General features: G+C 68.5%; 53 protein-coding genes and 2 tRNA genes (1 of these 55 only partly in view). 20 read left to right on the top strand and 35 right to left on the bottom strand.

Annotated features, from left to right (window positions below; all coding sequences use genetic code 11):
- A protein-coding gene (locus ACZ6SF_RS31810) for a helix-turn-helix domain-containing protein (protein WP_466067236.1) crosses the window boundary here: on the bottom strand, positions 1-203 show its 5' portion. Its footprint begins 10 nt before the window's first position; 203 of the gene's 213 nt are visible here — the first part of the coding sequence; its start codon is at positions 201-203; the stop codon falls past the left edge of the window.
- 59 nt (positions 204-262) lie between these two features.
- On the opposite strand from ACZ6SF_RS31810, the gene ACZ6SF_RS31805 reads away from it, so the two are divergent.
- Positions 263-823 (top strand): hypothetical protein, encoded by a 561-nt coding sequence (locus ACZ6SF_RS31805; protein WP_466067234.1) that lies wholly within the window; start codon positions 263-265, stop codon positions 821-823.
- Positions 824-968: 145 nt separating this feature from the next.
- Entirely contained in the window at positions 969-2,348 is a 1,380-nt protein-coding gene (locus ACZ6SF_RS31800) for a tyrosine-type recombinase/integrase (RefSeq protein WP_466067233.1), read from the top strand.
- A gap of 91 nt (positions 2,349-2,439) precedes the next feature.
- Here ACZ6SF_RS31800 and ACZ6SF_RS31795 read toward each other — a convergent pair.
- From ACZ6SF_RS31795 to ACZ6SF_RS31775, 5 genes are all read right to left on the bottom strand, one after another.
- Positions 2,440-2,515: transfer RNA gene (locus tag ACZ6SF_RS31795), tRNA-Thr, on the bottom strand.
- A gap of 57 nt (positions 2,516-2,572) precedes the next feature.
- Positions 2,573-3,760 carry a DNA polymerase III subunit delta' gene (locus ACZ6SF_RS31790; protein ID WP_466067232.1) on the bottom strand — a complete coding sequence of 396 codons (1,188 nt, stop codon included), beginning with the start codon at positions 3,758-3,760 and terminating at the stop codon, positions 2,573-2,575.
- A 97-nt stretch (positions 3,761-3,857) separates the two neighbouring features.
- Positions 3,858-4,364 (bottom strand): mycothiol transferase, encoded by a 507-nt coding sequence (locus ACZ6SF_RS31785; RefSeq protein ID WP_466067230.1) that lies wholly within the window; start codon positions 4,362-4,364, stop codon positions 3,858-3,860.
- 68 nt (positions 4,365-4,432) lie between these two features.
- On the bottom strand, positions 4,433-7,303 hold the full coding sequence (topA, locus tag ACZ6SF_RS31780) for a type I DNA topoisomerase (RefSeq protein ID WP_466067267.1): 2,871 nt from the start codon (positions 7,301-7,303) through the stop codon (positions 4,433-4,435).
- Positions 7,304-7,779: 476 nt separating this feature from the next.
- Positions 7,780-7,986, bottom strand: a complete 207-nt coding sequence (locus ACZ6SF_RS31775) for a cold-shock protein (RefSeq protein ID WP_011206895.1) — start codon at positions 7,984-7,986, stop codon at positions 7,780-7,782.
- 432 nt (positions 7,987-8,418) lie between these two features.
- Here ACZ6SF_RS31775 and ACZ6SF_RS31770 point away from each other — a divergent pair, with 432 nt between their 5' ends.
- Entirely contained in the window at positions 8,419-10,857 is a 2,439-nt protein-coding gene (locus ACZ6SF_RS31770; RefSeq protein WP_466067228.1) for a DEAD/DEAH box helicase, read from the top strand.
- Positions 10,858-11,012: 155 nt separating this feature from the next.
- On the opposite strand, the gene ACZ6SF_RS31765 is transcribed toward ACZ6SF_RS31770, so the two are convergent.
- The 7 genes from ACZ6SF_RS31765 to ssd form a co-directional block, all read right to left on the bottom strand.
- The gene (locus tag ACZ6SF_RS31765; RefSeq protein WP_466067227.1) at positions 11,013-11,432 is read right to left on the bottom strand and encodes an Rv3654c family TadE-like protein; all 420 of its coding nucleotides are present in this window, start codon (positions 11,430-11,432) and stop codon (positions 11,013-11,015) included.
- Positions 11,429-11,770, bottom strand: a complete 342-nt coding sequence (locus ACZ6SF_RS31760) for a TadE family type IV pilus minor pilin (RefSeq protein WP_466067266.1) — start codon at positions 11,768-11,770, stop codon at positions 11,429-11,431. Before ACZ6SF_RS31760 ends, ACZ6SF_RS31765 begins: the two co-directional genes overlap by 4 nt.
- A 113-nt stretch (positions 11,771-11,883) precedes the next feature.
- Entirely contained in the window at positions 11,884-12,084 is a 201-nt protein-coding gene (locus ACZ6SF_RS31755) for a DUF4244 domain-containing protein (protein WP_466067264.1), read from the bottom strand.
- A gap of 114 nt (positions 12,085-12,198) precedes the next feature.
- Positions 12,199-12,795, bottom strand: a complete 597-nt coding sequence (locus tag ACZ6SF_RS31750; protein WP_466067225.1) for a type II secretion system F family protein — start codon at positions 12,793-12,795, stop codon at positions 12,199-12,201.
- Complete coding sequence (locus ACZ6SF_RS31745) at positions 12,792-13,607, bottom strand: type II secretion system F family protein (RefSeq protein WP_466067224.1); 816 nt, start codon at positions 13,605-13,607, stop codon at positions 12,792-12,794. The genes ACZ6SF_RS31750 and ACZ6SF_RS31745 overlap by 4 nt, the downstream gene beginning before the upstream one ends.
- The gene (locus tag ACZ6SF_RS31740; RefSeq protein WP_466067223.1) at positions 13,604-14,803 is read right to left on the bottom strand and encodes a TadA family conjugal transfer-associated ATPase; all 1,200 of its coding nucleotides are present in this window, start codon (positions 14,801-14,803) and stop codon (positions 13,604-13,606) included. Before ACZ6SF_RS31740 ends, ACZ6SF_RS31745 begins: the two co-directional genes overlap by 4 nt.
- Entirely contained in the window at positions 14,800-15,906 is a 1,107-nt protein-coding gene (ssd, locus tag ACZ6SF_RS31735; RefSeq protein WP_466067221.1) for a septum site-determining protein Ssd, read from the bottom strand. The genes ACZ6SF_RS31740 and ssd overlap by 4 nt, the downstream gene beginning before the upstream one ends.
- A 400-nt stretch (positions 15,907-16,306) precedes the next feature.
- Here ssd and ACZ6SF_RS31730 point away from each other — a divergent pair, with 400 nt between their 5' ends.
- Complete coding sequence (locus ACZ6SF_RS31730) at positions 16,307-17,140, top strand: HAD-IB family hydrolase (protein WP_466067219.1); 834 nt, start codon at positions 16,307-16,309, stop codon at positions 17,138-17,140.
- Between the two features lie 441 nt (positions 17,141-17,581).
- On the opposite strand, the gene ACZ6SF_RS31725 is transcribed toward ACZ6SF_RS31730, so the two are convergent.
- Genes ACZ6SF_RS31725 through ACZ6SF_RS31705 form a run of 5 tightly spaced genes read right to left on the bottom strand, consistent with a single transcriptional unit; the run spans position 17,582 to position 23,545 of the window.
- Positions 17,582-18,328 carry an oxidoreductase gene (locus ACZ6SF_RS31725; protein ID WP_466067217.1) on the bottom strand — a complete coding sequence of 249 codons (747 nt, stop codon included), beginning with the start codon at positions 18,326-18,328 and terminating at the stop codon, positions 17,582-17,584.
- A gap of 52 nt (positions 18,329-18,380) precedes the next feature.
- Positions 18,381-20,051: a dipeptide ABC transporter ATP-binding protein gene (locus ACZ6SF_RS31720; protein WP_466067215.1), complete on the bottom strand. Its 1,671-nt coding sequence runs from the start codon at positions 20,049-20,051 to the stop codon at positions 18,381-18,383.
- A complete protein-coding gene (locus ACZ6SF_RS31715) occupies positions 20,048-21,010 on the bottom strand; it encodes an ABC transporter permease (protein ID WP_466067213.1) in 963 nt (320 codons plus the stop codon). The genes ACZ6SF_RS31720 and ACZ6SF_RS31715 overlap by 4 nt, the downstream gene beginning before the upstream one ends.
- Before the next feature lie 14 nt (positions 21,011-21,024).
- Positions 21,025-21,951, bottom strand: coding sequence for an ABC transporter permease (locus tag ACZ6SF_RS31710; RefSeq protein WP_466067212.1), 927 nt, complete (start codon positions 21,949-21,951; stop codon positions 21,025-21,027).
- Positions 21,952-21,991: 40 nt separating this feature from the next.
- Positions 21,992-23,545 (bottom strand): peptide ABC transporter substrate-binding protein, encoded by a 1,554-nt coding sequence (locus ACZ6SF_RS31705; protein ID WP_466067262.1) that lies wholly within the window; start codon positions 23,543-23,545, stop codon positions 21,992-21,994.
- Between the two features lie 323 nt (positions 23,546-23,868).
- On the opposite strand from ACZ6SF_RS31705, the gene acs reads away from it, so the two are divergent.
- From acs to ACZ6SF_RS31685, 4 genes are all read left to right on the top strand, one after another.
- A complete protein-coding gene (gene acs / locus ACZ6SF_RS31700) occupies positions 23,869-25,824 on the top strand; it encodes an acetate--CoA ligase (RefSeq protein WP_466067210.1) in 1,956 nt (651 codons plus the stop codon).
- Between the two features lie 146 nt (positions 25,825-25,970).
- On the top strand, positions 25,971-27,185 hold the full coding sequence (gene nhaA, locus ACZ6SF_RS31695) for a Na+/H+ antiporter NhaA (protein WP_466067208.1): 1,215 nt from the start codon (positions 25,971-25,973) through the stop codon (positions 27,183-27,185).
- A gap of 36 nt (positions 27,186-27,221) precedes the next feature.
- A complete protein-coding gene (locus ACZ6SF_RS31690) occupies positions 27,222-27,716 on the top strand; it encodes a phage holin family protein (RefSeq protein ID WP_466067206.1) in 495 nt (164 codons plus the stop codon).
- Between the two features lie 48 nt (positions 27,717-27,764).
- Complete coding sequence (locus ACZ6SF_RS31685; protein WP_466067205.1) at positions 27,765-28,727, top strand: alpha/beta fold hydrolase; 963 nt, start codon at positions 27,765-27,767, stop codon at positions 28,725-28,727.
- 69 nt (positions 28,728-28,796) lie between these two features.
- On the opposite strand, the gene ACZ6SF_RS31680 is transcribed toward ACZ6SF_RS31685, so the two are convergent.
- The 4 genes from ACZ6SF_RS31680 to nth form a co-directional block, all read right to left on the bottom strand.
- Complete coding sequence (locus ACZ6SF_RS31680) at positions 28,797-29,990, bottom strand: MarP family serine protease (RefSeq protein ID WP_466067203.1); 1,194 nt, start codon at positions 29,988-29,990, stop codon at positions 28,797-28,799.
- Positions 29,987-30,691, bottom strand: coding sequence for an NUDIX hydrolase (locus tag ACZ6SF_RS31675; protein ID WP_466067202.1), 705 nt, complete (start codon positions 30,689-30,691; stop codon positions 29,987-29,989). The genes ACZ6SF_RS31680 and ACZ6SF_RS31675 overlap by 4 nt, the downstream gene beginning before the upstream one ends.
- A gap of 64 nt (positions 30,692-30,755) precedes the next feature.
- A complete protein-coding gene (locus ACZ6SF_RS31670) occupies positions 30,756-31,415 on the bottom strand; it encodes a TlpA family protein disulfide reductase (RefSeq protein WP_466067200.1) in 660 nt (219 codons plus the stop codon).
- Complete coding sequence (nth, locus tag ACZ6SF_RS31665; RefSeq protein ID WP_466067198.1) at positions 31,412-32,245, bottom strand: endonuclease III; 834 nt, start codon at positions 32,243-32,245, stop codon at positions 31,412-31,414. Before nth ends, ACZ6SF_RS31670 begins: the two co-directional genes overlap by 4 nt.
- Positions 32,246-32,351: 106 nt before the next feature.
- Between nth and ACZ6SF_RS31660 the strand changes: the two genes are divergently transcribed.
- Together ACZ6SF_RS31660 and ACZ6SF_RS31655 are read left to right on the top strand one after the other, a co-directional pair.
- Positions 32,352-32,591 carry a hypothetical protein gene (locus ACZ6SF_RS31660; RefSeq protein WP_466067196.1) on the top strand — a complete coding sequence of 80 codons (240 nt, stop codon included), beginning with the start codon at positions 32,352-32,354 and terminating at the stop codon, positions 32,589-32,591.
- Positions 32,592-32,773: 182 nt separating this feature from the next.
- Positions 32,774-33,448: a Crp/Fnr family transcriptional regulator gene (locus ACZ6SF_RS31655; protein ID WP_357430076.1), complete on the top strand. Its 675-nt coding sequence runs from the start codon at positions 32,774-32,776 to the stop codon at positions 33,446-33,448.
- Between the two features lie 105 nt (positions 33,449-33,553).
- Here ACZ6SF_RS31655 and ACZ6SF_RS31650 read toward each other — a convergent pair whose 3' ends face one another.
- The 3 genes from ACZ6SF_RS31650 to ACZ6SF_RS31640 form a co-directional block, all read right to left on the bottom strand.
- On the bottom strand, positions 33,554-34,354 hold the full coding sequence (locus ACZ6SF_RS31650) for an MBL fold metallo-hydrolase (protein WP_466067194.1): 801 nt from the start codon (positions 34,352-34,354) through the stop codon (positions 33,554-33,556).
- A 131-nt stretch (positions 34,355-34,485) separates the two neighbouring features.
- Positions 34,486-34,971: a RidA family protein gene (locus ACZ6SF_RS31645; protein WP_466067192.1), complete on the bottom strand. Its 486-nt coding sequence runs from the start codon at positions 34,969-34,971 to the stop codon at positions 34,486-34,488.
- Between the two features lie 5 nt (positions 34,972-34,976).
- A complete protein-coding gene (locus ACZ6SF_RS31640; protein WP_085995322.1) occupies positions 34,977-35,141 on the bottom strand; it encodes a DUF4177 domain-containing protein in 165 nt (54 codons plus the stop codon).
- Between the two features lie 169 nt (positions 35,142-35,310).
- On the opposite strand from ACZ6SF_RS31640, the gene bagA reads away from it, so the two are divergent.
- Together bagA and bagB are read left to right on the top strand one after the other, a co-directional pair.
- Entirely contained in the window at positions 35,311-36,330 is a 1,020-nt protein-coding gene (bagA, locus tag ACZ6SF_RS31635; protein ID WP_466067260.1) for an ATPase BagA, read from the top strand.
- Entirely contained in the window at positions 36,327-37,463 is a 1,137-nt protein-coding gene (bagB, locus tag ACZ6SF_RS31630; RefSeq protein WP_466067191.1) for an ATPase BagB, read from the top strand. The genes bagA and bagB overlap by 4 nt, the downstream gene beginning before the upstream one ends.
- A gap of 108 nt (positions 37,464-37,571) precedes the next feature.
- Here the strand turns inward: bagB and ACZ6SF_RS31625 are convergent, their stop codons facing one another.
- The gene (locus ACZ6SF_RS31625; protein WP_450004080.1) at positions 37,572-37,898 is read right to left on the bottom strand and encodes a WhiB family transcriptional regulator; all 327 of its coding nucleotides are present in this window, start codon (positions 37,896-37,898) and stop codon (positions 37,572-37,574) included.
- 419 nt (positions 37,899-38,317) lie between these two features.
- Between ACZ6SF_RS31625 and ACZ6SF_RS31620 the strand changes: the two genes are divergently transcribed.
- Complete coding sequence (locus ACZ6SF_RS31620; protein WP_466067259.1) at positions 38,318-40,636, top strand: penicillin-binding protein; 2,319 nt, start codon at positions 38,318-38,320, stop codon at positions 40,634-40,636.
- A gap of 21 nt (positions 40,637-40,657) precedes the next feature.
- Here ACZ6SF_RS31620 and ACZ6SF_RS31615 read toward each other — a convergent pair whose 3' ends face one another.
- The gene (locus tag ACZ6SF_RS31615) at positions 40,658-41,122 is read right to left on the bottom strand and encodes a GatB/YqeY domain-containing protein (RefSeq protein ID WP_466067189.1); all 465 of its coding nucleotides are present in this window, start codon (positions 41,120-41,122) and stop codon (positions 40,658-40,660) included.
- A 204-nt stretch (positions 41,123-41,326) separates the two neighbouring features.
- On the opposite strand from ACZ6SF_RS31615, the gene ACZ6SF_RS31610 reads away from it, so the two are divergent.
- Both ACZ6SF_RS31610 and ACZ6SF_RS31605 read left to right on the top strand, forming a co-directional pair.
- Complete coding sequence (locus ACZ6SF_RS31610) at positions 41,327-42,289, top strand: metallophosphoesterase (protein WP_466067187.1); 963 nt, start codon at positions 41,327-41,329, stop codon at positions 42,287-42,289.
- 87 nt (positions 42,290-42,376) lie between these two features.
- Positions 42,377-42,450, top strand: a tRNA-Pro gene (locus ACZ6SF_RS31605).
- A gap of 105 nt (positions 42,451-42,555) precedes the next feature.
- Here ACZ6SF_RS31605 and ACZ6SF_RS31600 read toward each other — a convergent pair.
- Positions 42,556-43,122: a TetR/AcrR family transcriptional regulator gene (locus tag ACZ6SF_RS31600; protein WP_466067185.1), complete on the bottom strand. Its 567-nt coding sequence runs from the start codon at positions 43,120-43,122 to the stop codon at positions 42,556-42,558.
- Between the two features lie 104 nt (positions 43,123-43,226).
- Between ACZ6SF_RS31600 and ACZ6SF_RS31595 the strand changes: the two genes are divergently transcribed.
- On the top strand, positions 43,227-44,483 hold the full coding sequence (locus ACZ6SF_RS31595; protein ID WP_466067183.1) for an FAD-dependent monooxygenase: 1,257 nt from the start codon (positions 43,227-43,229) through the stop codon (positions 44,481-44,483).
- A gap of 446 nt (positions 44,484-44,929) precedes the next feature.
- On the opposite strand, the gene ACZ6SF_RS31590 is transcribed toward ACZ6SF_RS31595, so the two are convergent.
- The gene (locus ACZ6SF_RS31590; RefSeq protein ID WP_466067181.1) at positions 44,930-45,067 is read right to left on the bottom strand and encodes a hypothetical protein; all 138 of its coding nucleotides are present in this window, start codon (positions 45,065-45,067) and stop codon (positions 44,930-44,932) included.
- Positions 45,068-45,485: 418 nt separating this feature from the next.
- On the opposite strand from ACZ6SF_RS31590, the gene ACZ6SF_RS31585 reads away from it, so the two are divergent.
- Positions 45,486-46,841 carry a serine hydrolase domain-containing protein gene (locus tag ACZ6SF_RS31585; protein ID WP_466067180.1) on the top strand — a complete coding sequence of 452 codons (1,356 nt, stop codon included), beginning with the start codon at positions 45,486-45,488 and terminating at the stop codon, positions 46,839-46,841.
- A 61-nt stretch (positions 46,842-46,902) separates the two neighbouring features.
- Here ACZ6SF_RS31585 and ACZ6SF_RS31580 read toward each other — a convergent pair whose 3' ends face one another.
- The 3 genes from ACZ6SF_RS31580 to ACZ6SF_RS31570 form a co-directional block, all read right to left on the bottom strand.
- Entirely contained in the window at positions 46,903-47,937 is a 1,035-nt protein-coding gene (locus ACZ6SF_RS31580) for an aspartate-semialdehyde dehydrogenase (RefSeq protein ID WP_466067178.1), read from the bottom strand.
- 2 nt (positions 47,938-47,939) lie between these two features.
- Positions 47,940-49,205: an aspartate kinase gene (locus ACZ6SF_RS31575; protein WP_466067176.1), complete on the bottom strand. Its 1,266-nt coding sequence runs from the start codon at positions 49,203-49,205 to the stop codon at positions 47,940-47,942.
- Positions 49,206-49,372: 167 nt separating this feature from the next.
- On the bottom strand, positions 49,373-49,957 hold the full coding sequence (locus ACZ6SF_RS31570) for a dihydrofolate reductase family protein (protein WP_466067175.1): 585 nt from the start codon (positions 49,955-49,957) through the stop codon (positions 49,373-49,375).
- Positions 49,958-50,146: 189 nt separating this feature from the next.
- On the opposite strand from ACZ6SF_RS31570, the gene ACZ6SF_RS31565 reads away from it, so the two are divergent.
- Positions 50,147-50,332 carry a DUF1918 domain-containing protein gene (locus ACZ6SF_RS31565; RefSeq protein WP_466067173.1) on the top strand — a complete coding sequence of 62 codons (186 nt, stop codon included), beginning with the start codon at positions 50,147-50,149 and terminating at the stop codon, positions 50,330-50,332.
- Positions 50,333-50,507: 175 nt separating this feature from the next.
- Complete coding sequence (locus ACZ6SF_RS31560; RefSeq protein WP_466067172.1) at positions 50,508-50,984, top strand: SRPBCC family protein; 477 nt, start codon at positions 50,508-50,510, stop codon at positions 50,982-50,984.
- Here ACZ6SF_RS31560 and ACZ6SF_RS31555 read toward each other — a convergent pair.
- From ACZ6SF_RS31555 to ACZ6SF_RS31545, 3 genes are all read right to left on the bottom strand, one after another.
- Positions 50,950-51,711, bottom strand: coding sequence for an ion transporter (locus tag ACZ6SF_RS31555; protein WP_466067170.1), 762 nt, complete (start codon positions 51,709-51,711; stop codon positions 50,950-50,952). The genes ACZ6SF_RS31560 and ACZ6SF_RS31555 overlap by 35 nt on opposite strands.
- A gap of 282 nt (positions 51,712-51,993) precedes the next feature.
- On the bottom strand, positions 51,994-53,574 hold the full coding sequence (locus tag ACZ6SF_RS31550; RefSeq protein WP_466067169.1) for a GMC oxidoreductase: 1,581 nt from the start codon (positions 53,572-53,574) through the stop codon (positions 51,994-51,996).
- 167 nt (positions 53,575-53,741) lie between these two features.
- Entirely contained in the window at positions 53,742-54,506 is a 765-nt protein-coding gene (locus ACZ6SF_RS31545) for a sulfite exporter TauE/SafE family protein (protein ID WP_466067167.1), read from the bottom strand.
- Positions 54,507-54,846: 340 nt separating this feature from the next.
- Between ACZ6SF_RS31545 and leuA the strand changes: the two genes are divergently transcribed.
- Positions 54,847-56,646: a 2-isopropylmalate synthase gene (gene leuA / locus ACZ6SF_RS31540; RefSeq protein WP_466067165.1), complete on the top strand. Its 1,800-nt coding sequence runs from the start codon at positions 54,847-54,849 to the stop codon at positions 56,644-56,646.
- The last annotated feature ends 249 nt before the right edge of the window (positions 56,647-56,895 follow it).

The raw sequence follows: 56,895 nt of genomic DNA, 5'->3' as shown, positions 1-56,895 counted from the left end.
GAATCGGGTTCGAGCATCCGCAGCAGGTCCGCGCTCTTGATACGCATCCGCCGGGGCCCGAGTTCGATCGCGGGCAGGCGGCCGGACCGGGCCATTACGTACGCGCTCGACTTGCCGATGCCCAGCAATTCGGCGGCGCGAGTGACGGAAACCGTTGCAGTGGTGCGAAGTTCGGCGAGCGGGTCGGTGTTCGTGGTTGTCATGCTTCCATCGTGGCCGATTGAGTGATGGTTTTCCAGATGTTCCGCTATCGTTAGTCAGTATGGAGACCGATAGCCGAGTGAAACCGATCAAGGGCGACGTCGACCACGCGCACATCCGCCGCGTATCCGGCACCCCGCACACCGATGACGGACTGATCGAAATCCCGTTGGTGGAGCACCGGAACCGCTATCACGTTCGCGTCGACCTGAGCGGCCCCGCGCCGCGCCTGGCCGAGCTGCGCATCGTCGCCGACGAGACCGGCGATATCGACCCGGCCGCGATCAAGGCCGTACCCGTGCGCCGCCTCACCGGCGCGGCGGCGTGGTTCATCACCCACGGTGACGGCGCGTTCGTCACCGTGACCGAACTGCACGAACCCGCGCGGCTCACACGCCCCGAACGCTCTGCGTCGCGACATTTGGACGATGACCACTACCGGCGAGTGGCATCCAAACTCATGGCGGCGCGACGGGCCGGAGCACCGCCCCGTCAAACCGTCGCCGAACAAATGGGCGGTGCCGATCCCGTCCCGCTGGCCACGCTGGATCGTTGGATCTCGGAGGCCAAACGACGCGGCCACCTCCGCCGGGACTGGCGCACCAGTACCGAGCTGGACTGAGCAGTGAACGCCATGCCCTCCTCTGCCCGCGCTCCGCCGCCGACATCATCTTGATCGGTCCCGACCGCTCGACATCATCTTGATAGATCCACCCACATACCCGCAGCTCAGCAACACCATGAACACCACGAGAGGACACACCCACATGAGCACGAGAGACCCCGGGGCACAGGCGAAGAAGACGCGCCGGGCCGAACCGATCGACACCCGCACCGCGAAGAACGGAAGCGTGTCCTACACGTTCCAGCTCGACGTCGGGACCAAACCGGACGGGTCCCGCGACCGGCAGAGGTTCACCTACAGCACCAAGACGGAGGCGCGGCGCGAGTACCGCCGGATCAGCGCGGAGGTCGCCGAAGGCCGCTATATCCGGCTCACGACGCTCACCGTGGCCGAAGCGTGCGATCAGTGGCTTGCCGGGCGGCGCGGTATCCGCCGGGTGAGCGTGAACAACTACACCAAGCACCTGTTGCCCGCGCGGCGGTTCATGGGCGGCAAGAAACTGGCGCAGCTCACCAAGGCCGACGGAGACGCGCTCGTGGAATGGATGCTGACGCAGGGCCGTGTGGACCAGCGGCGCGCGACCCGGCCGGACTCCCTGTCCTCCCGGATCGCGGATTTCATCGCGCGGCATCCGGACGGCGTGACGGTCCGTGCGATCGCAGCGGAGTTCCCCGGCAAGGACGTCCACACCCCGATCTCGGCCCTGGTCCGCGCCGGACGGATCACCCGGACCGGCCGCGCGGTGTACACCGCGTGCGAACTGGCCACGGTGACCGCCGGGGTGAAGCCGGTCTCGGTCCGCTCCACCTTGACCGCGCTCAACGGGATGGTGCAGTCCTACGTGGACCAGGGTGCACTCCCCCGCAACGTGATCGCGCTCGTGGAACGGCCCGGTGATGAGATTCCGGAGGATGACGACGCGGCGGAGGCGGCGAAGTCCTGGACCGTGGCAGAGGTCCAGGACTTCCGCCGGGCGGCGGCAGCGCACCGCCTTCACGCGTGCTGGTTGATGTCCACCTACGGAATGCGCCGCTCGGAAGTGCTGGGTATGCGGTGGAACCGGTTCGATGATGATGCGTTGCGGGTCCGCCGGGGCCGGGTGGCCATCGGGTCGGAGACCGAGGAGAACTTGCCGAAGTCCCGCCGCAGCCGCCGCAGCCTGCCGCCGCCCGCCGATCTGGCCGAAGCACTGCGCGCCTTGAAGGCGGCGCAGAAACGGGAGGCCCTGGCACTCGGCGTGCCGTGGTCCGACGATCGGCTCATCGCGGTACGCGAGGACGGTACGCCGTTGCGCCCGGAGTGGTATTCCGATGAGTTCCAGCGGATCAGCAAACGCGCCGGACTCCGGCGCATCCAGTTGAAGGGGCTGCGCAACACCTCCGTGAGCCTCATGCTCACGCTCGGTATCCCGGTCCATATCGTCGCGGCCTGGCACGGCCACGACCCGGCGGTGTCTCTGTCTATCTACAGCGATGCGCAGCCCGAGGATTTGAAAGCGGCGGGGGCCGCTCTCTTCGGGTGATCTGAAAGGGGTGCTCCCCGCGCGTTGGCACACTGTTGGCACAGTGGCCCGGCCGGACCGTCGCGCGGAGAGCTGAAAATGCCCTCTGACCTGGAGCCGCCTAGGAGAATCGAACTCCTGACCTTTTCATTACGAGTGAAGCGCTCTACCGACTGAGCTAAGGCGGCGTGCCGTTCGGCCACGCGAGTCTATCGCCTCGGGGTCGGTTACGCGAAAACAGCTGGTCAGGACGATTGGGCGATGAGGGTGGCGGCCATCGCGGCGAGGGCGAAACGGGGCTTGACGTTGAGGTCGAGAGCTTCGCGGCAGGCCAGGATGGCGTCGATGGAGCGGAGCAGGCCCTCGGGGCGGGCACGGGCGGCGAGGTCACGGGCACGATCGGCCATATCGGGGTGGGTCATGGTGAGGCCGGTGGAGTCGCCGAAACAAATGGCCAGGGCGTCGCGGTAGAGGCCGGCGATATCGAGGAGGGCGCGGTCCAGGGCGTCGCGGCCGGTGCGGGTGGCGCGGGATTTCTGGCGGCGTTCGAGTTCTTTCAGCACACCCGCCGACCCCCGGGTGGCGGAGGCGGCGCCTTTACCGGTCCCGCCGGCGCCCAGGGCGGTGGCGAGTTCGTCGCGTTCGCGTTCGTCGCGTTCGGCGCTGAGCTGTTTGGCCTCGTCGTCGGCGGCTTTGACCAGTTCGTCGGCGGCGAGGTAGGCGTTGCCGCGAACGACCGCCGATACCAGGTCCAGGGCGAGGCGGCGGCTGGTCCGGGCCTCCTCGTCGGTGGCGAGGCGGCGGGCGCGGCCGACGTGGCCGCCGCTCACCGACGCCGCCCATTCGGCGGTTTCGGGATCCAGGCCGTCGTGTTCGCGAAGGACGCGGGCGATGGCGGGAGCCGACGGGGTCACCAGGTGGACGTGGCGGCAGCGGGAACGGAGGGTTACCGAGATGTCCTCCGGGTCCACCGACGGTGCGCACAGCAGGAACACCGTGCGCCCGGGCGGCTCCTCGACCGCCTTGAGCAGGGCGTTTCCGGCGCCCTCGGTGAGGCGGTCGGCGTCCTCGATGATCACCACCTGCCAATGGCCGGTGCTGGGACGGCGGGCGGCGATCTGCACGATGCCGCGCATCTCCTTGACCGAGATGCTCAGGCCTTCGGGGATCACGCGGCGGACATCGCCATGGGTTCCGGCCATGGTCGTGGTGCACGGGTGGCATCGGCCGCAGCCGGGTTCGCCCGGATCGGTGCACTGCAGGGCGGCGGCGAAGCACAGCGCGGCCACCGAACGGCCGGAACCGGGTGGACCGGTGAACAACCACGAATGCGTCATCGCGCCCTCGGCGGCCCCGGAACGCGCGGCGACGGCGGCGGCGATCAGATCGGCCGTCACCGCCTCCTGGCCCACGAGACGATCGAAGACTCCCACGACCGACACCCTAATCGAGGTGCGCCGCGGAACCGCCGTCGACGCCGACCGCCGGACGGCCGAGTGTGGCCGCGGAATGGTTTCGCACGGGCCCGCCCTATCCGGCGCGCTGCGCGGTCGTATTGGCACCGTCGAGTTCTTCGCGAATGATGTCCGCGTGCCCGCTGTGGTGGGCGATCTCGCGCAGGATGTGCAGGATCAGGAAACGCGCCGACCACCACACCCGGCCCGGGACCCAAGGGTTCTTGGGGGTGGGGATGGATGCGTCGAGATCGTCAACGGCCCGGACGAGTTCCGCGGTGTTCGCGCTGATCCGCTCCCATTCCGCGAGTAGTCCCGCGACGGTTTCCTCCGGAGCGATGATGTATTCGCCGGCGTAGTCCTCGAGCTTCTGCTCGGCGTTCTCGTCACGTTCGACCAGCACGGTGGTCCACTCGCGTTCACACCGGACCAGATGGTGCAGCAGCCCGCCGAGGGTGAGCTCGCTGGCGGTGGTCCTGGTACGCGCCTGATCTTCGTCGATACCGCGCAGGGTGATCCGGAACATTTCCCGCTGCTCGTCGAGCAACTGGATCAGATCCTCACGTTCCCGGCTGCGGGTCATCGGCGCTCCTTCGGTATCGGACGGTATCGCGCGTGACACTACGGCGAGGGTCCGACAGGCGCCGTTGATCAGTCGCCGTTCTCGGCCGAACCGTTCGCGGACTGTTTCGCCGGAGCCTTCTTCGCGGCCGCTTTCTTGGCCGGGGCCTTCTTCGTGGCGGCCTTCGCGGTCGTCTTCTTCGCCGCCGTGGTGGTCTTCTTGGCGGTGGCCTTCTTCGCCGCGGCCTTCTTGGCGGGCGCCTTCTTGGCCGCCTTCTTCGCGGTCTTCTTCACCGGCCCCCGAGCGCGCCGGTCGGCCAGCAGCTCCGAAGCGCGCTCATCGGTGATCGACTCCACCTCGTCGCCCTTGCGCAGGCTGGCGTTGGTCTCACCGTCGGTGACATAAGGCCCGAACCGGCCGTCCTTGATCACCATCGGTTTCCCGGTGGCGGAATCGTTGCCCAGTTCGCGGAGCGGCGCAGCAGCCGCGGCCTGTCTACCTCTGCGTTTGGGTTCGGCATAGAGTTTGAGCGCCTCGTCCAGGGTCACCGTGAAGATCTGATCCTCGGTGGCCAGCGAACGCGAATCGGTGCCCTTCTTCAGATACGGGCCGTAGCGGCCGTTCTGGGCGGTGATCTCCTCGCCCGACGCCGGATCCGTGCCGACCACGCGCGGCAGGGCCAGCAGCTTCAGGGCGTCCTCGAGGGTCACCGTCGCCGGGTCCATGGATTTCAGCAGCGAACCCGTGCGCGGTTTGGGACCGTTCTTCTTGGCGGTTTTCTTGGCCGCCTGATCTTCCTCCGGTTCCGGCAGGATCTCGGTGACGTAGGGGCCGAAACGGCCTTCCTTGGCGACGATCTCGTGGCCGGTCTCCGGGTCGACGCCGAGCTTGCGGCCCTCCTGCGGAGTGGCGAACAGCTTCTCCGCGATCTCCGGGGTCAGCTCGTCGGGGGGCAGATCGTCGGGGAGGTTCGCGCGCTGCGAGGTCGGTTCGGCATCGGGATTGTCGGGGTCGGTGACCATCCGCTCCAGGTACGGTCCGTACCGGCCGACCCGCACCACCACATCGCGGCCCGCGTCGTCGTTGAAGAGTTTGATCGAATTGATCACCCGGGCGTCGATATCGTCGAGCCGCTCCCCGACCATCTTCTTCAGCCCGCCCGAACGCGCGACCGAACCCTCGGCCCCGTCGTCACCGCCGAAGTAGAAGCTGGACAACCAGTTGCCGCGCTGGGCGCGCCCGCCCGCGATGGCGTCCAGATCGTCTTCCATCGCGGCGGTGAAATCGAAATCGACCAGCCGTCCGAAGTACTGCTCCAGCAGCCCGGTCACCGAGAACGCGACCCACGACGGCACCAGCGCGCTACCGCGCTTGTAGATATAGCCGCGATCGAGGATCGTCTTGATGATCGACGAATACGTGGACGGCCGGCCGATCCCCAGCTCCTCGAGCGTTTTGATCAGCGAGGCCTCGGTATATCGGGCGGGCGGATTGGTGCTGTGCCCATCGGGGTTCAGCTCGACCGCGGTAACGCCCTCGCCCTCGTCGAGCTGCGGCAGCCGGGTCTCCGCGTCGTCGGACTGGCCGCCGGCCTCCTCGTCGACGCTCTCCACATACGCCTTCAGGAAGCCCGGGAAGGTGATGGTGCGTCCGGAGGCGGAGAACACGCACTGCTCGCCGGTACCGGCGGTGCCGGTGATGCGCAGGGTCAGGGTGGTGCCCTTGGCATCGGCCATCTGCGAGGCCACGGTCCGCTGCCAGATCAGCTCGTAGAGCCGGAATTCGTCCTGGTCCAGGCGGGCGTGCAGCTGACCCGGGGTGGCGAAGGTATCGCCCGCGGGGCGGATCGCCTCGTGTGCTTCCTGGGCGTTCTTGACCTTCCGCGTGTACTGGCGGGCGGTCGGATGCACGTACTCGGCGCCGTAGAGCTGGGTGGCCTGGGCGCGCGCGGCGTTGATCGCCGACTCCGACAGCGTGGTCGAGTCGGTACGCATATAGGTGATGTAGCCGTTCTCGTACAGCCGCTGCGCGGTGCGCATGGTGCGTTCGGAGGTGAAACGCAACTTGCGGCCGGCCTCCTGCTGCAGCGTCGAGGTCATGAACGGGGCATACGGCTTACGGGTGTAGGGCTTGGACTCCGCCGAGGTGACCACGAGGTCGGCGCCGTGCAGGGCCTCGGCCAGCCGCCGGGCCCGGGCTTCGTCGAGGACCAGCGCCCGCGAATCGGCTTTCAGCTGTCCGTTCGACCCGAAATCACGGCCGGTGGCCACCCGGGATCCGTCCACATCGACCAGACGCGCGGAGAAGGTGCGTGGGTTGGCGGAATCGGTTTCCCCGCCGGCATCCAGTTTCGCCGCGATATCCCAGTACTCCGCCGAACGGAACGCCATCCGCTCACGTTCGCGCTGCACGACGACCCGGGTCGCCACCGACTGCACCCGGCCCGCCGACAATCGCGGCATGACCTTCTTCCACAGCACCGGGCTGACCTCGTAGCCGTAGAGGCGGTCCAGGATGCGGCGGGTCTCCTGCGCGTCGACCAGGTCGTTGTCGAGATCGCGGGTATCGGCGGCAGCCGCCCGGATCGCCGGTTCGGTGATCTCGTGGAACACCATCCGCCGGACCGGGACCTTCGGCTTGAGGGTCTCCAGGAGATGCCAGGCGATGGCCTCACCCTCGCGGTCGGGGTCGGTGGCGAGATACAACTCGTCGGCGTCGGCCAGCAGACCCTTGAGCTCGGTGACCTTGCCCTTCTTGTCCGGGCTCACGACGTAGATGGGTTCGAAGTCGTTGTTCACGTCGACCCCGAGCCGCGCCCAGTCCTGCCCCTTGTACTTGGCGGGCACATCGGCGGCGCCGCGCGGCAGGTCCCGGATATGCCCCACCGATGCCTCGACCGTATAGTTCCGCCCCAGGTAGGGGGCTATTTTTCGGGCCTTCGTGGGGGACTCGACGATCACGAGACGACGCACGGGACGGCCCGCCTCGGCTGCGCTTCGGTCTCGTGTTGCCACCGGTGAATCCCTTCCCTTCCTCGACCCGCTGAACGCTGCTGGGGGCGCAGGACGCGGCTGGATGAACAGATGGTGACGTCGTACATCACCACCAGACACGTTTATACCTTGACGCTGCGCGTGGTCGAGCGGTTGCGACCATCGGGCGATGGCGCGTCGATGCCGTTCAGTATGCAACGCCGGAGGGCGGCAGAGCACGCACGGTGGGTGGGAAACCCGCCCGATATAGCGATGACCGGTACGGGCGGGGGGCAATCCGGCACCGCGTCGCGCGTGGCGGCGAGGCGCAAAGCCGGACCGAACGCGGAGGTACGCATAGAGCGCACGGCCGGAGCGAAGGCGGAGGTACGCATACTCCTACATATAGTTCGTCCCTCGCTCCCGTTACGGGAGGCGAGGGACGTACTGGGAGATAGACCCGCTCAGCTGAGCGCGCGCACTCCGGTGGCCTGCGGGCCCTTGGTGCCCTGGCCAACCTCGAACTCGACTTTCTGATTTTCCTCGAGGGTGCGGAAGCCCGAACCCTGGATCTCCGAATAGTGGACGAAGACGTCCGCAGAGCCGTCCTCGGGCGCGATGAAGCCGAAGCCCTTCTCCGCGTTGAACCACTTCACAGTTCCCTGTGCCATTCTGTTCCTTCTCTTTTCTTACTCGGAACGGCGGACAACTGGGTTTCGTCCACCGGGCCTGTTCCGATCGGCGGTACTCTGGACTCCCGTGGGGGCCAACGTAAGCCGTTCGCAACATCGATCCTGCCAGGGTTTGGACTTTGCATCCGCCCCTCGAACACAGAAGCTTGCGACCGAGACCCAGTGAACCATGTCTCTGGGAAATTCAACAGCGGAGTTACCGACAATTTGCAAAAAAAATGATCTCGTGAATGCGGGGGTCAGGGAATCTCCCACAAAATCTGAACCTCCGGTATGTTTGCCCCCTGATAACCAGCCTCCAGGACGAGTACCCAGCTGTGACCCAGATCGCCATTCGGTATCGAAGTCGCAGGTAGCAAGGCCCGGACGGCGATGTTTCACACTGTTCGACGGTCCGGAAGGCACATCGGAATGACGCGGGAGATCCCGGCGAATACGAGTTATGGGCGATCGTTGCTGAATCGTGTCCTACTGGGCAGTTCGGACTCCGATTCGCGACTGACGCATATCGCCGAGATACCTGCCCGAAAAGCCGTTACCGGGGATTGGCCCGAATGGGCGCCGCCCGCGGTCATCGATGCGCTGCGGGCCGAAGGCATCGCGGAACCGTGGAGCCACCAGTCCGAAACCGCGGAACTGGCCTTCAACGGGCAGCATGTCGTCGTCGCGACCGGGACCGCGTCCGGAAAGTCCCTCGGCTATCAGCTCCCGGTGCTCACCGCGCTGCACGACGACCCCCGCGCCACCGCCTTGTACCTGGCCCCCACCAAAGCGCTGGGAGCCGATCAGCTCCGGGCCGTCGGCGCGCTGACCAGGCACGATCCGCTCCGGAAGATCGCGGTCGCCACCTACGACGGCGATACGCCCACCGAGATCCGGCAATGGGTGCGATCCGAGGCGCGGTGGCTGTTCACCAATCCGGACATGCTGCATCTGAGCCTGCTGCGGTCGCATCGCCGATGGGCTCGGCTGCTGCGCAGGTTGCGCTATGTGGTCGTCGACGAATGCCACGCGTACCGGGGAGTTTTCGGATCTCATGTGGCCCTGGTGCTGCGGCGGCTGCGGCGCCTGGCCGAGTACTACGGTGCGGATCCGGTGTTCGTGCTGTGCTCGGCCACGGCGGCGGACCCCGCGGCCGCGGCGTCGCGGTTGACCGGTACGGACTGCGTGGCGGTCACCGGTGACGGATCCCCGCGTGGGTCGCGCACGGTGGCCTTCTGGGAGCCGCCGCTGCTCACCGCGATGACCGGAGAGAACGGCGCACCGGTCCGGTTGGGCGCCACCACCGAGGCCGCCCGGATCACCGCCGACCTGGTGACGGAAGGTGCCCGCACCTTGACTTTCGCCAGGTCACGGCGGGCCGCGGAGTTGATAGCGATCCACACCCGGCAACGGCTCGCGGAGGTCGATCCCGACCTGCCGGACCGGGTGGCCGCCTACCGCGGTGGCTACCTTCCCGAGGATCGGCGGGCGCTGGAAGCCGGGATATCGGATGGTTCGATTCTGGCCGCGGCCACCACCAACGCCTTGGAGCTGGGGGTCGATATCGCCGGTCTGGACGCCGTGGTGCTCGCCGGATTTCCCGGCACGGTCGCATCCTTCCGGCAGCAGGTCGGCCGGGCCGGACGCCGGACACAGGGCGCGCTGGCCCTGCTGGTCGCCCGGGACGACCCGCTCGACACCTACCTCGTCCACCATCCGGAGGCGCTGCTGGACCGCCCGGTGGAGGCCACCATCATCGATCCTTCGAACCCCTACGTCCTCGGACCGCAGCTGCTCTGCGCGGCGATGGAATTGCCGATCTCCGATCTCGAGGCGGAGCAGTTCGGCGCCCGCCGGGTACTTACCGAACTCGCAGGTCAGGGCCAGGTCCGGCGACGGGAAACCGACGGCGGGCACCGCTGGTTCTTCACCGCCGCCGAACCGCCCCACGATTCGGTGGACGTCCGCGGCGGGATCGGCACCCAGGTGGCGATCGTGGTCGCCGAAACGGGCCGGCTGCTCGGCACCACCGACGCCGGCCGGGCCCCGGCCACCCTGCACCAGGGTGCCGTTCACCTGCACCAGGGCGAAAGCTACGTGGTCGAGGTGCTGGATCTGGAATCGGGCGTGGCGCTGGTCCACGCGGAGAGCCCGGGCTGGACGACCAGCGCGCGCCAGGTCACCTCTCTCACCGTCGAGTCCGTGCGCGAAAGTGCGGTATCCGGCCGGGTCATGGCCGCATTGGCCGAGGTCACGGTACGAAGCCAGGTGGTGGGGTATCTGCGCACGCTGGTCACCGGCGAGGTCCTGGATCTCGTCGAACTCGACCTGCCCCCGCAGACCCTGCCCACCGCTGCCGTTCTCTACACGGTGACCCCGGAACTGCTGGAGCGCGCCGGTATCGACCCGGCCGGCGTCCCGGGCGCGCTGCACGCCGCCGAGCATGCGGCGATCGGCCTGTTGCCCCTGGTCGCGACGTGTGACCGGTGGGATATCGGCGGTGTGTCCACCGATCGTCATCCCGATACCGGCCTGCCCACCGTGTTCGTCTACGACGGCCAGGCCGGGGGCGCCGGTTTCGCCGAACGCGGCTACGCGCTGCTGGACCGCTGGCTGAGCGCCACCCTCGCCGCGATCGAGTCCTGCGCCTGCCGCACCGGATGCCCCTCCTGCGTGCAGTCGCCCAAGTGCGGAAACGGCAACGATCCTCTCGATAAGGCGGGAGCCATCAGGTTGTTGACGGCGGTTCTCTCCGAGCTCGCCGACACTCGACCCCTTCACCTTGCGGATCGAAGAGAAACCACTGGTCAGGCGGCTTTCTCCAGCACCCGGCCGGCGGACGAGACGACTCCTGGACGGATGATTTAAAAGGAAGTTGATCATATTAACCGGACGATTGCCCCAAAACCGCCCGGTAGCTTTTATCCGCGCCCCCCGGACAATTCCCGTGACCCTCCGGAAAATGGGTAACGGGAGATTAATTGCCGCCACTAAGTGATATCGGTATTCGGCGTTAACAAAATTCATCGAACTCCGATTACCGCCCCTTCTTCCACCGGCCCGGCCCGAGCGATCGCTCGTATACTCCGCTCTCCGAACGGACCCACCGGTACTTTTTGTTCGGCCGCTATCGAGACGTCCCAACCGGTTACCTCACATCGCTCGACCCGGACATTCATCCGATGTCCCAGCGATTCCGCGGCAGCGCATCCCGCATCCGCTCCGGAGCGCAATTCACCCGCGGCGGCCAGCGCCGCGAGGTCGGCGGCCGCCTGCACACGATGCCGGGCCACGACCACCGCGCCGACCTGCACCACGAGCACTGTCAGCACGATGAGCGCCGCCAGCCCACAGCACGCCGTGACGGTCGCCGAACCCGTTTCTCCCGTCCGGCGACCGAACAACGGTCCACCGCGAATCCGCGGTCCGCTCCCGGCCCTCACCCGAGCACCCCCGCGCCGGGTTCGAGTGCCGCGACCGCCTCGGCGCGCAACTCGAGCACCGGCAGCAACGGGGTGTCCGAGGTGACGACCGCCACCACCCGCTCCCCCTCGTAGCGCAGCGAGATGACCGCACCGGCCGGCGCCACCCGCCGCGCGGCGGGTTCCGCTCCCGCGCGATCCCCGCGCGCCGCGAGGCGGGCCGCCTCGCGGGCCGCGTCGACACACCGCACCTGAGTAACAGCCGCGAACACCGCGCCCACGCACAGCACGACGGCCACGGCGAGCGCGCCCAGCGCGATCGCCGCCTCGACGGTGACGGCTCCGTCGTCCGCACGCAGCGCCGCGGCCCGCCCGGCGGCCCGGCTCGCCGGAAGGCACCCCGCTGCCTTATCGGCTCCGGGTCCGTGGGCCCCGCCGGTCCCGGCCACGCACCCGGCGGGGTCCGGTGCCGTCAGACGCTCGTATTCAGCGCCTTGTCGATGATGCCGGTCAGCGCATCGGGAATGCTTTCGCCGGTCACCACCGTGTACAGCACCGCCCCGAAGGCGGCCGCGGCGATGGTCCCGATGGCGTATTCGACCGTGCTCATGCCGTCGTCCGCCACGATCAGCCGAAGCACCCGGGTGTTCGCCTCCCGCCGCAACGATCCGATCCCCCGCGGCACCCGCCGAGCGGTTTTCGCTCTCCGCACCTGTCTCCCCTTTCATTCCCGCCCGTACGGCCGATCCGTACGCGCATGTCTCCCCGGACACTTCCCACGCGGGCCTCACCGCAGCACCCCGCCCAGGACCCCGCCGGCCAGGCCGATGATCACCGGGACGATGCCCAGGCAGATGAAGGCCGGGAGGAAACATAAGCCGAGCGGTCCGCCGATGAGCACGCCGGCGCGTTCGGCCCGGGCGGTCGCCGCCTCTTCCACCCGGGCCCGCCGTTCGCCGGCCAGCTCGCCGACCGCGGCCGCCAGGGACGAGCCGGATCGCGCCGATCTACGGGCCAGACGGGCCAGCGAGACGAAGTCGGAATCCACGGCGGTTTCCGGATCGGCGGAACTCCACACGGTGGCCGGATCGGCGCCCATTGCCAGCAGATCGGCGACCCGGCGCAACGGTGGGCCCAGCGCGACGGGCGCGGTGGGGACCACGGCCCGGACCGCGTCGGCAGTCGGCAGTCCGGCCCGCAGACACGCGGCCAAGAGATCGAAGAGGGTCGCGATCGCCACCGGATCCGACTTCTCGGGGCGTTTCCTCACCTCCGCGCGGCCCACCCACCGGCCGGCCCGGAGGCGGAGCAGGACCGGTGCCCGGGGTGGGAGAAGCAGAATCGCCACCGCGAGTGTGGAATACGCCCAGATCGTACCGCTCATCTCGGCACCACCCGGCGGGTGATCTCATCGGCCCACAGCAGGCCGGCGCAGGCCAGACCGGTCCCGAGCGGGAGCAGATAGGTGCCGGCCGAGGAGAACAACAGAACCCGGAGGGGGTCCGCGCCCATCATCTGTCCCAGCCCGATACCGAGTACAGGCAGTACTGCCAGGATCGCGGCGGTGGCCCGGGCGCCCGCGAGCGCGGCATCGGTGCGACCGCGGAAGGCGATCCGGGCCGCGAGGTCGGCGCGAGTGGCCGCGAGCAGTTCGGCCAGTGCCAGGCCGTAACGTTCGGCGACCCGCCAGGCGTCGGCGACGCGGCCGAGTTCGGGCCCGATGACCGAATCCGGGCGTAGCAGACCCCCGGCACCGGAACCGCCCAATCTGCTGCGGGCCGCGCCGACCGCGAGCGCCTGCGCCGCGACGCCCGTGGTTTCCCGTGCGGCGGCCGCCGCCGCGGCAGCGGGATGGGCTCCGATACGCAACTCCGCGATCACGGCCTCCAACCCGTCCAGCAGATGTCCGCACTCCGCGCGGTGCAGACGGGCCGCACGGGCCCGGCGGGCCCGCACGATGACGGTTGCCCCGACCAGCAGCGCCGCCATGAGGCTTCCACTGCCGAGACCGAATGCCGCCACGCAGCCGAGGCAGGCGGCGGCGCGCACGGCCGGGCGAAGAGGAAGCCGCCGAATGGCCGGACCGGCGAAGATCGTCGTGAACCGCCGCCTGCCCGCCGCGGTGGGCAGGACGAGGAGCGCGGCGCCGGCCAAGACGAGGGCGAGCGCCGGCCCACTGGATTGCGCGGTGCTCATCGTCCCGGCCGTTCCTCGATCAGAGCTTCCAGCCGGGACGCCGCGGGGACCTCGCCCGCCGGTCGCCATGCGGGCAGTATCTCCACGAGGTCATCCGTATTCCGGTGGACCACACCGATTTCGCGGAGCTGCCGGGTCCCGTCTCCCAGTCGCCGCACATGCAGTACGACCTGTACCGCGGCCGCCAGCTGGCTGTGCAGCGCGGCGCGATCCAGGCCGCCCAATCCGGCGAGCGCCTCGAGCCGGGCGGGCACCTCACGTGGCGAGTTGGCGTGGACCGTGCCCGCGCCACCGTCGTGACCGGTGTTGAGGGCGGTCAGCAGGTCGACCACCTCCGCGCCGCGAACCTCCCCGACGACGATGCGGTCCGGGCGCATTCGCAAGGCCTGGCGCACCAGGTCGCGTAGCGTGATCTCGCCCGCCCCTTCGATATTGGCGGGACGCGCCACCAGCCTGACCACATGCGGATGCGGCGGAGCCAGTTCGGCGGCGTCCTCGACGCAGATGATGCGTTCGCGGCGATCGACTTCGGCGAGCAGTGCCGACAACAGGGTAGTTTTCCCGGCCCCGGTGCCGCCGACCACCAGGAAGGCCAGCCGGGCCCGGATGATCCGCCGCAGCAGGATTTTCGCGTCGTCCGGGATCGTGCCCGCGCGGGCCAGCGCGTCCAGACCCTGCGTTGCGGGGCGCAGCACCCGCAACGATAGGCAGGTACCGCCCCGCGCGATCGGTACGAGCACCGCGTGCAGCCGCACACCGAAATGCTCGCCCAGCACCAACTCCCGACCGGACAGCTGCCCGTCGACCCAGGGTTGCGCGTCGTCGATCCGGCGGCCGGCCGATAGGGCGAGGCGTTGCGCGAGACGCCGGACCGCGGCCTCGTCGGGAAAGGTGATCGCAGTCCGTTCGACTCCGCGCCCCCGATCCACCCAGACCTCGTCCGGAGCGGTGACCAGGACATCGGCCACCAGTGGATCCTGGAGCAGGGGTTCGAGGACCCCGGCGCCGGTGAGTTCGGTCTGCAGCATGCGCAGCGTACGCAGTAGATCGGTATCGCCCAGCATCCCGCCGGCTTCGGCCCGGATGGCCGCGGCGACCCGGGACGGATCCGGTTCTGCGGATTCACCCGCCAATCTCTCCCGCACCCGATCCAGCAGTTCGGCCGAGACCACCGCGGGGTTCTGCGGGCCGGTCATCCGGCTTTCCGTTCGCCCGGCGGGCTCAGCACGGCGAGCACCGCGTCGCAGGCCTCGCGCAGCGGACCACGTCGCAGCCGTAACCCGCCGCGCTCCAGCCGCGCCGCCAACCCGGGCTGGGCCCGGACCGCGGCCAGCAGCGGTAGGTCCAGAACCTCCGCGATCTCGTGACCGCGCAGGTTCCCGGGCGCGGGGCCGCGCACGATCAGGCCCTGGTTCGGATTACGCGACGCGATCCATCGCGCGACCGACTCGGCCGCCGCGACCGCGCGCAAGCGGGCCGGTACGACGAGCACCACCAGATCGGCGGCGTCGAGGATGCGATCGATATGCGGGCCACGCTCGCTGGAGATATCGCAGACGACGAGATCCCCGGCGCGACGGGCGGCTTCGACCACCGCGTGCGCCGCGGCCGCCCCGATATCGCCGGTCCGGCCGGTTCCCCGGCCGCACGACAACACCGACAATCCGGATGCCGCGCCGGGTAGCGCGTCGTGTAGTTCGGCGGCGGCGACCCGGCCGTCGTCGACGGTCAGATCCGGCCAGCGCAATCCGGGCAGACCTTCGATTCCGAGCAGCAGATCGAGCCCGCCACCGTGTGGCACACCGTCGACCAGAACCGTATTCGGACGGAAGCCGGTGCTCGCCGAACGCAGGGCGGTGGCCGCCGCCAGGGTGGAGGCGCCGGCCCCGCCACCGCAGCCCGCCAGAGCGACGACGACCCCGCCCTCGGCCTGCTGACCGGCGTACTCGGCGAATTTCTCGATGAGCTCCTCGGCGGCTCCGGGTAGCGCGACCACGCGCTCCGCGCCGATCACCGCGGCCGCCTGCCAATCGGCCAGACCGGGTGCGCCGTCGGTGACGGTGACCACTCCGTCGCGCCGGGGCGGGCCGGTGGCGGCGCATTGCGCCGCCGCTTCGGTATCGAGCACGATGAGCGGCGCGACCGCCCAGGCGTGCCGGCCGGCCGGCGGCTCGAATTCGTCCAGGCGGCGCCCGGCCGCGGCCGCCACGCGACGCACCTCCTCGCGGAGCCGGCCGTCCCGGATGAGCGCCAGCACGGCGGGAGCGCCGGAATGGGCGGTGGTGGATTCGTTGTCCATACGGCCAGCGTGGTCGAGAACCGGGGTCGGAAATGTGCCGTGCGGGCGATTGTGGACAACTCGCGGGTTGTGGAGAAACGCGGTGCGGAACCGAGGGCCGAAGGACCACTCGGGCACTGTCCGGAAACCAGGCGACCCGGAAATAGAGGACGGCCCCAGCCGGGGGGGGAGGAGGCTGGGGCCGTCGGGGTTCAGCCCCGGGGGGTCGGGCTGAACGCGCCTGGAACATGTCCAGGTGACAGCAATACTACACCCAACCGAGGACGGGAACGCAAGCCTCGAGTCAAAGAAGTTCCACAGGTCACGTACACCCGATCCGGACAGCCGAAACCACAGGTCAGCCACCCCCGGACCGGAGCAGGGTGACGACACGCCGCACGGAAATGCCTATCCTGTAGCGGTGACTGGCCCCGGCACGACGACACCGCTCACCGGCGATCGGCACCGCGAGAACGGCCGCATCGCCGCGTTCTTCGATCTGGACAAGACAGTGATAGCCAGATCGAGCACATTCGTGTTCAGCAGAACGTTCTTCGATCAGGGCCTGATCAGCCGGCGCACCGTTCTGGAGAGCAGCTACGCGCATTTCATGTTCCTGCTCTCGGGCGCCGACCACGATCAGATGGAACGGATGCGAGCCCATCTCACCGCCATGTGCGCCGGCTGGGATGTCGCCCAGGTCCAGGCGATCGTCGCCGAGACCCTGCACGAACTCGTCGATCCGCTGATCTACGCCGAAGCGGTCGACCTGATCGCCGATCATCGCATCCGCGGCCACGATGTGGTCATCGTCTCCGCCTCCGGTGAGGAGGTGGTGGCCCCGATCGCCGAGGCGCTGGGCGCCACCCATACCGCCGCGACCCGCATGGAGGTCGTGGACGGGAAATACACCGGTCAGGTCGAGTTCTACTGCTACGGCGAGGGCAAGGTCACGGCGATCGAGAAGCTCGCGGCCGCAGAGGGTTACGACCTCCCGCGCAGCTACGCGTATTCCGATTCGGTCACCGATCTGCCGATGCTCACCGCGGTGGGCCACCCGACCGCGGTGAACCCCGACCGCGCCCTGCGCCGGGAGGCCGCGGCCCGCGGCTGGCCGGTTCTGAGCTTCTCCAACCCGGTCTCGCTGTGGTCACGCTTCCCGGCGCCGTCGAAAACGGTGGCCGCCGGTATCGCGGTCGGATTGAGCGCGCTGGCCGCGGGCATGGTGAGCTACCGCCTCCTGCGCCGCCGCTGAACACCCCGACGACCTGGCCTTATAGCATATGACTCCGGAGAGTGCCGGGCGTTCTCGAATGTTGAGTTATGTAGCTCCAAGCCTTGATGTGAATGCGCTCACAGTGTAAAAATGGAGGCACGGAAGGACGGAAGGCCAAGGCGCAGCCGGAAGAGAAGGCCCAGTCTCCCGACCACCCTTCCCAGCACGGACGCCAGGCACCCACGCGGAGCTCGCCGCGACAAGGGCAGAAGCGTTGTGGGCCTGCGAAATCCGGTCCGTTGCCGGCGATGGCCTCGCATAGCTGCGGGGATGAGCTGCTGCGGAGCCGGAGGAACGCCGAGGCCGGAGAACACAACCCCAATCAGCACGCATGGTAACCGGGTAGTCCGTGCTCGCGGGCGGTGAGGTCGACAGACCACGCCGCCCGCTTTGATGTGCGGAGCCGATGCGGGGGCGACCTCAGCCCGCTGCCGAGTCCGCGATGGAGGTCGCTTCCCTCGCCCCGTCTTCGAGTGCGGCGCAACAGAAGATCACCCAGCCGCCCACGCCGTCGGCGGTCCCGCTACCGAAGCCGGCCGCGGCGTCCAGATAGGCCTGCCGGCGGCGCATCCAGAACACCTCCGGCACCCCCAGCGCTCGCAGATCCAGGCCGCTGGACACCGTGACCAGCCGCGACGCTGCCCGGGCGACCACGCCGTCGGCGGACCCGAACGGTTTCAACGTCAGCAGTTCGCCGTGCACCACCGCGGCCGTGACCGGAGCGGGCGCCGAGGTGGCCAGCAGGGTCTGCGACAGCACGTCGAGCCGCTCGGCCACGCCCGCGTCCGCGCGCGGGCGGCCCAGCCCGGTCTCGTCGCCGACCAGATCCGCGGCGGCCAGCAGATGCAATCGCGCCAGTGCCTGCAGTGGCGCCCGCTGCCACACTCCGACGAGATTGCGCAGGGCATCGCCGTCCAGCGCCTGACCCACGCGCAGCGCACCCGCCAGGATGGGGTCGGCGGCCTCTCCGGCGCCGGGCATGGTCGTCGCACCGCCTTCGAGCGCGGCGGAGGACCGGGCGGCCCGCACCGAGGCCTCGGCGGCGGTCGTGGCCCAGCCGCGCCGATTGGCGCGATGCCGGTGTACCTCGGCCAGCGCGTCGCGGGCCTTGTCGGCGGCGGCCCGGACCCCGGGCAGGTCGATGAGAGGCGCGAGCGGATCGGTCACGACCAATGAGGCTACTGCGAGTGCCTCCCGAGCCCGGCGGACCGGTCCCCGATCACGCGACGGGCAGGTCGCGACCCGGTATGGCGTCGAGTAGCCGGCGGGTGTACTCCTCGCGCGGGGATCGGAAGATCTCCTCGGTCGGCGCGGCCTCGACGATCCGCCCGTTGTGCATCACCAGGACCTCGTCGGCGATCTGCCGCACCACCGCGAGATCGTGGGTGATGAACAGATAGGTCAGACCCAGTTCGTCCTGTAGCCGGGTGAGCAGGTCGAGGATATTGGCCTGGACGAGCACGTCCAGCGCCGATACCGCCTCGTCGCAGACCAGCAGCTCCGGTTTCAGCGCCAGGGCGCGGGCGATGGCGACGCGCTGCCGCTGCCCGCCGGAGAGTTCGCTGGGATAGCGGTCGAGTACGGAGCCCGGCAGCGCCACCTGGTCCAGGAGTTCCCGTACCCGGGCATCGCGTTCGGTGCGGGAGCCGATGCCGTGGATCCGCAGCGGTTCGGCGATACAGCGATGGATCGAGTACAGCGGGTCCAGTGAACCGTACGGATTCTGGAATATCGGCTGTACCCGGGACCGGAAGCGGATCTGTTCCCGGCGGCCCAGGCCACCGATATCGGTTCCGTCGAAAACGACCGATCCGGAGGTGGGTTCCAGCAGCCCGAGCACGAGCTGGGCGACCGTGGACTTCCCGGACCCGGATTCGCCGACCAGCGCGGTGGTACCGCCGCGGCGCAGGGTGAACGAGATGTCCTCGGCGGCTGTCGATTCCCGCGACCGCCAGGGCGCCGAGCCGCGCAGGCGGTAGCGCTTGGTGAGCTTGTCGGCCACCAGGATCGGGTCCGCATCCGGCGACTCCCCGGCGCGCTCCGGCCGGCGGCCCGGCGTCCGGGAAGGCGCCGATTCGACGAGCCGGCGCGTGTACTCGTGCCGCGGATCGCGCAGCAGTTCCAGGGCCGGGCCGGATTCCACGACTCGGCCCCGGTACATCACCACCAGATGCTCCGCGCGTTCGGCGGCCAGGGCGAGATCGTGGGTGATGAGCAGCATCGCCGTGCCGAATTCACCGGTGAGCTCGGCGATATGGTCGAGGATGCGCCGCTGGACCGTGACATCCAGCGCGGAGGTCGGCTCGTCGGCGATGAGCAGGGCGGGCCGCCCGGACAGTGCCATCGCGATGAGCGCGCGCTGGCGCAGGCCACCGGACAGTTCGTGCGGATACTGTCCGAGCCGCTGCTCCGGATCGGAGACCCCGGCGGTGCGCAGGATCTCGACGGAACGCTCACGTGCCTCGCGGCCGCGGGCGATCCCGTTGGCGGCCAGCGTTTCCCGGAGCTGAAAGCCGATCTTGTACACCGGGTCGAGATTGGACATCGGGTCCTGCGGGACGAATCCGATCTCGGTCCCACGTAACGCCACCAGCCGGGATTGCGGTGCGCCCACCAATTCCGCGCCCTCGAACCGGACACTGCCCCCGACGATCCGGCCACCCGGCGGCAGCAGGCCGAGGGCCGCCAGCGCGGTGGTCGATTTCCCGGATCCGCTCTCACCCACCACCGCGACCGTCTCACCGGCGTACACGGACAGATCGACTCCGCGCACCGCGTCCACGCGGTTCTCGCCGGAGCCGAAGGCGATTCGCAGATCGCGGATCCGCAGCAGTGGGTGTTCGGTGCCGGTCTCGTCGCTCACGGCCGCCTCCTGTTCCGGCGCGGTCACCGGGTGGCCCGGGATTTCGGATCGATGGCGTCACCGAGCGCGTCGCCGAGCATGATGAAACTGAGTACGGTCAGCGCCAGCGCGGTCGCCGGATAGAAGAGGATCAGCGAACCGCCGCGCAACTGCTGCTGTCCGGTCGCGATATCGGCCCCCCAGGAGACCTCGGTGGGCGGCAGACCCACGCCGAGGAACGACAGGGTCGCCTCGGTGGTGATGAAAACGCCCAGCCAGATGGTGGTCACCACGATCACCGGGCCGAGGGAGTTCGGCAATACGTGCCGCAGCAGGACGGTGAACCGGGACGCCCCCAGCGCCCGCGCCGCGGGTACGTATTCGTTGTTCTTCGCCGCGATCACCGAACCACGGGCGATCCGCGCGGCCTGCGGCCAGGTGAACCCGGCCATGATGATGATCACCAGCCAGATGGTGCGCTGTTCGGAGAGTTGCATGAGCACGATCGCCGCCAGCATGAGCGGAATGGCGAATACGATCTCCGCGATACGCGAGACCACCGAATCGAGCAGACCACCGTAGTAGCCGGCCAGCGCCCCCACCGTCGCGCCGATCAGCACGAACAGCGAGGCCGCGCCGACCCCGGTGAGTATCGAGGCGCGGGCGCCGTAGATGGTGCGGGCGTACACATCACAGCCCTGCAGGTCGAACCCGAACCAGTGCGCCGAACTCGGCGGGAGCAGGCTGTTGTCCACCACGCAGTAGCGCGGGTCCTGATCGGTGAACAGGCCGGGGAAGGCCGCGACCAGCAGCACCAGCACGATCAGCGCCGCCGAGATCAGGAACAGCGGGTTGCGCCGCAGATCGCGCCAGGCCCGGCCCCAGAACCCCCGCGGCGACCCCGCGACCCGCACCCGGTCGGCGCTGTCGACGGTCACCGTGTCCGCCGGGGCCACCCAGCGCTGCCGGTCCGGCCGCAGCCGCCCGGCGGATATCTCATCGGACATGACCGCACTCCTGTTCAGGCATAGCGAATCCGCGGGTCGAGTAGTGCGTAGAGCAGGTCGACGAAAAGATTGGCGAGCAGGAACACCACGATGAGCACCGTGACGAACGAGACCACGGTCGGCGCCTCACCGCGCACCACGGCCTGGTAGAGGGTGCCGCCGACGCCGGGGATGTTGAAGATGCCCTCGGTCACGATCGCCCCGCCCATCAGCGCGCCCAGATCCGCACCCAGGAAGGTGACCACCGGGATCAGCGAGTTGCGCAGGATATGTACCGGCACCACCCGCCGCCGGGGCAGACCCTTGGCGGTCGCGGTCCGCACATAGTCGGCGTCGCGGTTCTCGGCCACCGCATTGCGGGTCAGCCGCAGCACGTAGGCGAACGACAGCGAGCCGAGCACCATCGCGGGCACCACCAGCCGGCCCCAGCTCGCGTCGGCGCCGACCGTCACCGGCGCGATCCCCCATTCGACGCCGAGCAGGTACTGGGCGAGGAAGCCGATGACGAAAACCGGTACCGCGATCACCACCAGGCTCAGCACCAGCATGGTCGAATCGAAGAGTTTCCCTTTGCGCAACCCCGCCAGCGCCCCGAACAACACTCCGAACACCGCCTCGAACAGCACTGCCAGGATCGCCAGACGGAAGGTGATCGGGAAGGCCCGCGCGAGCTCGTCCGCGATGGACCGCCCCGAGAACGAGGTGCCGAGGTCGAACGTGAAAATGCCCTTCAGATAGTAGAAGTACTGGACGAAGAACGAGCGGTCCAGGTGGTACCGGGCACGCAGTTGTTCCTCCAGTGCGGGGGTCAGGGTCCGGTCACCGGCCAGCGCGGCCACCGAACCGCCCGACACCTTGTAGATCAGGTAGTAGACGAGCAGTGTCGCGCCGAAGAACACCGGGACCATCTGCAGCAGCCGGCGAACTACATACCAGGCCATGGGGTCTCCTCGCGGTCGGGACGCGAACGGTGTCCGGGCGTCATATCAGTTCGAGGTTCTCGAAATCGGCCATCCCGTTCCAGCCGAACACGACCCCGCGGACCCGCTCGGAATATCCGGAGGAGTTCACGTAGTCGAAGATCGGGATGGTGGGCATATCGCGCAGCAGCACCGTCTGCGCCCGGGCCACCAGTGCCCACGACTCGGGTTCGGTCGGCGCTGCCTCCGCGGCCGCGATGAGCGCGTCGAATTCCGGGTTGCGGTAGTCGAAATCGTTGGTTTCGGAGTTTCCCAGGAACGACGGTTCCAGGAACTGCAGCATGGTCGGATAGTCGCCCTGCCATCCCGACCGGAACGCCTTCCCCACGGTGCGTGAGGTGATCTGGTCGCGCAACTGTTTGAAGGTCGGATACGCCGCGCCCACCGCTTCGATCCCGAGGGTGTTCTTGATACTGTTCGCGACCGCGTCCACCCAGGCCTGATGATCGCCGTCGGCGTTGTAGGCGATCTCGAACCGGCCGGACCACGGGGATATCTCGTTCGCCTTCGCCCACAGCCGGCGCGCTTCGTCCGGGTTGTACTCGAGCGCCTCGGCGCCCGGCAGGTTCCCGTCGAAGCCGGGCAGCACACTGGAGGTGTAGTCACGGGCGGGAGCGCGGGTGCCGCGGAAGATCTTGTCGCCGATGGCCTGCCGCTGGATCGCCATCGATAGCGCGTGCCGTCGCAAACGGCCCTCCTCGCCGGCGAAATGCGGGAGGCCCGGCTGGGTACCGATCCACTGGTTCTTGGCGGTCGCCGCCTGAACCGCCCGATCCCCCAGATCGGCGTGCGCGACGGTCAGCGCGCTGGTCGGCAGGGTGTCCAGCACGTCGAGGTTCCCCGCCAGCAGATCGGCGTAGGCGGCGTCGTAGTCGGCGTAGAACACGAAGGTCAGTCCCGTGTTGCGGGCGGGCCGGCCACCGGCGTACCGCTCGTTGGGCACCAGATCCAGTTTCACGTCGTGCTGCCAGGCGTCGGGGCCCGCGAAGCGGTAGGGCCCGTTGCCGATCGGGTGCTGCCCGAACGACTCCATATCGGTGAACGCCGCCGCGGGCAGCGGATAGAAGGGCGCGTAGGCGAGCCGGGTGCGGAAATCGATCGTGGGTTCCTTCAGCGCGACGGTGAAGGTGAGATCGTCGAGCACCCGCAGCCCCGACATGTTCCGCGCGCGTGGCGGATCGGTCTGCAGATCGTCGAAACCCGCGATCGGCGCGTAGGTGTAACTCTGCAACTGGGCGTTGGTCACCAGGGCGCCGTAGTTCCACGCGTCGACGAAGGACCGGGCAGTCACCGGGGAACCGTCGGAGAACGTCCACCCGGGTTTCAGCCGGATCCGGTAATGCTGCTGATCGTCGGTATCGATGGACTCGGCCACCTCGTCGTGCAGACTGCCGTCCGCGTCGATGCGGCGCAGTCCCGCGAACAGCCGATCCACGATCCGGCCGCCGCCGTTCTCGTTGGTATTCGACGGGACCAGCGGATTCTGCGGTTCCGACCCGTTGACCGCGATGGAATCGCCGAGCGCCGGTGTCACAGTGCAGGCGGGCAGCACCATGACGGCGGCCACGATCAGCACCAGTCCCACGGCCCGCAGCGACCAGGACCTTCCCCTCACACACCCTCCCCGAGTCGTCGGTGCACCCCCTGCCGGGCGGTCGGCCGCACAGGCAGAGTGGCCCGAGGATATCGGCACTCGGCGTGATGTGCGCGACTTCCGCGTCCGGCCCCGCGGCGCAGGGGAACCGTTCGTCGGCTCCCGGCTGCCGTTCACCCGGCCTCGGCCGCCTTTCGGCCGGGGATTCCCTCGGCCGGACAGAGGAGCGTTTAGGGTCACAGTTGGCCCCATATGGTGCAGGTAATGCGAAGGAAGTGACTCAGATGACCGAAACCGCCGATCACCCGGACGCCTACCCGCCGAGCGCGGAGTTCGCGGCCGCGGCGAATGTGGATGCCGGTATCTACGAGCGGGCCGCGCGGGATCGCGACGGATTCTGGGCCGAGCAGGCCGATCGGCTGCACTGGCACCAGCGCTGGAACCAGGTGCTCGACTGGAGTGACGCGCCGGTGGCGAAATGGTTCGTCGGCGGCCGTCTCAATGTCGCCTACAACTGCGTGGACCGCCACGTACTGGAAGGCCGCGGCGACAAGGTCGCGCTGCACTGGGAAGGCGAACCCGGCGATTCGCGCACGATCACCTATGCCGATCTGCTGGCCGAGGTGAGCCGTGCCGCCAACTACCTCACCTCGCTCGGGCTCACGGCCGGCGACCGGGTGGCCATCTATATGCCGATGATTCCCGAGACCGTGGTGGCCATGCTGGCCTGCGCCCGGCTGGGCCTGCCGCATTCGCTGGTCTTCGCCGGTTTCTCTCCGACCGCGCTGCGGCAGCGGATCGACGACGCCGAAGCACGCCTGGTCATCACCACCGACGGCCAGTGGCGGCGCGGCACTCCCGCGCCGCTGAAGGAAGCGGTCGACGAGGCCCTGTTCGCCCACGGCGATGTGCCCTCCAGCGTGGAGCACGTGCTGGTGGTACGCCGGACCGGGACCGAGGTCGCCTGGACCGAGGGCCGGGACGTGTGGTGGCACGAGACCGTCGCCGCGGCCGAACCGGCGCACGAGGCCGAGGCCTTCGACGCCGAGCACCCGCTGTTCATCCTCTACACCTCGGGCACCACCGGGAAGCCGAAGGGGATCCTGCACACCAGCGGCGGCTACCTGACCCAGACCAGCTATACGCACCGGGTGGTGTTCGATCACAAACCCGAGACCGATATCTACTGGTGCACCGCCGATGTCGGCTGGGTGACCGGGCACAGCTATATCGTCTACGGCCCGCTGGCCAACGGCGCCACCCAGGTGCTGTACGAGGGCACCCCGAATTTCCCCGATGAGCACCGGCACTGGCAGATCATCGAGAAGTACGGCGTCACGATCTACTACACCGCGCCCACGCTGGTCCGCACCTTCATGAAGTGGGGACGGCAGATCCCGGATGCCCACGGCCTGTCCTCGGTCCGGCTGCTCGGATCGGTGGGCGAACCGATCAACCCGGAGGCGTGGCGCTGGTACCGCGATGTGATCGGCGGCGGCTCGGCGCCCATCGTCGATACGTGGTGGCAGACCGAAACCGGCGCGATCATGATCTCCCCGCTGCCCGGTGTCACCGCCACCAAACCGGGCGCCGCGATGACCCCGCTGCCCGGTATCTCGGCCACCGTGGTCGACGAGGAGGGTAACGAGGTACGCCACGGTGAGACCGAGGCCAACGGCTACCTGGTGCTGGACCAGCCGTGGCCGTCCATGCTGCGCGGTATCTGGGGCGATATGGACCGCTACCGGGCCACCTACTGGGAGCGGTTCGCCGCACAGGGCTGGTACTTCGCCGGAGACGGGGCGAAACTCGACGTCAACGGCGATCTCTGGGTGCTGGGACGCGTCGACGACGTGATGAACGTATCCGGGCATCGCATTTCCACCGCCGAGGTGGAATCGGCTCTGGTCGGACATGCCGGAGTCGCGGAAGCCGCGGTGGTCGGGGCCACCGACGACACCACCGGACAGGGCATCGTGGCGTTCGTGATCCTGGCCGCGGGAGCCACCGACACCGGGCAGGCCATGGTCGACGAGCTGAAGGCCGAGGTGGCCCGCGAGATCAGCCCGATCGCACGCCCGCGCGAGATCCACGTGGTGCCGGAACTGCCCAAGACCCGCAGCGGCAAGATCATGCGGCGCCTGCTGCGCGATGTGGCCGAGGGCCGGGAACTGGGCGACACCTCCACCCTGGTGGACCCGAAGGTCTTCGAGAACATCCGGGCAGGCAAACAGGACTGACCGTCCCGCCCCACCGCACCGGACGCGGGGCCGTTAAAATTGCGTACGGTGTGCCGGGAAGTCTGGTCGGCGAGATCGACGCGCGCCCGGGTAGCGGATTCTGCCCGGGCGGGCGCAGAAGTTGCCCGTCGACCGGAAGGTTCTCCGTGCTCAGCCGCCCTCAGTCGGAACTCGCCAGATACCTCCGGACCGAAACGGTCGGCGGCTCACTACTGCTGATCGCGGCCGCTGTGGCGTTGCTGTGGGTGAACTCGCCGTGGGGCGATACTTACACGACCTTGGCGGACACCCATCTCCCGATCCCGCCGCTGCACCTGGATCTGACCGTCGCCGAATGGGCCAAGGACGGTCTGCTCGCCGTCTTCTTCTTCGTCGCCGGTCTCGAACTGAAACGCGAACTCGTCGTCGGTGAACTCGCCGACCCGAAACGGGCCGCGCTGCCGATCATCGCCGCGGTCGGCGGCGTGGTGACCCCCGCGATCATCGCCTACTGCGTGGGCTTCGGCGTGGACGGCATGGATCGCGGCTGGGCCATCCCGGTCGCCACCGATATCGCCTTCGCGCTCGCGGTCCTGGCGATGACCGGCTCCCGGATCCCGGCCAGTGCGCGGGTATTCCTGCTCAGCCTCGCCGTGGTCGACGACCTCATGGCGATCGTGCTCATCGCGATCCTCTTCACCACCGGCCTGGCGTTCGCCTGGCTGCTTGCTGCCCTGGCCTGCTGCGCGGCGTGGTGGTTCGCCCAGAAGCAGCGGTGGACCTCGCCGCTGATCTATATAGCGATCGGGCTCGTGTGCTGGTATGCCCTGCACGAGGCGCATATCCACCCGACGCTGGCCGGGGTGGCCTGCGGTCTGCTCACCCGGGTGCGGCCCGACGAGGGCGAACACGAGGCGCCGGCCACCCGCTGGGAGCACCAGGTCCAGCCGATCTCGGCCGGTCTGTGCGTACCGCTGTTCGCGCTGTTCGCCTCCGGTGTCCCGTTCAACACCGAGGTGCTCGGCGACCTCTTCACCGAACGCCTTTCGCTGGCCATCATCCTCGGCCTGCTGTTCGGCAAGATCATCGGCATCTTCGGTATCAGCTGGGCCGCGATCCGCCTCGGGATCGCCAAACGTCCCGCGTATCTGGGGTACCGGGATATGTTCGCCCTGTCGGTCCTGGGCGCGATCGGGTTCACCGTTAGCCTGCTCGTGGCAGAACTGGCGCTCGAGGACTACCCCGCTTCCGCGGAACTGGCCAAGGCCGCGGTCCTGGTGACCTCCATGGGCGCATCGCTGGCGGGTTCGGCGCTACTGTTGCGGCGTGGGCGTGTCCACCAAGCACGGCGGGACTCGGATGCGCTAGAACCAGAACAGTAGGACCGAGCAGGTTCGGACAGGGAGAGGGTCGACGACGTGAGTGTCACACAGGGCGGTAACGGAGACGGTGCACGAGGCGCGGTCACCTCGATACCGCTGTCCGAGATCGACCCGCACGCCTCGGCGAGCTTCGGCAGCCTGGTCCGCGATGCGTCCGAACAGGTCTCCACCCTGGTTCGCGCCGAAGTGGCCCTGGCGAAGGCCGAGGTCACCGGCGAGATCAAGAAGGGCCTGCAGGGCAGCGTCTTCTTCATCACCGCGCTCACCGTCCTGCTGTTCAGCAGTTTCTTCTTCTTCTTCGCCGTCGCCGAGACGCTGGACATCTGGCTCACCCGGTGGGCCGCGTTCTGGATCGTGTTCGCGTTCATGATCCTGGTGACCGTGCTGCTGGCGCTGCTGGGCTGGCGCAAGGTGAAACGTCTGCGGGCGCCGGAGAAGACCATCGATTCGCTCAAGCAGACCCGGACCGTGCTGCCCTCGGGCCTGGGCAGCCACGACGACGCGGTCGCGCTGGACAAGTCGCCCCGGTAAGCGGGTCAGCCACCGGACGCGACCCGGCGTTCACTACGCTCGGACGACGTGGCGTCGAACAATGCACCGGACCCGTCCAGCGTCCGCTACGACGGTTCCTGGGCACATCGTGATGTGCACGCCAACGGTATCCGTCTGCACGTAGCGGGTATCGCACCCGCGGATCCGGAAGCGCCGCTGGTCGTGCTGTTGCACGGGTTCGCCGACTTCTGGTGGTCGTGGCGTCATCAGCTGACCGCGCTCGCCGAACTCGGCTATCACGCGGTGGCGGTGGATCTGCGCGGCTACGGCGACAGCGATAAACCGCCCCGGGGCTACGACGGCTGGACACTGGCCGGCGATATCGCCGGGCTCATCCGCGCACTCGGTTACAGCGACGCCACCCTGGTCGGGCATGCCGACGGTGGCCTGGTGTGCTGGGCGACCGCGGTGCTGCACCCGCGCCTGGTCCGGTCGATCGCGGTGGTCTCCTCCCCGCATCCGGCGGCGCTGAAGAGTTCGGTACTGCGCGACAACGCCCAGCGCCGGAGCTGGCTGCCGGATTTCCTGCGGGCCCAGCTGCCCCGATTACCCGAACACCGGCTGACCCGTCAGGACGGGCAGGGCGCCGCCGAGGTGCTGCGCCGCCGGGGCGCGGACTCGTGGGCGGCGACGGCGGATTTCGCCGATACCGCGGGGCGGATGCGGTCGGCCATCCGGATCCCCGGCGCGGCGCACTGCGCCCTGGAATATCAGCGCTGGGCGTTCCGGAGCCAGTGGCGGCCCGATGGACGCCGGTTCATGGCCGTGATGCGGCGGCCGATCGATATCCCGGTGGTATCGATGCGCGGCGAATCCGACCGCTACATCCTGCCCGCCACCGTGCATCGCGGACCGCAGCTCTCCCCACGGCGCCGGGTCGTCACCATCCGCGACGCCGCGCATTTCGCGCATCAGGAGAACCCGGACGCGGTGACCGCGGAGATCGCGAAACTCCTCGCCGCCCACGACAGGCCCCGGCGCCCGGCCTGACCTCGTCCGTGGGCACGGCCCACCGGGCCGATGGCCGGGCCCGGCCGGCGAGTCGCCGGCGCCGGCGAATCAGCTGAGCACGCAGGGACCGGTGGCCACCGCATCGGTGGACGACGGCGCGGCGGTGATCCGCTGGCGGACCTCGTCCAGCGTCAGCACATAGCCGGTGTCGTCGTCGGTGACGGCCGCGCCGAACACCACGCCCAGCACCTGGCCCTCGGTATCCACCAGCGGGCCACCCGAATTACCGGCCCGCACCTGGCCGCGCACGGTGTACACCTCGCGTTCCACCGTCCCGTCCCGGTAGATGGTGGGCCCGCTCAGGTCCAGCGTCTCCCGGACCCGCGCCGCGCTGGCCGTGTACCGGCCGCCGCCGGGATAGCCCAGCACGATCGCGCTCTCACCCGAGCGCGCCGGTTCCGGCGCCTGCGGAATGACGGGCGCGACCAGTCCCGGCACCGCGAGAACCGCGATATCCATGGACGGATCGAATTCCACCACCGAGGCGTCCAGCGGCCCGGCCGCCGAATCCACGGTCACACTGGTCGTTCCGGCGACCACGTGCGCGTTGGTCATCACGCGTTCCGGCGAGATCACGAAACCCGAGCCCTCCAGGGCCCGCTGGCAACTCGGCGCGACACCGCGGATGCGCAGCACGCTCTGTTGCAGCGAAGCGGCCACCGGGCTGGTCAGCACGCTGGGATCCGGGGGTTCCACCGCGGCGATCGGGGCGCGGCCGAACGGGCCGATCACATCCGGCAGGCCGGAGGTGTTCAGCAGTTTGGAGAACTCGTTGGGCAACTGGCGCAACCAGTCCGGCGCGACCCGGTTGACGTCGGCGAGCACCCGCGATCCGTTGATCGCCGCGGCGATCGCGGGCTGCGAGGAGGTCGCCAGGGGTAATGCGAGCAGCCAGGCCGTGACCAGCACCGCGCCGGTCTGCAGAACCGCGCCCACGGCGCTGTCGGCGCCCCGGGCGAAGGGGTGACGCATCCCGCTGCGGGCCGCCCGGCCCAGCACCATACCGGCCACCTCGCCGACGATCACCAGCGCGACGATCAGCAGCACACCGGCCAGCACGCGGCTTCGGCCCTCGTCGATATGCACGAGGATATGGGGCGCGATCAGGATTCCGGCGACGGCGCCGAGCACCACCCCGAGGAAGGCCAGAGCGGACGCCACCGCCCCCTGCCGCCATCCGGAGGAGGCGGCCAGCAGGGCCAATATGACAACCGCTATATCGAGCCACGCAGAGGAACTCACAACACCATCCCCACCGCGGCCAAGGCCTGTTCCAGATCACGCACGTCGGTTCGGTCCCATTCCGATTCCCAGCCCAGTGAAGTCACGAGTCCGGCCAGTATGCCGCCGGTCAGTCCCCAGACCAACATTCCGTCCACCTGGAACGCCGGACCGCGGTAGCCGAGACTACTGCGCACCAGGAAGCGGTTGGCGGGATCCAGCAGTTCCGCCATGGGAATACGCACCACTCGGTCGGTTTCGGCGCGGTCCATCACCCGGACCTCGCTGGGCGCGCGCCAATACGCCACCACCGGCGTCACATCGAACCGGGACGGCGGGACGAACAGTTTCGGCAGCGTCGTGAGCGGCTGGACCCCGGAGCGGTCGAGCCCCGTCTCCTCCCATGCCTCGCGCAGCGCGGTATCGACCGGACCCTCGTCGCCGGGATCGACGGCGCCACCGGGAAACGCGACCTGGCCGCGATGCTGGCGCATGGTGGAGGCCCGCTGGGTCAACAGCACCTCCGCGTCGGCGGGCAGTCCGCCGGGGCCGTCCGGGTCACCGTCGGGGTCACCGGAGAACAGCACCAGCACGGCGGCCTGCCGGACCTGCCCGGCCAGGGTGCGGCGTAATGCCCGCGCCCGGCCGAGCGTATCGGAGAAATCGGGCTGCGCCGGACCGGCCACCCCGTCGAGCCAGGGCGGCACCTGTTCCTCGTTCACCGGAACTCCCTCGAAGCGGTCGGATGCGGTCCGCGGACGCCGCAGCGCCGGCCGAGGTATCGCATCATGCGGCGACTCCCAGGGCGCCGGCCACGGTGCCGGCGATATCGGTCACATCCCGGAACGGGCGCGCGACGTAGTCGGCGATCGACCCGTCCGCACGCACCAGCACGGTGATGGGGAGGGCGGTGGGCGCGTTCGCCGCCGCGCGGACGCGGGCGTCGGGGTCCTGCAGCCCGGGCAACCGCAATTCCGGACGCCCCCGGGCCCGCAGGTCCTCGTTCAGAGCGGCCAGCAGCGACAGCGCCTTGGCCTCGTCCGGGTCGCTGTGCACGGTCACCACCCGCACCGCGTCACCGGCGCGGTCGGCGTATTCCTGGAACAGCGGTAGTTCGGTGCGGCACGGCTCGCACCAGTACGCCCACAGGTTGAGCACCAGCGGCCGGCCGGTGAGATGCCCGGGTTCGACGGGCGCGCCGTCGGCCAGACAGCTCAGCACCAGATCCGCCAGCGGTCCGGCCGCGGCCGCGGCAGGGCCCGCGGCGGGACAGTCCGCCACCCCCGACTGCTGCCGCAGCGCCGGGTCGATCTGGCGCGCGGGCGGCGGCGGGGCGCCGGTTCCGGCGTTCTCCGAACCACCGCGTGGCCACAGCGCCACCGCCGCGGCCAAGACCACCACGACAGCCGTCAACGCCCATTTCCAGAAAACCGGTATTCGGCTCAACGGCCCACCAGTTCGAGCAGATGCGCCGCCTCCGGGCCTTTCACCAGAGCCGCCGCCGCTTCCGGATCGGTGGGTCCGGCGCCGAAAGACGGGCAATCCTTGGCCAGCACACAAACCCCGCACGCCGGTTTACGGGAATGGCAGACACGGCGTCCGTGAAAGATCACCCGATGCGACAGCATCGTCCATTCCTTACGTTCGATCAGCGCCCCCACCGCGTGTTCGACCTTCACCGGATCCTCTTCGGCGGTCCATTCCCAGCGCCGCACCAACCGGCCGAAATGAGTGTCGACGGTGATGCCCGGAACACCGAAAGCATTTCCCAGAATCACATTGGCCGTTTTGCGGCCGATGCCCGGTAACCGGACCAATTCCGCCATCGTGTGAGGTAATTCACCGTCGTACTGCTCGAGCAGCGCCTGTCCGAGTCCGATCAGGGAATTGGCCTTGTTGCGGAAGAAACCCGTGGGACGGATGAGTTCTTCCAGCTCCGTGCGGTTCGCCTCGGCGTAGGCGCGGGCATCGGGATAGGCGGCGAACAGCGCGGGAGTGGTCATGTTCACTCTCACGTCGGTGCACTGGGCGGACAGGATCGTGGCCACCGCGAGTTCGAGCGGAGTGGTGAAATCCAGCTCGCAGTGCGCGTCGGGAAACGCACGTGCCAGCATGCGGTTCATACGGCGGGCCCGGCGCACCAGGCCCAAACGGGTTTCCGCCGGTCGGGAACCGGTTTTCCGATTCCGGCCCCCACCCGTGGCCGGGGGTGCGGAGGCCGCCTCGGCAGCGCCGGAAACACCGCTTCCAGCGGTATCGGAGGGGGAGATTCGCACCCGTCCACCATACGGAACCGTCCGACAACGTTGCCTTGTCAGTTCTACTCCCGTATTCCATCTGAGACCTCGACCGTGTTTACTACCCGGCATGCAAGGACTCGCTGTGGTGCTCTTCCCAGTGGTGTTGATGCTGTTCGCACTCGGCATGGAACGAGTGGAGAACCGGCTTCGCAAACTTCTCGAGCCCGACGAGGAAGTCCAGGCCTACCTGGACAAAGCCACCAACGCCGAGGTCAACGAGCTCACCAGGCTCGGACTACCGGCGGCGGTCGCGCGTATGCGCCGCCGCCGTAACCGCAATGAGGAGGCCGGGGAGAACCTCGATATCGCTCGCGCGAGCTGACCGCCGCGCGAGGGCCCGTACACGCCCATCGGGGCGGCCGATACCCCGCCGCGGCCCGACCCCGGTTAACCTTCCTTACGTGGTGTCTGTCACTGCGCGCCGACCGGCCGCGTAGACTGCACTGTCGGCCGAACCGCTTCGGTCCGCCGACGACTACAGCCATTTTCCTAAGGAGCACATTCGTGGACGAGGCCCTCGCCAGAGCAGGCATCTTCCAAGGCGTTGAGCCCACCGCGGTGGCTGCGCTCGCCAAACAGCTGAACCCCGTGGATTTCCCGCGCGGCCATGTCATCTTCAACGAAGGCGAACCGGGTGACCGGCTGTACATCATCACATCGGGCAAGGTGAAGCTCGGCCGGCGTTCCCCCGACGGCCGGGAGAACCTGCTGACCATCATGGGTCCGTCGGATATGTTCGGCGAGCTCTCCATCTTCGATCCCGGCCCGCGTACCTCCACCGCCACCACGGTGACCGAGGTCCGCGCGGTCACCATGGACCGCGACGCGCTCAAGGCCTGGATCGATCAGCGCCCGGAGATCGCCGAACAGCTGCTGCGGGTGCTCGCCCGCCGCCTGCGCCGCACCAACAACAATCTCGCCGACCTGATCTTCACCGACGTTCCCGGCCGTGTCGCCAAGGCGCTGCTGCAGCTCGCGCAGCGTTTCGGCACCCAGGAAGCCGGTGCGCTGCGGGTCACCCACGACCTCACCCAGGAGGAGATCGCCCAGCTCGTCGGCGCCTCCCGGGAGACCGTCAACAAGGCGCTCGCCGATTTCGCGCATCGCGGCTGGCTGCGCCTCGAGGGCAAGAGCGTGCTGATCTCCGACTCCGAGCGGCTGGCCCGCCGGGCCCGCTGACGCCGCTCCCGCACCGGGAGCCGTGACCGGTTCCGGCCGCAGCGCCGATCGGAACCGGTGACGAGCCCCCGGCGCGGCGGGCCGCCCGGGGAATCCCGCCTCGGCTCAGTTCTGTGTGTCCCGCTCCGACCGCAGATAGGCCAGCTGGGATTCCACCGAACTCTGGGCGGCCGGCCACAGGCTCTCGTCGACATCCGAGTAGACCGTGCGCACGATCGCCATGGCGTCGGCGTCGGCGCCGAGTTCGGCCAGGGCCGACCGGACCTGCGCCAGGCGTTCCTGCCGATGGGCGATGTAGTACCGGGCGACCGGTTCCAGATCGGGGTGATCGGGCCCGTGCGCGGGCAGCAGCGCCGATCCGGCGCCCGCTTCCAGCAGACGGTCCATCGACTCCAGATAGTCGCGCAGGGTGCCGTCCCGGTCCAGCACGGTGGTACCGCGCCCGAGGATCGTGTCACCGCTGAGCACCGCGTCGGCGAGCAGGAAGCTCACCGAGTCGGCGGTATGGCCCGGCGTGTGCAGCACGGTGATCCGGAGTCCCGCGGCGTCGACGACCTCACCGTCGATCAGCGGGGCGACCGCACCGCGCAGGAATTCCGGATCCATGGACCGCACCGGTGTGCCGGTCAGCCGGACCAGTTCGTCGATACCGCCGGTGTGGTCGGGATGCCGATGCGTGATGAGCGTCAGCGCGACCGCGCCGCCGGTCACCTCGGCGATACGCGCGATATGCGCGGGGTCGTCCGGCCCGGGGTCGACGACCACACAGTCCGGACGGCCGGGCGCCCGCAGGATCCAGGTGTTGGTTCCGTCCAGGGTCATCGGGCCGGGATTGTCCGCCAGCAGCACCGAGGCCGAGGGGGTCACCGCGCGCAACTGTCCGTAGGCGGGATGGGCGAGTGTCATACGACACCTCCGGTTCGAAAGCAGCACAGTCGAATCTACGGCCCGCGGTCCGGCCGTCCCTATCCGGCCGACCGGTGGCGCCGGGTATGTGCCGTCCCCGGCGCCGTACCCGCGAGTCCGCTCGGACGGCCCTAGCGGACCTCGGCGATCAGTTCCACTTCGACCGGGGTGTTACGCGGCAGCTCGAATACGCCCACCGCCGAACGGGCGTGGGCGCCGGCGGGGCCGAACACCTCACCCAGCAGTTCGGAGGCCCCGTTGATCACCAGCGGCTGGTCGGTGAACCCGGGCGCCGAGGCCACGAATCCGACGACCTTCACGATCCGCACCACGGCATCCAGGCCGACCAGATCGTGCACCGCGGCCAGCGCGTTGAGCGCGCACCAGCGGGCGGCGACCGCCGCGTCCTCGAGGGAGACCTCGGCGCCGGCCTTACCGACCGCCGTCAGCTCACCGGCGACGAAGGGCAACTGCCCGGAGGTGTACACGTACGAGCCGCTGCGCACCGCGGGCACGTAGGCGGCCACGGGGGCCACCACCTCGGGGACGGTCAGTCCCAGCCGGTCCAGGTTCGCCCGCCAGTCGACGCCGGACGCGGTCTTGTCCGATTCCGCCACGGCGCTTACTGCTTCGGCCGCTTGAGGTACGCGACATGCTGCTCACCGGTCGGCCCGGGCAGCACCGTCACCAGTTCCCAGCCGTCGGCGCCCCACTGGTCCAGGATCTGTTTGGTCGCATGGGTAAGCAGCGGCACGGTCGCGTACTCCCACTGGGTCACATCGCTCATGCGCACCGAGCGTACTGGGTGTCCGGACGATCCCCGGCGCAGGCACCGGCGGGTGGCGGACCCCGTGGCACATCCCGGTGTCTGGTACACCACATCGCTGCGAATCGGAGTATGCGGGCGTGCGTTCACCGCGCGCTATAGGCTCGCGACCGTGGCAGAACCAACGACGATGTCGGAATCGGCCGGGCCGGCCCTGAAAACCGGATGGCCCGATCGTGCGACGAACGCCCGCCTGCACTATGTGTCCGGTAAGGGCGGCACCGGTAAGTCGACGGTTGCCGCCGCGCTGGCGCTTGCCCTGGCCGCGGGCGGCCGGCGGGTCCTGCTGGTCGAGGTGGAGAACCGGCAGTCCATCGCGCAGTTGTTCGATCTGCCGCCGCTGCCGCCGACCGAGACCAAGATCGCCACCGCCGACGGCGGCGGCGAGGTGATGGCACTGGCCCTCGATATCGAGCACGCGTTCCTCGAATACCTCGACATGTTCTACAACCTGGGCTTCGCCGGCCGGGCCATGCGCCGGATGGGGGCGATCGATTTCGTCACCACCATCGCGCCGGGGCTCCGTGACGTCATCCTCACCGGCAAGATCAAGGAATGCGTGGTCCGGGCGGGTAAGGACGGCAAACCGGTATACGACGAGGTGGTCGTCGACGCGCCGCCCACCGGCCGGATCGCGAGTTTCCTGGATGTCACCAAGGCCATGGCCGAACTCGCCAAGGGCGGGCCGATCGCGGCCCAGTCGGAAGGCGTCTCCCAGCTGCTGCATTCCGATCAGACGGTGATCCACCTGGTCACTCTGCTCGAGGCACTGCCGGTGCAGGAAACCCTGGATGCCATCGCCGAACTGCGCGCGGGCGACCTGCGTATCGGCAGCGTGATCGTCAACCGGGCCGCACACAGTCCGATGTCCGCCGAATCGCGCGCCGCCGCCACCGACGGCGAACTCGACACCGAGGCGCTGCGCGCCACCCTCGAGGCTGCCGGAATCGGCCTGTCCGCCGCCGATTTCACGGGTCTGCTCACCGAGGCGGTGGAACATTCGGCCACCATCAACACCCAGGACCAGAGCGCGTCGGAACTGCTGAACGTAGAGGTCGCGCGTTTGCTGCTGCCCGCGCTGGCCGACGGTATGGACCTGGGCGGCCTGTACGAACTGGCCGCCCATCTGAACGAGCAGGGAGTCCGATGAGTACGCGACCGGGTCCGGCGGCGCTGGATATCTCCACCATCATCGACGATCCGGCGGCCCGGGTCGTGGTGTGCTGCGGATCCGGCGGGGTCGGCAAGACCACCACCGCGGCCGCGATCGCGCTGCGGGCGGCCGAACAGGGTCGCAAGGTCGTGGTTCTCACCATCGATCCCGCCCGCCGGCTGGCCCAGTCGCTGGGGGTCGCCGACCTGGACAACAGCCCGCAGCGGGTCGAACTGGGCCCCGAGGCCAAGGGCCAGCTGCACGCGATGATGCTGAACATGCGGCGCACCTTCGACGAGATGGTGCTCGAGCACACCGCGCCGGACAAGGCCGAGCAGATCTTCGCCAACCCCTTCTATCAGGCGGTGGCCTCCTCGTTCGGCGGCACGCAGGAATACATGGCGATGGAGAAACTGGGCCAGCTCGCCGGGCGCCGGGAATGGGATCTCATCGTGGTGGACACCCCGCCGTCGCGCAACGCCCTGGATTTCCTGGACGCCCCCAAGCGGCTCGGCAACTTCCTCGACGGCCGCATGATCCGGGTCATCATGGCGCCCGGCCGCGGGGTCGGGCGGTTCGTCACCGGCGCGATGAGCCTGGCGGTGCGCGGGGTGTCGACCATCGTGGGCGGCCAGATGCTCAAGGACGCCTCGAATTTCCTGCAGTCGCTGGAATCGCTGTTCGGTGGTTTCCAGGAGCGGGCCAACCGCACCTTCGACATGCTGGCCGAACCGGGAACGCATTTCCTGGTGGTCGCGGCGCCCGAACCGGACGCGCTCCGCGAAGCGTCGTTCTTCGTCGACCGGCTCTCGACCGAGAAGATGCCGCTGGCCGGTCTGGTCCTCAACCGCACCCATCCGGTGCTGTGCTCGCTCCCGGCCGATCACGCGCTCACCGCCGCCGACCGGCTGGCCGAGACCGAACCGCTGGCGGCGGGGGTGCTGCGGGTGCACGGGCAGCGGGTGGCGACCGCGCGGCGGGAACAGCATCTGCTGCACCGGTTCACCGGCGCCCATCCGCGGGTGAAGATCGTCCCGGTGACCGCGCTGCCCTTCGATGTCACCGATCTGACGGCACTGCGGGCGGTCGGGGCGCAGCTGGCGGGCGGCGATTCCACCGCGGCGGGCTGAGCACCGCCGGACCGCCGCGCCGGAACCGGATATCCGGCCCCGGGTAGTCGGCCGCCGGCCACTCGTCCCGCGAGTGGCCGGCGGCCGGGTCGTCCAATGGGAATTGGCTTACATCGCTACCTGGTGCGTCCGCTGGACGTGGAAGAAATCCGCCCAGGAGGTCACGTCCGGATGCTGCTTGAGCAGCGCCCGCCGTTGCCGTTCGGTCATACCACCCCACACTCCGAACTCGACCCTGTTGTCGAGGGCGTCCGCCCCGCATTCCATCAGGACCGGACAGTGCCGGCAGATCGTCGCCGCCTTGCGCTGAGCCGCGCCGCGGACGAACAGTTGATCGGGATCCACTTCCTTGCATCGGGCCTGGGAGACCCAGGCGATCCTCGCTTCGGCCTGCTCTACGTTCAATCGAGCGACGGGGGTGGTTGTCATGTGCATTTGGTGTGCCCCTTTGCCAGTCCGAACACCGGGTCACGGCGCTCCGGAATCGCGTGCCACCCCGCAGCAACCCGAACCCCGCTGCGAAGTGCACCACATTCCACATTGAGTGTTAGCTCTATCACACTGAGCTCTCAATCTAGGTAAAGGTATGCCCCGAGCGCAAGACCGGATGATGACTTTTTGGTACGTCCGTGCCTGCCGACTCCGGTCCGTTCCCCGCCCACGAGCCCGTATTCGCATGTCAGGACCTATCGCGCGAATCCGGCGCGAAGATCTCGAATCGAACGGAACAACACCCGGTGTCCACACTTCACGAGCGCCGCGGGCCCACCCTCTACGCTGGTGCTGTGCCGATCACACGTGCGCTCATCAAGCTGGCGGGCAGCTGTGTACTCGCCTCCGTGCTCGTTGCGGGAATGTTGTTCCCGGTCGCCGGAGGTTTCGGATTCGTCTCGAACCGCGCCGCCGACGCCGTCGACAACGTCTCCGCGGAGCTGGTCGAGGGAACCGTGCCCGCCGTCTCCACCATGGTGGACGCCGCCGGTAATCCCATCGCCTGGCTGTACGAACAGCGCCGGTTCGAAGTACCCAGCGACCGGATCTCCAACGATATGAAGCTGGCCATCGTTTCCATCGAGGACAAACGCTTCGCCGACCACCACGGTGTGGACTGGCAGGGCACCATCCGGGCCTTCCTCACCAACACCAGCAGCGGTGAGGTCCAGCAGGGCGCCTCCACGATCGACCAGCAGTACGTGAAGAACTTCAACCTGCTCGTCGTCGCGAAGACCGACGCCGAACGCCGGGCCGCCATCGAGACCACCCCCGCGCGCAAGATCCGCGAGATCCGGATGGCGCTCACCCTGGACAAAGAGCTCAGCAAGGACGAGATCCTCACCCGGTACCTGAATCTGGTGCCGTTCGGTAACTCCTCCTACGGCATCCAGGACGCCGCCCAGACCTACTTCGGTATCGACGCCAAGGACCTGAACGCCGCCCAATCGGCCATGCTGGCCGGCATGGTGCAGAGCAGTTCCAAGCTGAACCCCTACACCAACCCCGAGGGCGTCACCGTCCGGCGCAACACGGTGCTGGACACCATGATCCAGAACATCCCCAGCCGGGCCGAGGAACTGCGCGCCGCGAAGACCCAGCCGCTGGGCGTACTCCCGGAGCCCAAGGGCCTGCCCCGCGGTTGTATCGCGGCCAACGACCGCGGCTTCTTCTGCGATTACGCCCTGTCGTACCTCGCGAACGCGGGCCTGAGCAAAGAGCAGATCGAGAAGGGCGGATACCTCATCCGCACCACCCTGGACCCCGCCGTCCAGGACTCGGTGAAACGTTCGGTCAACGCCAACGCCGACCCGCATCTGCCGAATATCGCCGAGGTGATGTCGCTGATCGGCCCGGGCAAGGACAAACACCCGCTGCTCGCGATGGCGAGCAGCCGCACCTACGGCCTGAACCGGGACGAGCACGAAACCCTGCTCGCCCAGCCGTATTCGATGGTCGGTGACGGCGCCGGATCGGTGTTCAAGCTGTTCACGACCGCCGCGGCGATGGAGAAGGGCATGGGCATCAACGCCCAGCTCGACGTTCCGGGCCGGTTCGACGCGCGTGGCATGGGCAACGGCGGCGCACCCGGCTGCCCGCCCGCCACCTACTGCGTCGAGAACGCCGGCAACTACCGGTCGCCGATGTCGGTCACCGAGGCGCTGGCCACCTCGCCGAACACCGCGTTCGTGAAACTCATCCAGGCCGTCGGCGTGACGCCGACCGTCGATATGGCGGTCCGTCTGGGCCTGCGGTCCTACACCGAGGCCGGTACCTCCGGGCACGACGACAACCAGAGTCTCGCCGATATGATCAAGGGCCAGAATCTGGGTTCGTTCACCCTCGGGCCGGTCGCGGTGAACCCGCTGGAACTGTCGAATGTGGCGGCGACGATCGCCTCCGGCGGTGTCTGGTGCCCGCCGTCCCCGATCGCCGAGGTCATCGACCGCTACGGCAAACCGGTACCGCTCACCGAGCAGGCCTGCGAGCAGGTCGTCGAACCGGGTCTGGCCAACACTCTCGCCAACGCGATGAGCAAGGACCACAGCGGCGGGGGTACTGCCTCGGCCGCGGCCGGAGCCACCGGCTGGAATATGCCGGTGGCGGCGAAAACCGGCACCACCGAAAGCCACCGCTCCTCGGCCTTCCTCGGATTCACCAATTCCATGGCCGGCGCCACCTACGTCTACGGCGACAGCCCGACGCCCGGCGAGATCTGCTCCTTCCCGCTGCGCAACTGCCCCGCCAGCGATGCCAACGGCCTGTTCGGCGGTAACGAACCCGCCCGGACCTGGTTCGGCGCGGTGAAGGGCGCCGCGGCGAACTATCCGCCACCCGCCCTGCCGCCCATCGACGAGAAATACGTGCGCGGTGCCGAGAACGCGCAGGTCCCCGACGTGGTGGGAATGACGGCGGGTGAGGCCACCGGAGCCCTCACCGGCGCCGGGTTCAAGGTCACCTCGGTGAACGCCCCGGGATCGGCGCCGAAGGGCACCGTCACCGGGTCGACTCCGAACGGCTCGGCGATTCCGGGCTCACAGGTGACGATCTACCTCAGCGACGGCACCATCCGGGAAGCACCCCAGCAGGGCCGCCCCGCGGCGCCGACACCGAACGCGCCCGGTCTGCCGTTGCCGCCGTTCCTGCCCCCGATCCCGATCCCGGTACCGATCCCCCGGTGACCCGGCCGGTGCGGGCGCGGCTCAGAGTCGCGCCTTCACCGCCGCGGAGATCCGGGAGCCGTCGGCCTTACCCGCGGCCAGCGCGGTGGCAACCTTCATGACCTGCCCCATCTGCCGCATCCCCGGCCGTTCGCCGAGTTCCTCGGCGACCTCGGCGATCGCGGTATCCGCGAGATCGGCCACCTCGGCCTCGGTGAGCTGGGTGGGCAGATATTCGTCGATGATCCGCGCCTCGGCGTGCTCGTTGGCCGCCAACTCGCCGCGACCCGCCTGGGTGTAGACCTCGGCGGCCTCGTTGCGTTTCTTGGACTCCTTGGTGAGAACCCCCACGATCTCGGCGTCGGAGAGCTCGCGGGCTTCCTTCCCGGCGACCTCGGCCGTCTGCACGGCGGCCAGCAGCATTCGCAGCGTGTTCAGGCGCAGCGAATCCCTGGACTTCATCGCGGCGGTCATATCGGCGCGCAGCTTCGATTTCAGTTCCGACATGCGCGCAACGGTAGCCGCTGCGCATCGCCACGCCCACCGGTTAACCCGCGAGCGGTGGGCGTGTCCGCCCGGTTCGCGACTCCCTGTTTCCCGAGGCCACGGGCCGCTCACGGCCCGTTACGCAGGGTCATCGCGGCGCCACGCCCCTGTAACTGTGGCTCAACACGCTGCGCGTAGCGGGTGCCGGTCACCTATGCTGGGCAAATGCCCGTGATCTCGACGTCGGTCCTCCGCCGAACCGCATTCGGCGCCGCCGGAGCCGCGGCGGCCGGAGTCGGCTACGCCTCACTGATCGAACGCAACGCCTTCGTCCTGCGCGAAACCACCATGCCGGTGCTGCGGCCGGGTTCGGCGCCGCTGCGGGTGTTGCACATCAGCGATCTGCATATGACCCCCGGGCAGAAGCTCAAACAGCAGTGGCTGCGCGAACTGGACCGGCTGGAACCGGACCTGGTGATCAACACCGGCGACAACCTCTCGCATCAGAAGGCGGTCCCGGCCGTGGTGCAGTCGCTGGGCCCGTTGCTGTCGCGGCCCGGCCTGTTCGTCTTCGGCAGCAACGACTATTTCGCGCCGGTGCCGAAGAACCCGCTGAAGTACTTCGACAAGAACCACAAGCGGGTACACGGGGCGCCGCTGCCGTGGAAGGATCTGCGCGCCGCGTTCACCGAACGCGGCTGGCTGGACCTCACCCATACCCGGCGCGATATCGAGGTCGGCGGTATCCGGATCGCCAGCGCGGGCGTCGACGATCCGCATCTGCAGCGCGACCGCTACGACACCATCGCGGGCGCCCCCAATCCACTCGCCGACCTGCGAATCGGCCTCACCCATTCGCCGGAGCCGCGGGTCCTCGACCGCTTCGCCGAGGACGGCTACGACCTCGTCCTGGCCGGCCACACCCACGGCGGGCAGCTGTGCCTGCCCGGTTACGGCGCCCTGGTCACCAACTGCGATATCGATCGCTCCCGGGTGAAGGGGCCGTCGAAGTGGGGTGCGCATACCCGCCTGCACGTCTCCGCCGGTATCGGCACCTCGCCGTGGGCGCCGTACCGCTTCTGCTGCCGTCCCGAGGCGACCCTGCTCACCCTGGTGGCGGTGCCGCCGAAGAAACCGGCCGCCGAATCCGGCCACGGTATCTCGACCTCGCAGGCCGTCGCCCGCTGACGGGCCGGTCGGCCGGTATAAACAGCCCTGAACAGGCGGTTTCTTATCCGGCCCGGACCTGATGTAAGCTACCTCAGGTCCGCTTCACGGGGTGTGGCGCAGCTTGGTAGCGCGCTTCGTTCGGGACGAAGAGGTCGTGGGTTCAAATCCCGCCACCCCGACTCGTGTTGGTCGAGACACGATAAGGCCCCTGACTTTCGTCAGGGGCCTTTCTCGTTTCACGAAACCCCTTCCGGCCCCGACACCTTCCACTCTCCGGCGCGGACCTATCCGCGTAGCGCGTCCAGAGCTTCGGCGAGTTGGGCGCCGGAGGGTAGTTCGCCCTCCGGGTTGCTCATCCAGGTCAGTGCGAGTCCGTTGAGGATCACCAGATAGAACTCGGCCAACGCGCGAGCCCGGGATTCGCCCAGCCCGGGATGGGATTCGGCCAGGATGGTTGCCATTTCGGTGGCCGCTGTGGCGCTCAACTCGCCCATGCGGGCCTGTTCGCTCGGTGTGCGATAGATCCGCACCAGGTTCTCCACACTGGCCACCAGGACATCGCGGTGCTGCGAGAACACGTCGGCCATACCGTCGAATACCCGCGCAAGCGCGGCCCCCGGCGGTGTGCCCGCCCCGGCGCGGATCCGGCGTTCCATCTCGTCGCCGATCACCCGGCCGCTCTCATCGGTGAACGCCTCGGTGAGCAACCTGTCCTTCGACCCGAAGTGGTAGCCGATCGCGGCCAGGCTCACCCCGGCGGCGGTCGCGATGTCGCGGGCCGTGGTGGCGGCGAATCCGCGCTCGTAGATGCAGGTCCGGGCGGCGGCGAGCAGATCCTCCTTGTTTCCCATACGCCCACTCTAGATCACGTCTTAGACATTTGTTCTAGACGATTGTTCTAGATCTGTGTTAGACATTCGTCTAAGACGTTCGACCCAATCGAATCGAGGGCCCGATGACCACCCACCCCATCCCCGGCAACCTCCGAGTGCTGATCTCCGGCGGCGGAATCGCCGGTAACGCCGTGGCGCTGCGCTTGCTGCGCAGCGGTATCCGGCCGACCGTCGTCGAACGCGCCCCCGGGCCCCGGCCGGGCGGCCAGGCGGTCGACCTGCGCGGCCCCAGCCGGCTCGTCGCCGAGCGCATGGGCCTGATGCCGGGAATCCGGCGGCGGCAACTCGACGAACGCGGCATGCTGCATGTCGACGCGAACGGGCGGGAAGTGCTGCGGATGCCGGCCGAGGCGTTCGGCGGCAACGGGGCAGTCGCGGAGATCGAGATCACCCGCGGCGATCTGAACCAGGTGTTGCTCGATGCCGTGTACGAGGCAGCCGGGCAAACCGGAATCGACTACCGCTACGGCGAGCATCTGCGGGGGCTGCGTGAGCACGCCGACGGCGTGACGGTGGAATTCGCTTCCGGGCACACCGAGGAGTACGACCTCGTCGTCGGCGCCGACGGCCTGCACTCGGTCACCCGGCGGCTGGCCTTCGGGCCGGAGGAACAGTTCAGTACCTATCTCGGCGCGTACACCTCGTATTTCACCGTGCCGACGCCCGCGGGAATCGAACCGCACTGGATGACCATGTACTCGATGCCGGGCGGGGTCGTGGCGGGACTGCGGCCCGACGCGGATCCGGCCACGTCCAAGGCGCTGGTCACCATCCGCCGGCCCGCCGACCCGGCCTTGGACCGCGATCCCGCGGCGCAGCGACAACTGATCCGGGACCGGCTCGCCGGCGGCGGCTGGATCTGCCGGGAGATCGTCGACGCCATGGATCACGCCGATGATTTCTACTTCGACGAAATGGCCCGGATCGTCATGCCCGAGTGGGCGACCGGCCGGATCGCGCTGGTCGGCGACGCCGGCTACTGCGGTTCGCCGCTCACCGGCCAGGGCACGGCGATGGCCCTGGTGGGCGCGTATGTGCTGACCGGCGAACTGGCACGTACGCCGGACCGGCCCGGCGCCGCGCTCGCGCGGTACTCGGAGGTTCTGCGCCCGTTCGTCGACACCGCGCAGGAACTGCCGCCGGGTGGGGTGAAGGCGATGGCCCCGCGGACCATGACGGGTATCCGGGCTTCCCGCGCGCTACTGCGGGTGGCGATGTCGCGACCGATGCAACCGATGATGACCCGGATGCTCACCGCGACGGAGAGTTACACCCTCCCCGACTATCCCGGCGACCGGACGGGTGCGGTCGCGTCCTGACCACCGCCCCTCCACCGAATGGCCGGCCGGCGCAACACTGTTTCGTCCGGCCGGCCGGAGACCCACTGGCCGTATGGTGTCGCCGATCATCCAACGGTTACCTTTCGCGGCGGCGGATCGGCCGAACTCTCTGGTCCGCCGATTCCGCTGCTGAGCATCCGGAAGAGCCGAATTGGTATCGCCGACCCGCCGGACCGGTCACCCCGCGAGACCGGTCCGGCGCACGACCTTCGTTTCCCGGCCGGTCTGCCACCCCACGAGGCAGACCGGCCCTCCGGTTTCCCGGACCCCTTCAACTCCGAGGCGGCTCCGGATCTCCTCCCCGGACGCCGGAACCACCTCTCACCCCCCTCGACGGATCCCGGGGATCCGTCCTGTGATCGGGATATGTGCCGGGTCCTCCCCAGGCACCGGCCCATATCCCGGACCTTCTGCGGCGGCTTCGGCTACTGGCGGGTGCCGAAGACGCCGGGTTCGGTGCGACCGCCCCCGGCCGGGTGGCCGATCGCATACATTTCGGTATTCGCCACCGCGGTCTGTCCCCCGGCGGCGCCGGCCCGGGCGGTGGTCGGCTCGGTGATCATCTCGGGTTTCCTTCTCGTTGTGTCCGCCGGTCTGTTCCGGCTACGACACAACAATGCGGCCCGGCACTTGGCGCGCCCTTAACGTGAACTTATAACGCTGCGAACACGGCCCGTCACGGCCCGGACAAGGTCGTGCCACGGGTTCGGAGGACCGGCCCGCGGGCCCGGGTATCTCGGGCATCATGGAGGCATCCGCTACGACAGAAGTGGGAGTGTCGATGGATACGTTGGTCCTCTGGGCCCTGGCCTGTGCCGTGTACTGGTTCGGCCTGCTGTAGAAGGAAGCGGACCGGTGCCGCCGCGGCGCCGGTGAGCGAGCGCCCCCGGCCGATACGTGATCGGCCGGGGGCTCGCCGTTGCTGGGGCGGCGCACGCGGGAAACCGGCACCGCCGCGCCGCGCGCATTAGGGTGATCCGCATGGCGCGTTCGGGCGGGCTCCTGGCGGGAGTTACTGCGGTATTACTGGTGGCCGGGCAGATTTTCGCAGCACAGGCGTCCGCGGCCCCCGAACCGGCCGAGGCGGCATGCGAGGTCTCCTCGGCACGCGAGCCGCAGCGCGCGCGGCCGGAACAGGCCGGTTTCGACCCGGACCGGCTGGCCGCCGCGCTGGCCTTCGCCGGTGACCGAAATCGGTTGAACGTGCAGATCTTCCGGCACAACTGCCTGATCGGAGAAGGGCCCGGTAACGGGCAGACGGGGCATCTGCCGTGGAATGTCTGGAGCGTGACCAAGAGTGTGGTCTCGCTGCTCGGCGGGATCGCGGCCGACCGGGGACTGCTGGATATCGAGGCGCCGATCGACCGGTATCTGCCACCTGGACTGGGCGATCCGGCGCGGCGCGCGATCACGGTGCGCAACCTGCTCACCGAAACCTCCGGAATGCGCACCGGCGTGGTCACCGAGGGCATCACGGGAGCCATCCCGATCGACCCCAACAGCGCCGTGCAGGCCCTGGGCGTACCGCTGGATCACGAACCCGGAACCGTTTTCACCTACAGCCAGCGCACCGTGGACCTGCTCTCCTATGTGGTGGAACTGGCGGTCGGCGAACCGCTTCAGGAATTCGCGCAGCGCGAACTGTTCGATCCGCTGGGGATCGCCCGTGGCGACTGGTACTGGGCGCGCGACCGGTCCGGTCACACCTACGGCTACGCGCATCTGCTGATCCCACCGGACGATCTGGCGAAACTCGGCCTGCTGGTCGCGGGCGGCGGCGATTGGAACGGGCGGCAGATCGTGCCCGCGGACTATCTCGCCCGCGCGACCACTCCGTCGGCCACCAACCCCTGCTACGGATACCTGTTCTGGACCGGCGCCGGGTGCGCCGAGAACGCGTCGTTCCTTCCGCCGGACACCTATGCCATGGCCGGTGCGGGGATGCAGAACGTCTTCGTGATGCCGAGCCTGGATCTGGTGGTGGTGTGGACGGGCGCTTTCGGCAATATCAGCCGGTACGGGCCGGCCGGGATCCTGCAGAACACCGATGAACTGCCGCACGAATTCTTCCGGCTGCTGATGGGGGCGTTCCGGGAACCGCCGGTCGCCGATCCGGGGCCCTATAACGAGCCCCCGGTCCAGGCCGACCCGGATTCCTATATCGACACCGATATCCTGCTGGCCGTTTTCGGTATCGGCCAGTCGGCGTATCCGGGTTGCGATGTGCTGGCCTGCCTCGGGCAACCGCTGGCCGCCCCGTTCAGCGACGCCCCGCCCGGCTGCACACTGCTGATCTGCGTGGGCGGCGATCCACGGACGCCCGGCATCCGCGGCTGAACCGGGAGCCGGGTACCGGCAGAGATATGCCCCGGCCCGCGCGGGCCGGGGCATAATTCGCTCAGCGATCCTCGAGGAGGACTTCCGCGATCTGGATGGTGTTCAGCGCGGCGCCCTTGCGCAGGTTGTCACCGGAGATGAACAGCGCGAGGCCGCGGCCGTCCGGGACACCCGGATCCTGGCGGATCCGGCCCACCAGGGAAACGTCGCGACCCGCGGCCTCCAGCGGAGTGGGCACGTCGACGAGTTCCACCCCGGGCGCCTTGGCCAGGATCTCCTGCGCCCGCTGCACCGACACCGGATCGGCGAATTCGGCGTTCACCGACAGCGAGTGCCCGGTGAAGACCGGGACCCGTACGCAGGTGCCGCTGACCAGCAGATCCGGCAGGCCGAGGATCTTGCGGCTCTCGTTGCGCAGCTTCTGGTCCTCGTCGGTCTCGCCGGAGCCGTCGTCGACCAGCGCTCCCGCCAGCGCCAGCACGTTGAAGGCGATGGGAGCCACGTATTTGTTCGGGGCCGGGAAATCCACGGCGCGGCCGTCGTGGGTGAGCTTCTCGGCATCGCCGATCACGGCGCGGGTCTGCGAGGCGAGTTCCTCGACTCCGGCCAGACCGCTACCGGATACCGCCTGGTAGCTCGATACGATCAGCCGCTGCAGGCCCGCCGCGTCGTGCAGGGGCTTGAGCACCGGCATCGCGGCCATGGTGGTGCAGTTCGGATTGGCGATGATGCCCTTGGTGAGATTGCGGGTCTGCTCCGGATTGACCTCGCTGACCACCAGCGGGACATCCGGATCCTTGCGCCAGGCCGAGGAATTGTCGATCACGGTGACACCGGCGGCCGCGAACCGCGGCGCCTGCACGCGCGACATGGTGGCGCCGGCGGAGAACAACGCGATATCCAGACCGGACGGATCCGCGGTCTCGGTGTCCTCGACCACGATCTCGCCGCCGCGGAACGGCAGTTTCTTGCCCGCCGACCGCGACGAGGCGAAGAACCGCACCTCGTCGGCGGGGAAATCCCGCTGTTCCAGCAGTGTGCGCATCACGGCGCCGACCTGCCCGGTCGCGCCGACGACTCCTACTCGAACACCCACGATTACCGCCCCGTTCCGGCGTGGACGACGGCGACCTCGTCGCCGCCGAGGTCGAATGCCCGGTGCAGCACCTGCACCGCGTCGTCGAGTTCGGTGTCCTTGACCAGGACCGAGATCCGGATCTCGGAGGTGGAGATCAGGTCGATATTGATCCCGGCCTCGGCCAGCGCCTCACAGAAGGTCGCGGTGACGCCCGGATGGCTCTTCATACCGGCGCCGACCAGTGAGACCTTGCCGATGTGATCGTCGTAGAGCACCTGGGAGAAACCGATCTCGCTCTGGTGCCCGGCCAGCATCTCCACGGCCCGCTGGCCGTCGGAGCGGGGCAGGGTGAAGGTGATATCGGTTTTCCCGGTCTCCACCTTGGAGATGTTCTGCAGGACCATATCGATGTTGATCTCGGCCTCGGCCACCGCGCGGAACACCTTCGCGGCGTATCCGGGGACGTCCGGTAGTCCGACCACGGTCACCTTGGCCTCGCTGCGGTCGTGCGCGACGCCCGTGAGGATTGCTTGTTCCAAGGGAATGTCCTCCATCGATCCGTATACGTAGGTGCCCTGCTTATCGGTGTAGGACGAGCGCACATGCACGGGCACGTTGTAGCGGCGCGCGTACTCGACACAGCGCAGCATGAGCACTTTGGACCCGCAGGCCGCCATTTCCAGCATCTCCTCGTAGGAGACCTGCTCGAGGCGCTGCGCGTCGGCGACGATGCGCGGGTCGGCGGTGAACACGCCGTCCACATCGGTATAGATCTCGCAGACGTCGGCCTCGAGCGCGGCGGCCAGCGCGACAGCGGTGGTATCGGAACCGCCACGACCCAGCGTCGTGATGTCCTTGCTGTCCTGGCTGACACCCTGGAAGCCGGCGACCAGCACGATGGTGCCCTCGTCCAGTGCTTCACGCAGCCGGCTCGGCGTCACATCGATGATCTTGGCCTTGCCGTGGGCCGAAGTGGTGATCACACCGGCCTGGGAACCGGTGAACGAGCGCGCTTCGGCGCCGAGGGTGTGGATGGCCATGGCGACCAGCGCGTTGGAGATACGCTCACCGGAGGTGAGCAACATGTCCATCTCGCGGACCGGCGGCGCCGGCGAGACCTGTTCGGCCAGGTCGAGCAGTTCATCGGTGGTGTCACCCATGGCCGAGCAGACCACGACCACGTCGTGGCCCTGCTTCTTCGTCTCCACGATCCGTTCCGCGACGCGCCGGATCCGTTCGGCCGACGCGACCGAGGATCCTCCGTACTTCTGGACAACGAGTGCCACGAGGGGTCCTCCAATGTCGACGAACAGGCGATCAGTGCATAAGCGTACCGATGCCGGTACGCCCGCCCCGGGAGTATCCGCCCTGGCTGTGGAATAACACACAGACGTGTGACATCACATTTTCCCGGCCGCGCGCGGATCGGGCGCGGCGGCCGGGCCGGATCCACTCACACCCGGTCGAACCAGGTGAGCTGCGCTCCGTTGCGGAATTCCTTGCGCCGGACAGGCGTGAACGAGGTGGGGCGGAAGCCGCCGGCGACCATCGGCACCCCGGTCCCGGCCAGTACCGGATAGCTCTTGATCATGAGTTCGTCGATCTCGTCGATCAGTGCCCCCGCGAGGATGCCGCCGCCGCACAGCAGGATGTCCTTACCCTCGGGACCCTCTTCTCGTTTGAGCCGGCGCACGAGCTCCACCGGTTCGGATCGGACGAGTTCCACTTCGGGATCCCCGATCGCGTCGAGAGTGGTGGAGACGACGTACTGCTTCATATGCGAGTACGGGCCGGTGATACCGGCCGAGAAGGCCGGTTCGTAGGTGCCGCGGCCCATGACCAGCGTGTCCCATCGCTGGTTGGGGGTGTCGAGCGCGATTCCGAACGGTTCTCGTAGATGCGTCGGGACCGTTTCCGGATACCGGGCATTGATCCATTCGGGCATGTCCTCGGTCCACGGATAGAAGTCGTACTCACCGGCCGGGCCCGCGATATAGCCGTCGAGCGAGACGCCCACGTAATAGCTGAGCTTTCGCATGCATACCACCTTGATCGTTGTACTACTTCTGAAGTGGTTTGAATGTAGTACTACATTCGTAGTGGTGTCAATCGGAAATTGCCGGTCTCTCGGCTCGGCACATTCACCCGGACCGGAATCAGCGGAAATCGGAAATAGCGTCAACACATGGGTTGTGACACCCGACACTTTGGCCGAATAATGGGGGCCATGATGGCGAATGTCGGAGACCACTTGCACGTGCACGGGCATACGGTCGGACAGGGTGATCATCTCGGCGAGATCGTCGAAGTCCGCGGCCCGGACGGAACGCCGCCCTACATGGTGCGTTTCGAGGACGGCCACGAATCCCTGGTCTTCCCCGGCCCGGACGCGACGGTAGAACAACCACTCTGAATCCCCCCGGCCCGAGCACCTCTCGCGCCCCCGCGGAGATTCGACCCCCGGCGCACGGCGGGTCGCATCCTCGCGAACCGGACACCCTACCCCCAACCGGCGAGTGTTGACGATCACGCGCCGGTCGGGAGAGAATCGTGGCCGATTCGTAATAACCGGGGGCCCAGAGGAACCGATGCGTACCAAGACCGATATTCGTTTCGATGTCGACGCCGACCCAGCTCAGGTCATGGACGCATTGATGGCGATCGAAATGCTCTCCGAATGGTCACCAGACCTCGACGACGCCCGCGTCGCCACCCGCGACGCGGAAGGCCGGCCGCGGCGGGTCTTCATCCAGGTGTCCATCTCCAACACCCCCGATATGCAGGTCTGGGAGTTCGGCTGGGCCGACTACCGCGTGTCCTGGGAGGTCTCCGACAGCACCCGCGGCGCCCGCGGCGGGGGTTTCTTCGAGGTCACCTCGGGTGAAACCGGCAGCGAGGTGCTCCTGCACGTCGAGCAGTACACGCCGGCGCCGATCCCGGGTTTCCTCTTCAAGAAGACCGTCCGCAAATCCTACGAAGCCCTGGTGGAGAACTTCATCGCCTACGCGGAGCAGTTCCCCGAACCGAGCTTCACGCCTGCGTCCGATCCTGATCCTGCCTGGTGAGGTGGCGGGCGGTGAGATGGTGTGCGGTCGGGCCGTACGCGGAGGGCGCGACCCGCACCCCGGTGCGCACCGATTCGCGGATCTGATCCACGTTCTCGCGGATCATGTCCGAGACCAGTTCGTCGGTGCGCGGATCGGCGAGCACCTGGAACAGGATGCGGAACACGGTATCGGCGACCAAGCGGATGATGTCGTCGTGGAAGGGGATGTAGCGCACCCGGCCGGTCTGTGGATCGTTCTTGATCATCTCGAGGATCATCTCGTCGATCTCGGTCCGGTTCTCCTCGAGCGCCGCCGCGATATTGCGGGTGTAGTGCCCGGTGCGTAGCACCGCGGTGACCTCTTCCATGATCGCGATGGTCATCGGGCGTTTGATGACCTCGACGATGGTGCCCACCGAATGGTTGATGACGGCCGCGGTGACGCGGTCCCCGAACACGCGGTCGGCGACGCGGGCGAGGCGGACCAGGATCACCACGATCCGCAGCAGCCGGAAGGCCCGGAAGAACGGGCTGGTCACCGGGATCATGCCGACGATCTCGTACCAGTAGACGAGCGGATAGGTCCACGACCAGCCGGCCCGCCGCCAGCGCCACAGGAACTCGGCGGCGAATACGGCGCAGATCGTCACATCGACGACGGCGATCACGCGGTGGGTTTCGGGCGATACGTCGAAGAAGGTGATCCAGCAGACAAGCACCACCGAGACGACGGCCAGGGCCAGCATGACGAAATCGGTCCACAGGGCGGGTGGTTTCCGGGGGAAATCCCGTGGTTCCGGCTCCGGAGAGTTCGGGAGCCCCGCCCCTGGAGAGTTCGGGAGCCCCGGCTCCGTGGACGACCATGCTGGCACGTGGGTTCCCTTCGACGCCGGACGAACGCCGTCCAGTATCACCCGGGACCCGGCCGCCGACCCGGGAAATACGCCGGTGCACCGGCGCGGGCACCACTCAACGGGACATCACTCGACAGCACGCCGCGGACGGGCGTCCGGCCGCGATATCCCGGCTCAGTGTCCCTCGCGGATGATCGCCTCGATATTGCGTTCGGCCAGCGCGGTGATCGTGAGCGACGGGTTGACGGTGGCGGTACTGCCGGGGATCGCCGCACCGTCCATGACGTAGAGACCCTTGTGACCGTGCACCCGGCCGTAGGCATCGGTGGCCCTGCCCAGCACGGCGCCACCGAGCGGATGCGCCGTGAACAGGGCGTTCGCGTCGTATCCGAGCGCCCCGTACTCGGCCAGCGCGCCGGCCCGTTCGGCGATCCGCCGATCCACGGTGCGGGCGGCGTCGGCGGCGGCGTCCTGCGCGCGCTGCGGCCAGGTCAGGCCTACCCCGTTCGAGGCGGGGTCGTAGGAGAAGCGGGCGCGGGTGGAGTCCAGGACCATACCGAGCGAGGCCAGCGCCCCGGTTTCGAACGGGATACCCGGGATGTACCAGTTCTCCAGAGTCAGCGGAGTCGCGCCGCTCTCGTCGAAGACACGGCTGGCGCTCGGCACACCCTGGCCGTTTCCGGCCACCGCACTCGCACCGCGGGCCAGCACCACGTCACCGTTGGTGCCCCAGCCGTCGCCGATGTGCTCGTTGAGGTCGGGCAGGGTGCCGGTCGCGCGGGCCCGGACCAGCAGTTCGGAGGTGCCCACCGAACCGGCGCCGAGGAAGAGTTTGTCGCAGGTCAGGGTGCGGGTACCGAGAGCCGGGCCGGTGGGATGCAGCCGGGTCACCGTCACCACGAACCGGCCCCCGGGCTCCTGGGCGATGGTGTCGACCCGGTGACCGGGGAAGATCCTGGCCTTCCCGGTGCCCTCGGCCTCCTTCAGATAGTTCTGGTTGAGGTCGAATTTGGCGCCGTTGGAATTGCCGAGGTTGCTGCGTCCCACCGTGGCCGAGGGCCGGGTGGCTCCGGACAGCTCGCGGCGCAGAACATCCCAGTTGAAGATGGAGTCGTTGCGGATGACCCGGTAACCGGCCTGCCGGACCTGATCGTCCCAGGCACGTGAATGGGCGAAGGGCGCCGAGTGATAGATATCGTCGGGCATCGGATCGAGCCGGAGCATGCCGCGGACCCGCGGGTAGTAGACGCGTTCCAGTTCGCCGTAGTCGACCACACCGCCGAAGACATGGTCGAACAGGCGACGCTCGGGCGCGATCATCGCGCCGGTGAACACCACCGAACCGCCACCGACCGCGGCACCACGCCAGACATCGATACCGGGGAACCGGGTGCAGTCCAGGACACCGCCGAACTCGGCGAAATGCATGGGCACCTTGGTGACGCCGGTGAAGCTGGTGGCGTGCCAGAAACCGCGGCCGTCGGGCAGATCGTCACCGGTGAAGATCTCCCGCCACGGATCGCTGGGCCAGCGCGAACCGCGTTCCAGCACGGTGGTCGCCACCCCCGCCTGCGCGAGCCGCAGGGCCGAAACCGCCGCGCCGAAACCGGAACCGATCACGATGGCCTCGGTATGGGCGGGGGCGTCCGGGACAGTGGCGAAGATCTCCGGAACCCACTGGGCGAACAGATCGTGCCAGGGTTGCGCCGCGGCCCTGGGAAGTACCGGGTCGGGTTTCGGGACCGCCGACCCCATCGCTCCGATAAGAGCAGCCGCCCCCGCGGCCTTGAAAAGGGCACGCCTATCCACCCCGACACCTCTCTCAAAAACTCCGTCGGCGCAGAGATGGTACCGGGATTCACCGGTACTTGCACAGTGGGAAGTGAACGAACGAACGTGCCCCCGAGGCGGTTTCGGACCCGCTAGCCGAAGACCAGCCGCAGCACCGCGATGGTGCCGACCACCACGATCACCGCGCGCAGCGCGATCGGCGGCAACCGCCGGCCCACCCCGGCACCCAGCTGACCTCCGATGATGGAACCCGCCGCGATCAACCCGACCACCCGCCAGTCGATCTCGGCGACCGCGATGAAGATGGCCGCGGACAGCGCGTTCACCAGTAGCGCGAGCACATTCTTCACCGCGTTGAGACGCTGTATGTCCTCATGGACGAAGACTCCGAGCAACCCGAGCAGCAGTACCCCCTGGGCCGCGCCGAAGTAGCCGCCGTAGATACCGGTCCCGAAGATCGCGGCGAGCAGCAGCGGGCCGCCGTGCGCGGGCGTGCTGTCGGATTCACGCTGGCGCTCCCGGACCCAGGCCGCGAGCCGCGGCTGCAACACCACCAGCACCAGCGCGGCGATGATGAGCACCGGGACGATGGCGGCGAACGCCCCCTCCGGCAGGGTGAGCAGCAGCACCGCGCCGACCGCCGCGCCCAGCAGCGATGCCGCGCTGTAGCGCAGCAGCCGGGCCCGCTGCCCCGCCAGCTCCCGCCGGTAGCCGATCACCCCGCTGAGCGAACCCGGTACCAGTCCGACGGTGTTGGAGACGTTCGCGGTGACCGGCGGCAGACCCACCGCGAGCAGAACCGGGAAGGTGATGAGGGTGCCCGAGCCGACGACGGCGTTGATACCCCCCGCGGCGATACCCGCGGCGAAGACGGCCACCATTTCCAGCCACGTCATGCTCGATCCTCGACCTCCCCGGACCCGCACCCGCCGGTCCGCACCCCGGCGACGCTAACGGTCGGCGCCCGCACCCCGACGACGGGCCCGCCGAACCGGGGTGCCCCGGTACCCGGACCTCGGCCGATCCGCCGGGCGGGGCCGGCCGATAGTGAAACGTCGGCCCTCCGGACGCTCTTGTCAGGGCCGTGGACAGAGGAGGTAGACTCGCACGGGTCATGCAGCGGGCACTTCTTCTCAGCCGCCGCGACGGGGTCTGATCGGACCGGCATCCCGTCGCGGGGTTCCGCCGCGCCGGTCGACCCGATTCGGGAAAACAATCTCACTCACGGAGAAATCAATGTCACCCGCTGACGCCTTCGTATCCGGCACGCGCACCATCACCGCGCCTGCCAAGCCCGCGCCCGCCGACCAGCCCGCGTGGAACAAACAGAAGAACTCCTCGCTGCCCGTCTTCCGGTACCGGCCGTTCGCCGAAGAGGTGGAGCCGGTGGTGCTGCCCGACCGCACCTGGCCCGACAAGGTCATCGACCGGGCCCCGGCCTGGTGCGCGGTCGACCTGCGCGACGGCAACCAGGCCCTGATCGACCCGATGAGCCCGGCCCGTAAACGCCGCATGTTCGACCTGCTGGTGCGGATGGGTTACAAGGAGATCGAGGTCGGTTTCCCCTCGGCCAGCCAGACCGACTACGACTTCGTCCGCGAGATCATCGAAGACGGCGCCGTCCCCGACGACGTCAGCATCCAGGTGCTGACCCAGTGCCGCCCGGAACTGATCGAGCGCACCTTCCAGGCCTGCGCGGGCGCCGCCAACGTGATCGTGCACTTCTACAACTCGACCTCCATCCTGCAGCGCCGGGTGGTCTTCCGCGCCGACCGCGAGGCCGTGCGCAAGATCGCCACCGACGCCGCGCGGTTGTGTCTGGAGACCGAGAAGCGCTACCCCGATACCAACTGGCGCTACGAATACAGCCCCGAGTCGTATACCGGCACCGAGCTGGAATACGCCAAGGAGGTCTGCGACGCGGTCTCCGAGATCATCGCGCCGACGCCGGACAAGCCGCTGATCATCAACCTGCCGGCCACCGTCGAGATGGCGACACCCAACGTGTACGCCGATTCGATCGAGTGGATGCACCGCAACCTGGCCCGGCGTGACTCCATCGTGCTGTCGCTGCACCCGCACAACGACCGCGGTACCGCGGTCGCCGCGGCGGAGCTGGGCTATCAGGCCGGCGCCGACCGGATCGAGGGCTGCCTGTTCGGCAACGGCGAGCGCACCGGCAACGTCTGCCTGGTGACCCTGGGAATGAATATGTTCTCCCAGGGTGTGGACCCGCAGATCAACTTCTCCGATATCGACGAGATCCGCCGCACGGTCGAATACTGCAACCAGCTGCCGGTCCACGAACGCCACCCCTACGGCGGCGATCTGGTCTACACCGCGTTCTCCGGCAGCCATCAGGACGCGATCAACAAGGGCCTGGACGCGATGAAGGCGGCCGCGGACGCCGCCGAGACCGATGTCGCCGATATGACCTGGGAGGTCCCGTACCTGCCGATCGACCCGAAGGATGTCGGCCGCACCTACGAGGCGGTGATCCGGGTCAACTCGCAATCCGGTAAGGGCGGTGTGGCCTACATCATGAAAACCGATCACGGCCTGGCGCTCCCGCGCCGGCTGCAGATCGAGTTCTCACAGGCCATCCAGCAGGTCACCGACGGCGAGGGCGGCGAGGTCTCACCCAAGGCCATGTGGGATGTCTTCGCCGAGGAGTACCTGACCCCGATCCGGCCGCTGGAGCGGATGCGGCAGCGGGTGACCGCGGCCGAGACCGACGGCGGCACCGATTCGATCACCGCGGTGGTCAAGGTGGACGGGGTCGAACAGGAGATCACCGGTAGCGGCAACGGACCGCTGGCGGCGTTCGTCGACGCCATCGCGACGGTCGGATACCAGGTGGAGGTGCTCGATTATTCCGAGCACGCCTTGTCCGCCGGGGACGACGCCCAGGCCGCGGCCTATGTGGAATGCGCGATCGGCGACCGGGTGGTCTGGGGTGTCGGTATCGCCACCTCGATCACCACCGCCTCCCTGCGGGCGGTCGTTTCGGCGGTGAACCGGGCCGCCGGTAGCTGACCGGGAAGGCTCTCGCGGCCGCCGTCCTCGCCTCGCGCGGGGGCGGCGGCCGTCTGCTGTCTCCACCACGGTGCGCGACACCTGCACCTGCTAGCGTTGGTCACGACGCCAGCCGCCGAGCTCTCTGCTCGAAAATCCCGAGCAGATGGGGGAACTGTGACTACTGACGAACACGACCCGACTTCCCAGCCCTGGCTCCCGAGTCGACCGGCGGATACCGCCGGCGGTGGCGGCGAACCGGATCCCGTG

Source organism: Nocardia sp. NPDC049935, assembly GCF_055586645.1.
Note: the sequence above shows the minus strand (reverse complement) of the source record. Positions and strands in the feature narration are given on the sequence as shown.

Excerpts from the sequence above, each read along its gene's own strand:
- bagA (WP_466067260.1), top strand. The coding sequence starts at position 35,311 with ATGTCGGAATCGGCCGGGCCGGCCCTGAAAACCGGATGGCCCGATCGT.
- ACZ6SF_RS31715 (WP_466067213.1), bottom strand. The coding sequence starts at position 21,010 with ATGTCCGATGAGATATCCGCCGGGCGGCTGCGGCCGGACCGGCAGCGC.
- ACZ6SF_RS31590 (WP_466067181.1), bottom strand. The coding sequence starts at position 45,067 with ATGATCACCGAGCCGACCACCGCCCGGGCCGGCGCCGCCGGGGGACAG.
- bagB (WP_466067191.1), top strand. The coding sequence starts at position 36,327 with ATGAGTACGCGACCGGGTCCGGCGGCGCTGGATATCTCCACCATCATC.
- ACZ6SF_RS31555 (WP_466067170.1), bottom strand. The coding sequence starts at position 51,711 with ATGCTGGCCCTGGCCGTCGTCTCGGTGGTGCTTGTCTGCTGGATCACC.
- ACZ6SF_RS31625 (WP_450004080.1), bottom strand. The coding sequence starts at position 37,898 with ATGCACATGACAACCACCCCCGTCGCTCGATTGAACGTAGAGCAGGCC.
- ACZ6SF_RS31740 (WP_466067223.1), bottom strand. The coding sequence starts at position 14,803 with ATGACCGGCCCGCAGAACCCCGCGGTGGTCTCGGCCGAACTGCTGGAT.
- ACZ6SF_RS31620 (WP_466067259.1), top strand. The coding sequence starts at position 38,318 with ATGTTGTTCCCGGTCGCCGGAGGTTTCGGATTCGTCTCGAACCGCGCC.
- ACZ6SF_RS31550 (WP_466067169.1), bottom strand. The coding sequence starts at position 53,574 with ATGGGGTCGGCGGTCCCGAAACCCGACCCGGTACTTCCCAGGGCCGCG.
- acs (WP_466067210.1), top strand. The coding sequence starts at position 23,869 with ATGACCGAAACCGCCGATCACCCGGACGCCTACCCGCCGAGCGCGGAG.
- ssd (WP_466067221.1), bottom strand. The coding sequence starts at position 15,906 with ATGGACAACGAATCCACCACCGCCCATTCCGGCGCTCCCGCCGTGCTG.
- ACZ6SF_RS31745 (WP_466067224.1), bottom strand. The coding sequence starts at position 13,607 with ATGAGCACCGCGCAATCCAGTGGGCCGGCGCTCGCCCTCGTCTTGGCC.
- ACZ6SF_RS31800 (WP_466067233.1), top strand. The coding sequence starts at position 969 with ATGAGCACGAGAGACCCCGGGGCACAGGCGAAGAAGACGCGCCGGGCC.
- ACZ6SF_RS31705 (WP_466067262.1), bottom strand. The coding sequence starts at position 23,545 with ATGGTGCTGCCCGCCTGCACTGTGACACCGGCGCTCGGCGATTCCATC.
- ACZ6SF_RS31770 (WP_466067228.1), top strand. The coding sequence starts at position 8,419 with ATGACGCGGGAGATCCCGGCGAATACGAGTTATGGGCGATCGTTGCTG.
- ACZ6SF_RS31775 (WP_011206895.1), bottom strand. The coding sequence starts at position 7,986 with ATGGCACAGGGAACTGTGAAGTGGTTCAACGCGGAGAAGGGCTTCGGC.
- ACZ6SF_RS31595 (WP_466067183.1), top strand. The coding sequence starts at position 43,227 with ATGACCACCCACCCCATCCCCGGCAACCTCCGAGTGCTGATCTCCGGC.
- ACZ6SF_RS31570 (WP_466067175.1), bottom strand. The coding sequence starts at position 49,957 with ATGCGAAAGCTCAGCTATTACGTGGGCGTCTCGCTCGACGGCTATATC.
- ACZ6SF_RS31650 (WP_466067194.1), bottom strand. The coding sequence starts at position 34,354 with ATGACACTCGCCCATCCCGCCTACGGACAGTTGCGCGCGGTGACCCCC.
- ACZ6SF_RS31545 (WP_466067167.1), bottom strand. The coding sequence starts at position 54,506 with ATGACGTGGCTGGAAATGGTGGCCGTCTTCGCCGCGGGTATCGCCGCG.
- ACZ6SF_RS31785 (WP_466067230.1), bottom strand. The coding sequence starts at position 4,364 with ATGACCCGCAGCCGGGAACGTGAGGATCTGATCCAGTTGCTCGACGAG.
- ACZ6SF_RS31805 (WP_466067234.1), top strand. The coding sequence starts at position 263 with ATGGAGACCGATAGCCGAGTGAAACCGATCAAGGGCGACGTCGACCAC.
- ACZ6SF_RS31750 (WP_466067225.1), bottom strand. The coding sequence starts at position 12,795 with ATGAGCGGTACGATCTGGGCGTATTCCACACTCGCGGTGGCGATTCTG.
- ACZ6SF_RS31600 (WP_466067185.1), bottom strand. The coding sequence starts at position 43,122 with ATGGGAAACAAGGAGGATCTGCTCGCCGCCGCCCGGACCTGCATCTAC.
- ACZ6SF_RS31610 (WP_466067187.1), top strand. The coding sequence starts at position 41,327 with ATGCCCGTGATCTCGACGTCGGTCCTCCGCCGAACCGCATTCGGCGCC.
- leuA (WP_466067165.1), top strand. The coding sequence starts at position 54,847 with ATGTCACCCGCTGACGCCTTCGTATCCGGCACGCGCACCATCACCGCG.
- ACZ6SF_RS31565 (WP_466067173.1), top strand. The coding sequence starts at position 50,147 with ATGATGGCGAATGTCGGAGACCACTTGCACGTGCACGGGCATACGGTC.
- ACZ6SF_RS31615 (WP_466067189.1), bottom strand. The coding sequence starts at position 41,122 with ATGTCGGAACTGAAATCGAAGCTGCGCGCCGATATGACCGCCGCGATG.
- ACZ6SF_RS31560 (WP_466067172.1), top strand. The coding sequence starts at position 50,508 with ATGCGTACCAAGACCGATATTCGTTTCGATGTCGACGCCGACCCAGCT.
- ACZ6SF_RS31585 (WP_466067180.1), top strand. The coding sequence starts at position 45,486 with ATGGCGCGTTCGGGCGGGCTCCTGGCGGGAGTTACTGCGGTATTACTG.
- ACZ6SF_RS31640 (WP_085995322.1), bottom strand. The coding sequence starts at position 35,141 with ATGAGCGATGTGACCCAGTGGGAGTACGCGACCGTGCCGCTGCTTACC.
- ACZ6SF_RS31710 (WP_466067212.1), bottom strand. The coding sequence starts at position 21,951 with ATGGCCTGGTATGTAGTTCGCCGGCTGCTGCAGATGGTCCCGGTGTTC.